Below are 48970 nucleotides of genomic sequence, written 5' to 3' on the forward strand. Positions count from 1 at the left end.
GCATCTCAAGGCAGTACTCATATGGTATTTGTTAACGCAAGTACTAATAGGTTAGGTGTTGCTAATAGCAATCCACAAGCAACTTTACATGTAGGAGGCAGTTCTAGCACAGTAAGAATAGACGCATTAAATTCAACAAACAATAGTAACAATAAAGGAACTGTTTCTACACCGGTTTTTGTGGATTCAAATGGTGAATTAAGTATAGAAGGATCAAATGTAATCACTCAAATGGTTGAGGATAATACTAGCTTCCTTAATACGGCAATAGTCGTTGACAATTCGTCATCTTTAAAAACGGTTACAGAGTTATACTCCACATCAGTGACATTAACTCGTGACGCTTTAGTAGAAGTAGTCTATCAAGCAGGAGTTTCTATTACCGATACATCTAATGATTTGATTTATGATGGACGTCCTAGAATCTATCGAGTTTATGTAGAAATTGATGGTAAAAAGGTTGCATATAAAGGAGATGCTTACGTAAGTAGTACAAGCAGTGGAACAGCTGTGGTTAATGGTCCTTTTTATCTTAATGGTAATGGCTATGTACAATTAACAGGTGCAACAACTGGAACTGTACACGATATTAAAGTTTATGCTGAGGTTTATGGGAATACGGCATCTACTAGATGTACGTATGGTGGAAATGGTGATGACTTATTTCAAGTAATTGTAAGATACTAGATCATGAACAATTATTTAAAAATAAGTTTATTAATTTTCCTTAGTGCATATTCCACTAGTGCTCAAATAGGTATAGGTACTTTTGATCTTCATTCTGAAACTTTACTCGATATTTATTCTGAAAATAAAGGGCTGCTATTACCGCGCATGAATATCGATAATTTTGATACTTACACCTTGCCAGTAGGTCCTACAACAGAATCTTTATTAAGCTATAATACAAATTCAGTTTTAGGTAAAGGTTTTACATACTGGACTGGAACTAGATGGAGTCATATGAATAATGATTTTTTCTGGAGCACTTATGGAGAGCATTCTATTAATAATTCAAACTTTATAGGGACTACTGATTCAACACCATTTATTCTTGGGACAAATAGTATTTCAAGATTGCAAATAACTACTACTGGAAATTTTTTAGCTCATAATAATGGAACTATGTTAAACCCATCTTGGGCAATGACAGGTACTAATATCGGAGCTTATTCCACTGGAAATAACTTAAAATTCAGTCTTTTGAACGAGGATTATGTATCGATATCTAATAGCAATGGTGTGTTCTTAAATCCGTCTCAAAATGATATTGATATTCATATGAATAGTGATAATGGTTCTCTATTACAGATGGACTCAAATCTCAATCGTATAGGAATCGCAGCCACGTCTCCTGTGGAATCAACTCTTCATATTCAAGGAGCCACAAGTAATGTGAGAATTCAAAGTTTAAGTAGTTCAAATTCAAATAATAATGGTGTAGATAAATCGGTGCTATTTGTTGATAGTAACGGAGAATTTAAGTTAGAACCTACACCGCACATCACACAATTACCTCAATTTGAATATGAATCAGGTTATTTACTAATTCCGGTAACATATTCAAGCTCTACACTTGGAGCTACTTCGAGTACTATTTATACTACTAGTCAAGAACTTTTTGAAGATGGTTTATTGGAAGTAGTTTATCAGACTTCGGTTTCTGTTAGGAGCACTTTTGGAGGCGCGATAACAGATGGATTACCTAGAAAATATGGAATTAGAATTCTTGTTGATGGTAGAGTTATCGGTCAAACTTCTAAAATGTATACTTCAGACGCCTCTGGAGGATTAATCGCCTCTGGATTTATGTATTTAAATGGAAAAGGCTACGTTCCCTTAACTGGTAGCCTTACAGGGACGACTCATAATATTGAAGTTCAAGCATTTGTAGATGGTGGAGGAAATAATACACGCATTGTATTAGGCTCATCTTCAAATGATTTGTTTGAAGTAATAGTTCATTATTAATACGCTTTCGCGAAAGCGTATCCTAACAAATTCTACTTCTTAAAAGGTTCAATTAGTTGCTTCCCAAAACTCTCTGGATAGTTCTCATCGCCATGAAAGCCAAGTTCGAGCTCGGGATTGTGATAGGGAACATGAGCAGTTCCAAAAATGTAATCCCAAAGACTTAAAGAAAGTCCATAATTCACGCCATATTTGTAATCAGCCGGTAATTCACGGGCATGGTGCCACAAGTGCATTTTGGGATTGTTAAACACATACTTTAATGGTCCATAATCCCAGTTGAGATTTGCGTGATTCAAGTGCCCTATAAATACACCAGCCATATGAACGATAAAAAATTGTTCAATCCCAAAGCCTAGCATTGCTAGCGGTATATACTGCAATGTTTTATAGATAAGCGTTTCCATAAAATGAAATCGGAACTGCGCTGCAAATCCCATTTCTTTCACACTATGATGAACTTTATGAAATTCCCATAACCAGGGAACTCGATGTAACAATCTATGAATGTTCCATTGAACAAAATCTGCAATTACAAACATGATGAGCAACTGCGTCCATACTGGTAAACTGCCTAATTCAATGGCAACTATATTTTCAAATCCTAGACTTCTTAAACCATCATTAAATAACGCGACGCCTACTTTAGATAATGAATTATACCCTACCAGTGAGAACAGAAAGAAATTGAAAAAGAGATAAAATAAATCCAGCCAAAAATCTTTGCGCAACACTTTCTGATTTTTGCGCCATGGTAAAACGACTTCAAGAACAAAAACTAATAAGGAAACTGCTATCAACCAGTAAAAATAATTAGTCCACGATGGCGTGGTAATTTCCCTCACGAGATAATCCCAGTAATCAGTAAAAGAATTGAAGAAAAGTTCTAGATAATCTTGCATGTTTAAAGAGTCGTTAAGTAACAAGCAAAATTACTTTAATCATTCATACTACAACGTTATCTTAATATGAGTATTCTATAGAGCTATAAACTAAATCCTATCGATTATTTTTGAGAAGCAAAATCGTAATTATGAAAAATGCAATTCTAATTTTACTTATCTCCATAGGATTTTTATCCTGTAAATCAGGTAATGAATCTGCTGTTGAAAAACAACAAGAAGAGACCGCATACTTCGACTGGAGTGCCGCAAATGTTTACTTCTTACTCACTGACAGATTCAATAATGGAGATAAATCAAACGATACGATTATCAAAAGAGATCAAGAAACAGGTAAGCTACGTGGTTTTAAAGGTGGCGATTTTGCTGGAATCATTGATAAAATAGAGGAAGGATATTTTACAGATTTAGGAGTTGACGCAATATGGCTCACACCTATCTGGGAACAAATCCACGATGGAGTAGATGAAGGAACAGGATATTCTTATGCATTTCATGGTTACTGGGCAAAAGATTGGACCGCTGTAGAACCTAGTTATGGAACGATGGAAGAATTTCAAACACTGGTTCAAAAAGCACACGATAAAAACATAAGAATCTTACTAGACGTAGTAATAAACCACACAGGTCCTGTGACAGCAATGGATCCAGTATGGCCAGCAGATTGGGTACGCACTGGTCCTGGATGTACCTATCAAGATCAAGAAACAGCTGTAACCTGCACACTTACAAACAACCTTCCTGACATAAAAACTGAAAGCACTAATGAAGTAGCACTGCCACAACATCTAGTAGAAAAATGGAAAAATGAAGGTCGTTACGAGCAAGAACTCGCAGAGCTAGACGTATTTTTTGAACGTTCAGGATTACCACGCACACCAGTGAATTACATCATTAAATGGGTAACAGATTACGCTCGAGAAACTGGTGTGGATGGATTCAGAATCGATACTGTAAAACATGTTGAGGAAGAAGTATGGCAAGTCTTTAATGAACAAGCTCGACTAGCCTATAAAGATTGGAAAACCGCAAATCCAGATAAGCAAATTCACAATGATGAGTTTTTCATTTTAGGTGAACTATATGGCTATGAGGCAAGTGGTGGAAGAAATTATTATTTTAATGAAAATCCTGTAGATTATTTTGACTATGGTTATGATGCTATGATCAACTTTGGGTTTAAAAGACATGCTATTGCGCCTTATAAGGAACTCTTTAAAAGGTACGATGGATTCAGAGATAGTTTATTGTTAGAAAAGCCAAATGATCCAGCTTATTTGATGAATTATATAAGCAGTCATGATGATGGTCAACCGTTTGACGCATCAAGAGAACGTACTTATGAAAGTGCTACTAAGTTGTTGCTTACTCTAGGAATGTCACAAATTTATTATGGAGATGAGTCTGCTCGTTCTTTAGTAATTGAAGGAACACAAGGAGATGCGACGTTGCGTTCTATGATGAATTGGGCAACTATAAATAAAGGTTTATTAAATCACTGGCAAAAACTAGGGCAATATCGCAGTAATCATCCAGCAGTAGGAGCAGGCGAGCACCATTCACTAGAACATTCTGGTAATGGAACTTTATTTGGTCGCTGGTATGATAAAAATGGACATCAAGATAAAATTCTTGCTGGAGCTGGTTTAAAAGATGGACCGCTTACCATCGATGTGACAAAAGTATTCCCAGGAAGTTCTCAATTAAGAAACGCATATACTGAAAAAAAACTTGAGATTAAAGATGGAAAAGTGACCGTTCAAGTAATGAATGGAGTTGTGTTACTGGAAGAAATTGAATAACCACGCTTTCGCGAAAGCGTAACTTCAAAATCATCTTTCAATACTTTATCTTTAAACTCTTAACCAAGAATAAAGATGAAGTATTTTTTTTATGCATTATTAGCCATAGGAGTTAGCAGTTGTAATGATGTAACAAACAAGCAAGAGAATCAAGTTAATCCAGATAACGTGATCGTGGAAGTTGAGGATAAAATCCCTACACCGCAACTCAACCTGCAACAGGCAAACAACCTTGCTCAATTACCGCTACATTGCATAGAAACAGAGTATCCCAACAAAATGGGACACGTCACTGCTGCACCAGAAGATCAAAAACGCCCAACAGAACAGCATCCAGTATTTTATGGGTGTTTTGACTGGCATAGTGCTGTTCATGGTTACTGGAGTGCGGTTACTTTATTAAAGCAATTTCCAGAACTAGAAGCAAGAGAAGAATTACTTTCTAAAATCAAACGCAATCTCACCGCAAAAAATATAGAAGTAGAAATCGCTTATCTCCATACAGAGAATAACAAAACCTTTGAACGCACATATGGCTGGGCATGGTTGCTTAAACTTCAACAAGAACTAGATACTTGGGAAGATGCACAAGGAAAAGAATTTGCTCTAATCCTTCAACCACTAACTGATGTGGTCGTGGAACGCTATACAGAATATCTTCCTAAACTTAATTATGCCATAAGAGTAGGAGAGCATTCTAACACGGCATTTGGGATGGCATTTGCTTGGGATTATGCTACTCATGCTAACAAGACCGCTTTAAAAAATGCTATAGAATCTAAAGCCAAAGAATTTTACAAAAACGATACTGATTGCCCTATTTCTTGGGAACCTAGTGGTTATGATTTCTTATCACCATGTCTGGAAGAAGTAGATATCATGAGAAGAATATTACCAGAAACTGAGTTTCATTCTTGGGTAAATAAGTTTCTACCTAAAATAAGTAATGGGAAACTAGACATTGAAATCGGTAAGGTGTCTGATCGTAGTGATGGGAAATTAGTTCATATAGATGGACTTAACCTGAGTCGAGCATGGGTACTTTATGGACTCGCTGCTCAATATCCACAATACAATAACCTTACTGAAATAGCAGATGCTCATATTACCAACACACTACCCAATCTAGTTGCAGACGATTATGCCGGCGGACACTGGCTGGGAAGTTTTGCTATTTATGCGTTGCAAAATGCTCAGAATGTTCAATAAGATTTTTAAAAATATAGGTCCTGGAACTTTAGTTGCAGCAGCATTTATAGGTCCAGGAACAGTAACGGTTTGCACTATTGCTGGAGCAAATTATGGATACAGCCTTTTATGGGCAATGCTACTTTCCATTTTTGCAACCATAGTATTGCAAGAAATGGCTGCTCGATTAGGGTTAGTAACCAGTAAAGGATTACCAGAGATTTTAAGAAGTGCTATTTCAAATAAGCTTATAAGAGTGGTGCTCATCATTTTAGTTCTTGCAGCCATAGCAGTAGGTAATACCGCTTATGAAGCAGGAAATATTAGTGGTGGCGTTTTGGGACTTCAGATTATCTTTGGGGAACAATGGTATTTTCCGCTCATTTTAGGAGCTATAGCATTTGGCCTCTTATTTATAGGGAACTATAAAATATTGGAAAAGGTACTGATTACTCTCGTAGTCATTATGGGAATATCGTTCATTGCTACAGCAATTGCAATAGGTCCAGACGTAACACAAGTTTTCAAAGGACTTTTTACACCACAGATTAATAGCGATAATATTCTCACGATTGTAGGTTTGATAGGAACTACAGTGGTTCCATATAATCTTTTTTTACACGCTTCATTAGTGAGCGAAAAATGGAAACAACCCAGTGATTTAAGTGCGGTAAGAAAAGATACGGTGATCAGCGTTATCTTAGGTGGATTAGTATCTATGTGTATCATTATTGCAGCAACGGCATTACAAGAGACTAAAGTTTCCAGTGGAACAGATATTGCACGTGCACTGGAACCTGTTTTTGGTACAGCTTCTACTTATGTTTTTTCTATTGGCATTCTAGCAGCTGGAATAACAAGTGCTATTACAGCACCGCTCGCTGCGGCTTATGTAGTAAAAGGTTGTCTAGGCTGGAAAGGAACTATGAAGAGTTGGTCCTTCAGAGCAGTGTGGATGATCATTTTATCAATAGGTATTTTGTTTTCAAGTTTAGGATTTAAACCGCTGGATATCATTACGTTTGCTCAAATAGCAAATGGACTTCTTCTTCCTATTATAGCCATTCTATTACTTTGGCTAGTAAATCAAAAGTTACTCGGGAAATATCAAAATAAAACATGGCAAAATGCGATGGCTTTTGTAGTTATAATCATTGCTATTGGGCTAGGAGCAAAAACTTTACTAAAAGTGTTTGAAGTGATATGATTGTCATTGATTTAAATATGGACCTAGGAGAAGGAATGGCAATAGACGCTCAAGTTATGCCTTTTATCAGCTCTTGTAATATCGCTTGTGGTGGTCATTATGGTGATGAGAACTCTATTAAAACAGCCTTACTTTTGGCTCAACAACTTGGTGTAAAAGCAGGTGCACATCCATCTTTTGAAGATCGAGAAAACTTTGGTAGAAAGCACTTGGATTGGGATGAATCACGCTTTTGCAAAAGCGTATTAAAACAAATTAAAACCTTCCATAATGTCGCTCAAGAGCTTGACATTCCCATGAGTCATATTAAAATGCATGGAGCGTTGTATCATGCCACGGCAAATCAACCTGATTTTGTTCAATGGACTGTTGACCTTATGAAAACTTATTTTCAGAAAATTCCGCTATTTGTTCCTTATAACTCTTTGCTTGAAAAAGAGATGAATAAAAGTGACTTACTGCACATCACAGAAGCGTTTGCAGATCGACGATATCATGCTGCTGGAACACTAGTTTCTAGGCTGCATGAAAATGCAGTTATTAGCGATGTCCCAAAACTTATCAATCAGCTAGCGATGATGGTATATGAAAAAAAGGTGCTCTCGGTAGAAGAAAACGATATAGAAATGAATGCTCAAACCTATTGCATTCATGGAGATAATGAGCAAATAGTAAATCGTTTTCATGAAGTCATTGCGTCACTTAAAATCAACGGTATTCAAATTGGGTAATTCCATCACATATCATCAAATGAATGAGAATAGCCTTCTCATTACATTTTATACTACACAAGATACCATCATTCAATGGCGACGCAGCGCAGCTAATTTAATCACTAAATCATTTGGTAATGAAGTGGTTATAAACCATGGATTTGATTCTATACTGGTGCTATGGAAGTCTCAATCATTAAAATCTGAGATGATATCTTCTATAAAAAACTCACTGAATGAAGAGCAAGAAAAAGAATCGTTAGAAGGTGTTTTGTGGAAATTACCTGTCTATTATGATAAAACAAGTTCTGATATGACCACTGTATGTGAGTACCTAAATCTAGATGTTGATGAAGTAATCCAAATTCATAAAAATTCGATTTATACAGTTTCATTCATAGGGTTTTTGCCTGGATTTCCATATTTAGATGGATTAGATAATCGATTAATGATACCACGTAAATCAAAACCATCGTTGCAAGTAGAATCGGGTAGTGTGGCTATTGCGGCTGGCGTGTGCGGTATTTATCCTCAAAATAGTCCTGGTGGATGGTATGTTCTTGGAAATTGTCCTGTTCCATTATTTAATAAAGAACGAGCACAACCATTTCTTTTACAAACGATGGATGAAGTACAGTTTTATGAAGTTGATAAAATCGTTATTGAGAATTGGACTACTCATGATTCACTGGATTTAATAAAGAGAACAATCCATGGCTAGAATGACAGTATTAGACGCTGGTTTTTTTATGACCATTCAGGATCAAGGACGCATCTCTCATCGAGATTATGGTGTTCCGCAAAGTGGTGCTATGGACCAATCGAGTTTTACGGAATCTAATCGATTATTATCTAATTCACTAAATACTCCAGTACTAGAAATGACCATGCGTGGTGGGAAGTTCATGTTTTCTCAACCTACAACTATTGCTATCACTGGTGCAACATGTGAAGTTATTCATGATTCACAAGTTTTATTAAGTCCGTGTGTACTAAATATTAAAACGGGTGACGTGTTAGAGATAGGTGCTGCTCAAGATGGTAATTTTATTTATTTGGCTATTGCTGGCGGATTTCAAGTAGATTCCTGCTTTGAAAGTTCTTCTTATTATCCTAAGATTTTAGACCAATCTTTAATTAAAAAAGGAAATCATTTAGAATATGAATCGCAGCAAAATGCCCTTGTAAATAGTAGGTGTAAAAGTAATCATTACGCAAAAGCCTTAACAGCTTTTAAAGGTCCAGAATTTCATTTATTAGATAGAGAACATCAATTGAGATTATTGAATAATTCCTTTTCCATTTCTAAGCAATGGAACCGTATGGCGTTTCAATTAGAAGAATTGATAATGAACGATTTAGAATCTATTAAAAGCAGTCCTGTATTACCAGGAACGATTCAATTAACTCCACAAGGTAAACTCATTATTTTAATGCGTGATGCACAAACCACTGGTGGATATCCACGTATTTTGCAGCTTGCTGATGATTCAATCTCATTCCTATCCCAATTCACCGTAGATAAAAAAATAGATTTCAGAATTAAAGCTTTTTAGTTAAACTATAATTAATCATTGTGGTTATTTATTGAATAGATGGTTAATTCGTATTCTATTATGAAAATAACTGCTACAACTCGAGAAACCTTTAAATGGAAACATCTACCATCATTGTTATGGGAAAGTGCCAAAAAATGGAACGATGATGACGTATGGCAGCTGGGTGCTAGTGTTGCTTATTATGCTATTCTCGCACTTCCAGGTTTGATGGTAATCATGATTAACGTTATAAGTACCGTATGGGATACTGAGATCGCAACAGGAAGACTTACTAATGGACTTACTTCGCTTATAGGTTATGATGCCGCGGCAGATTTAACCGGAATCCTGCAAGCTGCTCGTATAGACAGTGATAGTTTTTTTGCAAATGTTATTGGTGTTTTGACATTAGTTTTTGCAGCGACAGGTGTTTTTTATCAATTACAGTTGGCTCTAAACAAAATCTGGAAGCTTAAAATTAATCCCAAAACACCATGGTGGAAAATCATTACGGACCGTGTGAAGAGTTTTGGATTTATTTTAGTTCTTGGTTTTTTAATTTTAATCAGTTTTGTCCTTTCAGCAGTAATTGCAATTCTTCAAGATTGGATTCAAGCAAATATTGCCGAATACCTAGGTATGCTTGCTCTAGCGATCAATTTTTTAATTTCGTTAATCATCATTTCTTTTTTGTTTGGGTTGATGTTTAGATTCCTGCCAGACGCTCGCCTCAAATGGAAAATGGTATGGCCTGGAGCAATACTTACTGGATTGTTATTTGAAACTGGTAAGTTTTTATTAGAAATTTATTTCACACAATCGTCTCCAGCAAGTGCTTATGGTGCCGCTGGAATTATTATTATACTACTACTTTGGGTTTCTTATTCCTGCTTGATTTTATTTTATGGAGCAGAGTTTATTCTAGTTTATGTGAATAGATATGGTGACGGCATTTTACCTAGTTCTAAGGCTCTTAAGTATAAAGAGGAACTTGTAATCGTGGATAAAGGTGAAGAAGTGACTCATGCAGAAATTGAGGAACTTATCGAGTCAGATGAGTCTAATATTGTGGAGGAACTATAAGCTTGGTTATGTTACGCTTTCGCGAAAGCGTGATTTCACTAACTAAATAACTCTAAAAACGCTTGTTTGTAAGTCTTAGTAATAGGAACTCTATAATCTTCTCCTATAACTACGTAGCCTTCATTTTCAAACGCTCTCACGGCCTTGATATTAACGATATGGGATTTATGACACTTGAAAAAATAGTCGTCCAGATAATCACTGAATTTCCCTAAGCTGTATGAACTAGTTAGCGTTTTACCGTCCATAAGGTGGATTTTTGTGTAACCATCATAACCTTCGAGGTGAATAACTTCTTCCTGTGGTATAAAAGAGATTCCTTTTTGAGTAGGAACTTTTAATTTATGATCTCGATCTATAATTTTATTGAGTAGTTCAACGAGATTTGCGTTTTGGTCTGCATTTTCTTTTTCTATGTTAAGAATCGCTTTTTCAATAGCATCTTTAAGTTCTTTATTATCTACTGGTTTAAGAATGTAATCTACCGCATTTTTTTTGATTGCTTCAAGAGCATATTCTCCATAAGCGGTGGAGAAAATTACTTGAGATTTTAATTCTTCAATGCTGTTGAGTAATTCAAAACCATTGAGTCCAGGCATTTGTATATCTAGAAAAAGAATATCAGGTGCGTGAAGGTTGATCGCTTTAAGCGCTTCTTTAGGATCTTGATATGTGGCAATGACCTCAATTTTATCACTTACTTTCTCGATCTTTTTTTTAAGATTCTGTAGAGCAGTGTGCTCGTCATCTACCAGTATGGCTTTATAAATTTTCATTGTTTATTTTTTTAAGATCAAATATGACTTCATGACCTGGATGAGTAGCATCTTGAGACGCTGCAGCTCTTTGCAATTGAATTTCCCACAGCCCAGACGCTCTCAAATATTTCAATCGATCATCAAGAACAGATGATGATTTATAACGATTATCGTCTTTATTGAACTTCATTCCTACACCATCATCTATGATATGTATTTTAATGCGATCTTTATCTAGTCGTTTAAATTTCACGATTACTTTTCCTGCTGTGGATTTATTAAATATTCCGTGATTTACTGCGTTTTCCACGATAGGCTGCAATAACATGCTAGGTAATTTATCGTGAATATCTAGAACAGGATCGACTATGATTTCATAACTTAATTTGCTTTTAAATCTCAATTTTTCAAGATCTAGATAGTTTTTTAAAAGCTCTATTTCTCTTTCAACAGTGATATATTGTTCTTTACTTAATTCAAAGAATTCTCTAACCAGTCTTGAAAATTTCACTAGATATTTATCTGATGTTTCAAAGTCATTCTCATTGATGTAATACTGAATTGCCGTCAAGGAATTAAATACAAAATGCGGATTCATCTGTGAGCGCAATGCCTTGAGTTGTAGTTCTGATAGTTTTTGAGATTGTAATAATTCCTTATTTTTCTTTTCTTGAGATTTTTTAGTAAGATATTTAGTGATAAAAACGACCGCTGTTATAAGGCTTAATAAACTCAAGATATAAAACCACCAGGCTTGATACCATTTAGGCTCGATTGTAAAATCTATAGATTTTGTAACGTTTTCGCCGCGCAATTGCAGCTGGTAGGAACCAGGTCCTAAATCTGAAAAACTCAGGTTTGAAGAGTTAGTCGTTACCCAATCTGTCTGGTTAGGAGCTAGTTTAAAATCATAATGTAGATTCTGATTATTGCGATAATCTAAACTTTTTACCACAAAGCGTGTTACCGTATTTTCACTGTAAGTTACGGTATTGTTTTGTGTTAAATTCTCCTCTTGATAGTTACCCGATTCTATATATAAGTCCAGTAATCCTTGTTCTGACTTATAATCTATAGGTAAGTGGATGATTCCCTTATTTGTGGCAATCATTAATTTATCATCTAATTTTAAAACGCCATTAATTTTATGAGTAGGTAGTCCATTTGTATTATTCCATCTGTTTCTTAGTAAAAATGTTTGGTCTACGTATTCATAATGGTAAATCCCTTGGTTAGTTGGTACATACAATTGATTGTCTTGAAAAAACGGGTTATTAGCCTTGAGAAATTCACTGCCATCAAGCAATTCTATGGTCTCAAGATCAGTTAGATAAATACCGTAACCAGACGTAGATACTAACATCTGATGATCATTAATAGTTTTTAAATCTATCACGGGTTTATCAAAATTTGCTAAAGCCGGAATTTTTTCAAACTTTTCATTTTCTAATTGGTATAGACCATTTGAAACACCTACAATTAATTCATCTTTGAAGGATACTTCACAACGTGCGCTTCCTAGATACCATGATTCTAATTCTTCAAGACTATATGGAGCAAGTCGTTTAATGCCTGCTGTGAAATGACTATAAAGATAACCATCATGATAATCCAAGGAGCGAGCACTTTCATTAACCACATTAAACTCATGGTTAATTTGTTTACCATCTGTTATGGTGTAGATATTTTTTTTAGTAAAAAAATAGGAGGAATTAGTTTGAGGTAAATATATCGCATCATACAGAAAATGATTGTTATCAATGAAGGATTCAAAGGTTTTTAATCCTTCATTATATTTATAGAATCCTTTTTCTTCAACTAGTGCGATTACATCGTTATCAACATATTTAATGTCTTTAATTTTATAAGTATCTAGCTCAGTAGTGATATTTTTTTCATTGAGTGCGTGTTTATAAATTCCACTATTAAAAGTTGCAATCCACACCGTATTTTCTTTATCGATAAATGAATAATGTGAATTGAGTTCTTTGGGAATGTGAATAAGAGATTCAGGTTTTAATTCATTATTTAAAAAGGTAACCACGTGCTCTCCAGTGAATTGAATTCGGTTATTTGCTAGGTGAATTCTAGCATATTTTAAAGATGTTACACCTAGTTCATTTTCATAAGAATACTGCTTAAGTTTTAAGTTGTTTAAGTCTACATAATTGTAGGACATTTTATTATTGATAACATATAAACTATCAGTAAGCTGACCTCTAGAATAACTATCTATTCTAGTAATTGAGTCTACAAAGGTGTGAGTTTTGTTTTCAGGTGTTATGGCTGTTATGCGTCCAGAATTTGCTTGAGAACTACTTAACTTATTAAAATCTTTATGAATGACACTAGAGATAAGCACTTTATGGTCCGTGTTTTCAAATTCTTGTTGTTCCCATTGATTCTCATCGTTAAGCAAGTAAGAGTGAAAAGTTCCTGATGGAATAAGCTGGTCTCCAGTAAAACCTGTGTAAATAGGATCCATAGTAATATCCTCATCTACATTTTTAAAATCATGCACCTGATCGTGAAGAATGTATCCCATACTGGTACTTTTTGCGATGTACCATAACTTCCCATCATTTCCTGGAAAAATGTTCCATATATCATTAGTAGGCAACCCATCTCGAGTAGTGAATATTTTAAATTCTGAGCCGTTATATTTTACGAGACCTTCATCAGTTGCGATCCATATAAACCCATCTACATCTTGTGTGATTTTATAAACATGATTGCTCGGTAAACCATCTTTCTCAGAATAGTTGACATAGGATTGCCCAGCGCTCCAGTAAAAGGCACTTAATAAAACTATGAGAAGCCATGTTTTCTTCATTGTCACTAAAGTACTACTTAATGCTCACTTCTTTGCTCAATTTAGACTGTCCACCATCAGTAGTAAATACTTTTATGGCATAGGTACTTTTGTTTTTCTCGCTTTCGCGAAAGCGTAATTCTAAACTCCTGCCATGTTGTACAAACTGCCCGTTTTTATTCTTCTTGTAAATAACAAAATAAGTGTCTTTATTCAAGTTCTTATAAGACCAAGTTATATCTACCCGACCATCACGCGAGTTGATTTTGAGATTCTCTACAGGTGGTCTCACACCAGTGTCATAGGTCTTTCCTTGCACTGGAACCGCATATTGTGAGAAGTTATCACTATCATCTATAGCTCGCATACTGTAGTAGTAGGTGGTTCCTTTTTCTACTCGGTTATCGATAAAGCTATTTTGGTCGTTCTCAAATATTTGATATTTTTCCCATGGAGCTTTCAAATCGGTTTTACGATATAGAATTTGTTCTTTTACGTCCATACTTTTACTTAAAACAAATTGTAACTCGATTTGCTTTTCGGTAGATTTTATTTTCTTGAAAACTGGAGTAGTAGGAGCAATCTTATCGGGTCTTTTTACCTTTAGAATCTCTGAAAATTCTGATGTATTATGATTAAAATCCAGCGCTTCAACTCTGTAATAAATGTAAGGAGTTAAAGATTTTAAAGTAACGGTATCTCTATAAGTAGTTTGCACTTTTCTATCCATACTATCGATGGATAAAAACCCTTCTTTAATGGCCGAAAATTCATGTTCGCTAGCATTTGAACGGTATAGTCTATAACCCATCAAATCGCTCTCAGGATTTTCCTTAATATCGATAGTAACTATTCCAGTCGAGTCGATTTTTCCTTTGATAAATATAGGTTTAGTAGGAGGAATGCTGTCTATTAAGGTCACAGATACTGGATACGAGGAACTGATATTATTTGCAGTATCCACAGCTTGTACTAAATAATAATTAGTCTTGCCCAGTATAAAACTCTTATCTATAAATTTGCGTGCACTCGATGGTAATAGCTTGTCATGCAGTAGTTTAAACTCACCATTGTTTTGATGAGATCTAGAAATCGCAAAACCTTTAAAATCGCCGCCTATAGGAGCATTCATTTTCCATTCCACGTGAACCTCACCAGGTTTTACATGTTGTGGTTGTTTCAAGAAAGGCTGCTGTGGTGCTGTTCTATCTCGTGGCATGGCAGTTACCTCTGCAAATTGCACACGTTCTCCAAAAAGCGTTTGCGCATAAAATCGATACGTATATTTCTGATAATTCACTAAGCTATCTTCATCAAAACCAGTACGTTTAGGGCCATCATAATTAGAACCTCTTATAGCATAAATAGGTGCTTTATTAAGTTTAACATTTTTACCATTTATAGTACGTTCCACATCTACACCACTTAAATCTGGGTGGTCTTTCCATACAAATCCTAGTTGAGTATCACCTGTTTTTACAAAAACTTTGTTTTTCAATGCATTGCCATCTGTAGATGCTTTTATTTGAAAAGGTGCTGATTCCGTTTTATAAATAGCAGACTCTTCTACTAATTTAATTCTATAAGAATAATCGGTGCCATTTTGTACAGATTTGTCGATGTATGAAAAGCCCAAACCTTTTGCCGCCTCAGAATTTTTAATAGCCGTAAGTAATGAAACCATGAGTTGAAAATCCTCAGTCGCTTTTTGATCTTTAAGATCTGAGATACCGCTTGTGAAGTCCATAGAACCACCACTTCCAGCTAGAATGTCTAGATAAAAGTCTTGGGCAAGTTCTATCTCATTACGTTCATCTTCAGTTCTAGCTGCTGCCATTGCTTCTTGCCATTGCGATTCAGTGAATGGTTGAGTGCGCCCAATTTCTACAAAATTACTCGCTGTTCCTGTGGCTCTTTCTATTATAAAACCCGACTTAAACGCTAGGCTCATCGTGCTTTTACGATCAGGGAAAAAACGTAACTCTACGCTATTATTAATAAATCGTCCCTTGGTTTTAATTACTGTGGTTGGTTCTTGTTGCGCTTTCGCGAAAGCAGAAACTAAAAACAAAAAACCTATAAATATGATTGATGGATATTTTTTCATGTCTTTCATTTTAAAATGTTGCAGCGCCAGCAGATACAGCCGTCATAGGACCTGTACTGAATGTTTTAGTAATTGTTTGAGTTACCGGAGTACCGTCGTTTTTAAGTGCGGTAGTCCATCCAGTTCCATTGTATTCTTTTAACACTGCTGTCACAGTAAATTGATATCTGCGATTGTCTTCAAGGTCATTAATTACCGGATCAGGATCTGGTGGTAGGTCATCATAATCATCACTAGGTGTGACTGGATATGAAGTTAAACCTGATGGACCAGCGACTGCAGCTCCAGATAACGCAGATGCCGCACCAGATATACCCATTGCTGGAGAAGATACATATGCAGCTGCAGGAGCTGCAACTCCAAAACTACCAAAACTAGGCGCTGGAGACATTGATAGAACGGCTGGTGCTGCCATTGCAGATCCCATAGGAGGTTTTTTAGTATAAAGATATTCCCCTAGGTTGTTTTGAGATTGGTCAATAGCAACGGTTTCCCATGCTCCAGTAGTTTCATTTTCAATTTTAAAAGATTGAGTTTTCACCATTTTGAATGTGCGCATTTCTACAGTTCCGTTAGATTGCTGTTCACTAACATCAAATACTTCATCTGGATTCAAACCAAATTTTGCAATCACAGGTTGTGTTAAAGGAAACTCTGCACTAGGACTTGCTTTTACATAAGTTATTAATGCATTTGCCTGCTCAGCAGCTGCATCACCTTGGGTTACTGGCGCTCCAGCAGAACCTACAGGATTAGTACAATAAGTCCCATATTCAAAGGATTGATAAAAGTCAAATGAAATCAAATCATCAAATAATCCTACTTCACCTTCAACTGCACCAGCAGCATAAACTGGTTTAGGGAATTCTCCTGTAATCCAAGCTCCTGCTTTTATAGAGGCTAAGTTGATGTGCCATTTTGTACTTCCATTCTTTTTATAACGAGTTACTCCAGCACTAGCAGTACCATACATCCCTAATCCACCTTTTGCTCGATAACCGTTGATACCTAATGGAGTATAGCCACCACAACTACCTACATATTGCATGTAGGATAAATGCAATTCTGCACCGGCAGATAGGTCCCAGTCAAGTACATGTTTCTTTTCACCACTTCCAAAGTTGGTAATTTCATATTCTCCATCTTTATCAAACATGAATCCTATACCTAGAGCAAAGCCTTTTCCTTGAGCCGTATTATCACCTACACCACCGGTACCTGTGGTTCCAGCATAAGGATAATTACCTACTGCATTATAATAATTGTTTTCAAATGTAGTTGTGAATCCTCCAGGATTAGGAATCTTATTACCAAACATGAGGTATTCATATAAAGTAACACCACTAACTTTTACGGTATTAGGATAATCTGGCACACCAAATTTGAAGAACCATTCATTCTTCTTACCATCTATATCTAGAATCAAGTTCATAGGTGATGGAGTGGTAATAGGCGGTGCGTTTATGTTAACATCGGCAGTTAACAGAAAATGCTTGTCTGGGAAGTTATAACTTACTCCTACAGCGCCATCTATTTTTGCTTTAGTACGATCTACTATTTTTGCACCTACATAGAAATCTCCAGTAAAGGCAATATTTGTCATTCCACCACTTCCTGAGAATGCGGCAAGTAAACCTACGTCGGCATTAAAAGTTTCTTCTTTAGGAGTTGTAGCAAGAACAGCATTTGCTCTGAAACCTAATTGGTCATATTCTGGAGTGAACGTAAAATCACTACCGTCTGGTGTTGCGATCATGTTTCTAAATGCGCCACCGCCAAAACCTCTAAACGCCATTCCAGGTAAAAATGTAATTCCTGGAGCAGGGAACGTTGCTGCTGCTTCTACACGCCAGTATCTGTAAGGTCCAGTATGACCATAAGTGGTATTCCCAAACTCGGCCAGCGCACCTACTTTAATTCCACCAGCTTTAAATTCGGCATCTAGAGTTCCTATAAATCCATTTCCATAGATCGGATCGTTATCTCTGAACCCAATAGCACCATTGATTTTTACAGCGGCCATGTCAGCAGAGATACTTATGGAATCTACAACAGCTCCAATTAATTCCGGATCAAAGGTTTTTCCACCGCTGAGTTTAGTATCTGCTATAGCTCCTTCTATACCTAAAGTAGAGCGACCACCTATTTTATCAGATAAGTTGAATATCACATCAAACATGAGTTTACCGTGCATTAACTGATTTCCAGTAGTAGGCATTTGAATAAAGTCAATTTCTTCAATAGTAACAGGGAAATTAGCTACCTTTTTTTGCGGACTTGCAAAAGCCCAAATTCCTTGATCAAAGGTCAATTTATTAGTTGCGAGACTACTATCATAGTCAAAACCTAAACCTTCAAAACCGAGCGACATATTAATTTGATCCACCGGTCCAACAGTGGCATCTTCCCAAGCAAAATCTCCATTGAGGTCCATGGTAAAGGTCTTTTTATCTTTATCAAAGTATCCCGTTAAATTTGAAGTTTCATCTAGTGTGAACTCTCCACCACCAAAAAGATCATTTTGGATAGGTTGATCAGGCTCTAATATGAGTTGAAAATTATTATTCAACGCAGGATCCAGCGGATTATTAAATAGGGCAGTATAAGCTAACGAATTATCAAGTCCGTTTCCTTCATTTACTGGTATAGCAATACGTCCTTCAACTCCAGCTTCTACAAAGTTGCTGGATAATATTTCCAGATAAACACGATCTATACTAGCGACCATATCGGCAACCTCAGCACCGCCAAAAGCGATCAGGTTCTCTACTTCAGCAGTTAACGTGATTCCAGTGTCATCTATAATCATATCATTAATACTCACTTCTATAGGATCGCCACCAGGAGTATTCATTTTATTAGGAGAGAATTTCACCGTTAACTCATCCATATAAAAACCTCTAAATAGATTTGTAGTTTCTCCTGTGTAAATAGGAGGAAAGGTCATTCCAGGCGTATTCAAAGTATCGGCCATGTCCATGGCAATCTCGTCAGCAAGGATGATGAAATCATGAGCTCCAGTATCTGTAGGTGTTCCATCATCTGGATTAGGAATAGTAGCAGAAAGTATAGATTCTTCCAGATTTCCTGTCAGTACTAATCCATCCCAAGCTACTCCAGCACCTACTAGGTTTGCAGTAGATTTTTCAGTTCCGTCTATTTCATCTACAGGAATTAACCATTCTCTAGTGAAATCTACATCTAGTTCTACCGCATAGTTTGTAATTCCTGTGCTGCCCCATTCTATATAACAACCAGGACTTGTTCCTGGAACTGGTGCTTTAAATGTAAATGTGATTTTATTGTTTACATTTCCTAGGGTAATATCTTCCAGTAATTCAAGTCTTTCTGGCGGCCATACTGGTGCTGCAGGATGAAAATCTGTGTCACAAGCTTTAAATCCTAGGACTTGATCTGGATTCACATCTGGCTGAAATTGTTTGATGACCAGCAAGTTAAATTCAGACTTAGTTGGTTTGAATACCATGGAACTCACAGCTATGATATCTCCACTTGGAAAGTTGATTCCAAATGGCGCTTCTAATGGTGCAAGAAATGGTAAGGCTGGTGTATAATCTACAATTTCACCATCAGTAGTTAACCAGGCTTGGATGTCCTCAGCATTATCGTGTCCCATTCCTACACATCCATACGGATATGCCGGAGCAGTATCTGCTACTACCACAGTGATTTCTCCAGAGACTAGATTAGCATCGGCATCAACGGTAATGTCTGTGAATTCTACAGCGACGTTTGCTAGTAACCATGGAATATGTGTAACTCCAGTTCCTGAGAATGGTCCATCACCTGTTATGGTATCTACTATAATTTCAAATTCTCCTTGACCATCTACATGTTCTCCAGCAAATAGTGTGTCTCCAGCAGCAAGATCTCCATCGCCTACTGCAGGTGTGTTGAGTTCTAACCATTCTTCAGGAACAGGCAAACAAATGGTAGTAACACACGCCTGACCATCACTAGAAGGAAATAAAGGCGTTATTGAAAACGTGACGCAAAGTTCTTCTGGTATTTGATGCTCATCGGCATCATATGTATGTGTAAAAGGACCTGAATTGACGATAGATTCTTCATCATGTTCTTCATCCCAGTTAATAGTTACATCCATGGAATGAGTGGCAAGACTGTAATTACTATTACAGTTTAATAAATAATCTCGATACGCTATGATTCCGCCAAAGAGGATTTCTCTAGGTTCTTCAACTGCATCTGGTCTTAAAAGGGTAAGCTCTGGCTCATCAAGTGCTGTATCATCATCACATTCACATTCTTCAGTTCCATTAATAGCATTATAAGCATCATGTGGTACAGGAACATCTTGAGTGAAATAACAATCTATATCGGCATTTGGGTTTACGATATGAAAAGTAACTGTTACAAATTCGGGAAGTGGTTCCTCATCATCATCCAGTTCTGTAAACATATGAGTGTTACTTGGATCGTTCATAGCATCTGGAATGTGCCATTGATGCGTTACTGTTCCTGTAAAGAATCCTGATTGATAATTATATTCAGGATGACCATCCATATTTTCATCACCATCAAATTGCTCTTGAGAAGCCATACAGTCTATGATGGATTGTAAAGCGGCTGGCGAACCTGGAATGGTAAGTGTGTGTTCATCTCCTGCACCATTCACTTCATATTCCATAGTTAAGTCTGGAATAGAAACACTGCTGTTATCAAGACAGGCACATTCTTCGTCATTATCATTAGAGCCATTTTCAAGATTTTCTTGAGCTTCTTCTAAAAGATCTTTAATCAAGTCCAATTGCTCTTGTGGAATATCTTTACATATGGTAATGCTACATGTTAATTCTTGAAAAGTTTTATCAGTGACTTCGATTGTGATACATACCTCTTTAGGAATTGTAAATCCGCCAGCTAGAGCCATTCCCACGTAGTTATGATCTGCTATGTTGCCCGGTTGTGTATCATAATTAGAGACATCACCCCAATCAAAAACTGTTGTTACAGCATATTCATTAAAATCATAAGTTCCATTTGTCACTTGCGATAAGTACGTAAGCCTTAATGCATCTAAGGCAAGAATAACTACAGTTTCAGGATGATCAGGATACATCGCTTGATAAATAAATATGTCTAGTAAGGCTTGCTCATCCCCATTTTCACAGTCTAAGGCATTTTTATGAGATTGATAAAACGCTTCTTGATCTTCTTCTTTTTTCTCTTTTTTATCCAATCCATCTTGATAGAATGTATCGGCAATATCCTCCATGTCATTTCTCAAGTTTTTATCTAGATCTAGACAAAACGTATGAGAGCACATCGTAGGAACACCATCAACGAGTACTTCAACTTCGATTGTGAAACATATATTTTTAGGACATTTAGGCTTTTCTTCATTTTGAATATCATAGAAACTGAGAGTTTCTGTCCAAGAACTTATTCCAGAAGTATGACTTATAATATTAGACCAATCTGTAGTTACAGTCTCATAACAATTTGATGTAAGTCCTAGATAACCGCAATATGTGTCTAGTGCTATATCTAATCCATTAATTACTAATTTATCGTTCACTATTGATGGACTTAAGTGATTTGTAAATAAGTCATTAGGCATGCTACAATCAACTCCACCAGATTTATCATTACCTCTATTACCACCATCACCACTTTTATTATTCCCACGTATCATAAAAACCCCATAATCCACAAAACCATTGTTCTGAGCTCTATAGGTATTTCCTTCACGAGTCATGGGCTTGATTCCCCAAACGTACTGCTGGTCTTCATCTGGTGCTGGTAAATCGAGTGGCCATATGAATTGAGTTCCTACAGTAACTTCTTCTTCAATAATCGGGTAATTCACGCTGAAGGCTTGACTAGGTGTTTGACCAGGTTGCACCTCACTTACTGCTATTAAATAGCTTATTCCAGTTTGCATGTCTGGTACAGGAACTAGTGGAGTCCATTGAAACATTAAACTGTTAATGAGTAATGGATCGATTACTTTACCACCCACGGGAGAAAGTAATTCTGGCATTTGATAATCTGTAATAATCATAGGACGACAGATCTGCTCAGGTTGTGTGAGACTGCGTCCTTCTCGATCTATTAACTCTATACAAAAACTATAAGAACCTGGTGGCAACATACCAGTACGAGAAATTTGATCTCTAAAACCAGTGTCGACAAATTGGACGGCGTTATAAGGGATCAACTCGTCTGCAAGGAATGTTTCCGTGCCAAAATCTGCTACCATGTATGGAACCGTATTATCAGTCACTAACTTCACATCATTATCGAGCAATAGAGTTACCTTAATTTGATAATCTATTAAAACGCCTGGATTAGGGTTAGTCACGGTTAGAATCGCAAGATTATTACGATTAGTCCATTCACTAAGTTCTGGAGTAGGATTTGAATCTACATTAAGGGTAGCCTGCAATTGAGCATGAGCCCAACTACAGGAAATCATAAACACGAGTACTAATACTATCTTTTTCATAATCCTGTATTTTAAAATCGTTGTTGAATAGAGAACTGAACTCTATTTTGATCAAGCACGGCATTAGGTTTGGAAGTACCGTATTTGAAATTAGTATAGCGATACTGCAGTTTGCATTGCAGTTTTTTAGTCAGTTTATAACCTAGTCTTAGGTTGAGGTTTGTTCTGTAATCTGTGGTGAATCCTGGTACATCTACATGAGCAAGGTTGAATCCTATGGATGGTGTTAATTTTTTATCGAGCATTTTATAACTCGCTACTATTCCATAGTTTAACATGTTGAAATCGCCGGTCGGTAATTGATTTTCGAGATATATTCCTTGCAGCCCTAGGTTGAGAGGCGTTTTTAAAAAGGAAAGATTATAGTTGATCGAGTAGGTGGAGTTTTCTGCTTTCGCGAAAGCGTTACTAACCACATCAAACTGCTCAAAACTGTTCAACGCAACGTTACCAGCAATCAAGTGCATGAATTTCTCACTTTTAATAGTGTAAGCAGGCGAGATGGTAATGGAGTTATTCACCAACTCAATGCGCTGGTTCAATATGTTTGCATCATTATTAAATCCAAAGTTGCTGTAATTGAGGTTTAAGGAAAAAGACTCTGTGACCTGAGCAAATAGATTTGCATTTGAAATCACACGTTGAGAAGATGAGAGTTTAGTGTTGTTTAAATTGTTAGTACGTATCCCAAAACTACCTGTAAGGTTCACTTTACTCTTGAACAATTTCATTCCTGTATTCATTTTATAATCGAGAATATCTCGTTCTACAAAACGATAGCCTACAGGTAAAAAACTAGGTCCTATATATTGAACCTCGCCACCTAGCTGGAATTTATCTCCTTTCCAGTCTATGCGAGAGTTATGTGAGAAGTCGGCAGTGGAACTGGCATTAATGGTAATAAAATCTTCTACAGCAGTCACATATTCATCATCTATGGTTCCTGTGTTCAGTAAATCACTAGTGTAAATAGATCCAGCAGTCTCTGTGCGGAATTGTAGCTTTTTAAAAAGTTTAAACTCTGCATAAGGTGAAATAGTTACTCCTTCAATAGGTTGAATTCCTACTGGAGCAGTGATTACTGAATTTTTATGATCTCTTACACGCACTACATTAACGGTGAATTTTGAACCTTCTAGTTTCCCTACACCTATACGAGCGGTGATGATACTTTGTTCATAAGCACCAGGAACATTCAATAAAAGATCGGGTTCAATCGCGCGTTGAGACTTCCCAACTGCGGCAGATAATATGAAACTTCCAGGATTGATTTCCATTCCTACACCAAAAATGGGAATATCACCGGTAGTCAACGGTGTATAGTTAGGCGTTTGAGTACCGAAGAATCCTTGAGCCCATTTGTACTTAGGATTGATACTTATGTTATTGGCTGGGTTTTGTATATAATCGAGCGCGCTTTCTTCTGGAACGCTGGGTAGGTTGTAAAGAACTTCTTGGTTGGTCACGTTCACACTTATAGGAATGGAGAAGTGTTTACCAAAGTTGATACTCATTTGCGCGTTCAGTCTTAGTAAGTTCTCAGGATATCGAGGACGGAACGTGGCGTAGTTTTCTTGAGAGAATGAATAGTAATCGTAATAAAACCCTAAACTACCAGTTACCTGTACAGGCGACTTTTTATCTTCTTCTTGTGCTGTTAAAGTATTCATCCCTATTAACAACCACAGCAACAATATCAAAACAGTTTTTATAATTTTCCCCATAATCTGTTGATCTTAGATAAAAAGCCACCTTTCCTATTTTTAAAGAGTACAGGCTACTTTAATTAACAAGATGAATTAAAGACTATATGTGAGATTAGACAATGAGCATACAAGCAAATGGCAGTTTCATTCCTTGAAATGCACGTTTGATTCCTTAACAGTTTTTAACAAATTAACATTTCTTAGTTTCTGAGTTAACGACTAATTGAAAAACCTTAAGATTTTGGATATGAGCAGTTTGTAATAAATCTATTACAACTGCTAATTGTAAATATGAAGTTAATTCGCATATACTTAAGAGTATTAGCAGATGACAGGTTGTAACTTGAAAATAAAAAATGAGTACTAAAAACCTACACCAAAAAGAAGCCTTAGAGAAATATCTAGATTTATCTCGTTCTATAAGCACCGCAATGATGTTAACTAATCTGGGTTCTAAACCAGTAGATGCAATCCCTATGACTCCTAAAAGAATAGAGGATGATGGAACGGTTATATTCTTTAGTAAAAGCACCAGTGATCATAACAAGAACATAGAAAATGATGCAGATACCCAATTGATTTTTGGAGATGTGAAAGCCAAAGAATTTTTGAGTGTTTATGGTTCCACAGTAATAACTACTGACGCTGCATTAATTGATGAATTATATGGCAATCTAGATAATAACTGGTTTGACAATAAGAATGACCCGACGCTAACCGTTTTAAAATTTAAACCTAAAAATGCTCAGTATTGGGATACTAAAACTAATGCACTAGTAACGCTAGCAAAATTATCTTACACCGCAATTACTGGTGATAAAACTGAAATAGGAGAAACAGGAAATTTAAATCTATAAACCAACCGCTATGAATATATTTGAAGCATTAAGAAAAGATCATGATGTACAACGAGATCTAATAGATAAATTATTAAAAACCTCTGGTGATACTGAGGAACGCAAGGAGCTTTTTGATAAACTTAAAACAGAACTAGTTACTCATGAAGATGCCGAGGAACGCTATTTCTACATACCGCTAATCGAAGTAGATATGACACAAGAACGTGCTAGACATAGCATTGCCGAACATCATGAAATTGATGAACTCGTTGAAAAGATGGAGGAAACAGATCGCAGTTCTAGTGCGTGGTTAACTTACATGAAAGAGCTTGCACACCAAGTGGAGCATCATCTAGAAGAAGAAGAGCAGGAAATCTTTCAACTTGCAGGAAAGGTTCTTAATGAAAAAGAAAAAGAAACCCTTGCAGGCGAATATCAAAAACATATGAAAGAGAATCGTTAATATTCTAGAACCTTAATAAAAATGCCCGATTTACAAAATCGGGCATTTTTTATAGATAGCTATCATAAGCATTACGATTTGAATCATCGATGACATCGTTATCCTCATAATCATAATCGTTTTCAATAGTTTTACGCTTATAATCGCTGTAGTCTAAAAGTGTAAAATTTGATTTCATGATTTTAATTTTATTTTAAAAATAATTTCTCAACCGATAAAAAATTTAAAATAAAATCTTAATTAAATTATTTTTAACAATACTAACCAGCAAGTGAGATCGATGTAACTAGGCCGTTAAGTTCATCTCCTCATGAATTACATTTTGCTCACCATACTTTTTTAGATAGGCACGTATAATTTGATTCGTATGGAAATTTGCTGCCTTACGGTCTATATAATCTTCACAATCTGATAAGTTAGCGATAGCTGTATGATTATCTATGTAACCGTAACCTTGATACTCACCATCGCGTACTAGGATAAAACAAGATTCTTCATGAGTTCTACCTGGTTGTTTGATGAGGTAATTAGGGTTTTGGTTATGAAGTGATTCAATTGCTTGATTAGCTCTCAAGTTATATAAAGAAACCAGCTCTTCTTTTTTGCAAATTCCTTTACAGGATTTCAATTTGTAATGAGAAGTACAATCTTCCTGCGTTTTAAAACTACAATATCGTGGACATAGATTAAAGTCGGCGCAGAGCTGTTCTAGTTGTTCTACGGCGTGAGCTCTATTATAATGCGTCACTACAGAATAGTCATAAGATTTTACAAGCCCAACCGCAAACTGTATCACACCTAGCTGATTCTTGTAATGCAATATTTGATAAGCCGGTTTTGGCTTTTTTTGAACTACATTAAACTTGGGATAATACTTTTTAATCAAGTCTGATTCTTGAAGTAAAGCCACCAACTCATTTCCTGTCTCGATATGTTCAATATGATGAATCTCTTGACACATGAGATAAGACTTAGAGGTTTTAGAATAGAAATGTGACAGTACTCTTTTACGTAAGCTGATCGCCTTACCTACATAAATAACTTTTTGCGCTCGATCTTTAAAAATATAAACACCTGGAGCATCGGGCAGTTTGTCAAATTGTGAACGATCTAGATGTGGCGGAAATGTTCCTTCCTTAAAAGCTCCTTTTACAAATTTGCTAAAGATTGCTCCATCTTCATCAATAGCGAGTAATTTTTGAAACAATATTACGGTAGCGTCTGTATCACCTTCTGCGCGATGACGGTTGTTTAACGGTATGCCTATGGAATCGCAAAGTTTTCCCAGACTATAAGAACGCTCATCAGGTATTAACTCACGAGATAATCTCACTGTACACACTTTTTTACGCTTGAAATCGTGATTCAGTCTTTTAAACTCATTGCGCAGTACGTTATAATCAAAGTTGACATTATGCGCCACAAAAACACAATCTCTAGTAAATTCCAGAATCTCCTCGGCAACATCTGCAAAAACGGGTGCACTGGCTACCAATTCATTATCGATTCCAGTTAAGGTCGTGATGTAGTCAGGTATCAATACTTCGGGATCTATGAGAGTAGTGTATTTATCAAGAATCTCGCTGCCTTTCATACGCACGATGCATATTTCGGTCATGCGATTACCGCTCATACGGTTTCCCGTAGTTTCTATGTCAACGACACAATATAAGGTCTCAAGGTGATTCAAATTAAATAATATTTGGAAATGTTCCAAAATTATGGAATTATTCCAATTTATTCGCTTTTAAGGTGGATTTTAACATTGTAAACTAAGTAGGCAGTCGGCAGGTTGATTTCAACGGCGCTACGCTTGTTGAAATGTAGTAGGCAGTTTTTAAGTTATCAGTCTCAGTTAACAGTTTTAAATTTAAGCTTTGATTTAAATTTAAGTTTTAAAAACGGTCTTCGAGAACACTTCGACAGGCTCAGTGTGACACCTCAGACCTCGCGGTACATATAAAATTATCAAATTAACATATTAACCCAACAACCCAACAACCCAAAAACCTAGCAATCCAAATTAACTACTACAACTCAACATACTGCAGCCTACTTTGTTCCTTGCCCAGTCTGGTCTTAAGTCGTAGTAATGGTCAAATTCGGGTTGGTCTGTGTATGGATTTTTGAGCATGCGGTACACGTCATTGAGTAATTTGTAATCGCCTTTATCGGCATCGTCTATGACCAGTTGCGCGATGTAGTTTCTCAGCACGTATTTTGGGTTGGTAGCATTCATTTGTTGTTGTTTCGCTTTCGCGAAAGCGGTATCATCAACACCATTCACATCCTGCTCCAGCTGCAATCGTTTCATGTAAGTTTCCAGCCATTCTAGCCAACTCCACTGGTGCGGCTCGCTGAGGTTTTCTAGGTCATAAAAAGCCATGGAAATGGTCACGAAAGCCGTGTTTGCGTCCATTTGTGCATCAACTTGAGCGAGTTCTCTAAAGAAAAGTGTCATATCAGTCTCATGCAATTGCAGGTGATGTTCCAGCGTGGCGATGAGCTCTGCGTCATTTTCTTGAGATGAGGTAAGGCCTATTTTGCTTTTCATCATCGCGAGGTATTGCGATTGATAACTAGCCTTGTAATTATTAAGAATTTCTTCCAGTGCTGGTCCATCGTTGATGAGTTCGTAGAGTGCGTTTGCGAGTTGGAGTAAGTTCCAAAGCCCTATTTCAGGCTGCGCGCCATAACGGTAACGTTTGTGTTGACGGTCAGTCGTGTTAGGAGTCCAGCCGTGTTCATAAGGTTCCAACCAACCGTAAGGTCCATAATCTATGGTAAGTCCTAGAATGGACATATTATCTGTGTTCATCACGCCGTGTACAAAGCCTACACGCTGCCAGTGGATGATCATTTCTAGCGTGCGGTCGGTTACTTCCTGAAAGAATTGTAGGTATTTTGCTTTGCCACTAGCGGTAATGTGCTGGTAGAACGTATCGATAGTATAATCTGTGAGCTGCTGGAGATATTGGTTTTCGCCTTGAGCGGCAGCATATTCAAAGTTCCCAAAACGCAAAAAACTAGGTGCGACCCGACATACCACAGCACCTTTTTCATGCGCTGCGTTTCCATCATATAGCATATCACGCAACACGTCATTTCCACTCAAGGAAAGCGATAGCGATCGAGTCGTGGGAACGCCTAGATAATGCATGGCTTCGCTACATAAATGTTCCCGTATGCTACTGCGCAACACGGCAAATCCATCACCACGACGAGAATATGGAGTAGGACCAGCACCTTTTAACTGGAGTGCCCAGCGATTTTCATTGTGCAATATTTCAAACAAATTAATCGCTCGTCCATCACCTAACTGTCCAGCCCAGTTCCCAAATTGATGTCCTGCATAAGCCATCGCATAAGGAGCTGTTCCATCAGGTAAATTTTGACCAGTAACGAGTTCTTGAAACGCTGTAGATTTCACTTCTTCCTCACTAAAACCCAACTCCTGAGCCAGCTCAGATACATGAATCACTTGCGCATTTTTAAATGCCACCGGTTGTGCCAGCGAGTATGCCGCACCAGTTACCTGGCGTGTGTAATTCTCAGTGATGGGATCTTGAGGTAGTGAATTTGTAAAGCTGTTGTTGATGTGGAGTTTGTGCATGGTGCAAAGGTAGGAAATGGGTGATTGGGTTTTTGGGTTTGTGAGCTGTGAGCTTTGAGTCTTTGAGTTTTTGAGTTTTTGAGTCTGTGAGTCTGTGAGCTTTGAGTCTTTGAGTTTTTGAGCTTTGAGCTTTGAGTTTTTGGGTTGTTGGTTTTTGGGTTTTTAACAGTCGCAGTCTCAGTTTTCAGTATTAGATTTTAAGTTTGCCCTAAGGATTACTTTTATTTTTATTTTTCATTTTATTTTTAACTTGTGATTTTGTTTTTAATTGAAACTGTAAACTGCGACTGCTACTGCGACTGAAAACAAATAAAGGAACACGACCAGTAGATTGCCGCGCTCGTTCCTCGTTCGTAAAGACGATTTCTACAGTTTTAACTTATCACCAAATACATTATGAAAATAACCTTTATGGGGTATTTGGTTTCTGTAATTAACGCATTAGTTTTATCATCCAACCAAATCATTGAATTATGAATACCAAAATCCTCTTATTATTCTGCTTTTTATTATGTGCTTCCCTTGGGTTTGCTCAATTTCCAAGTTTTAAATCAACTAATTATGACATATCTCCCCTTGATAAAGAAGCAGAATTGGATGAACTTGACAGCGTAAAAATTGATAGTCATATAAAATTTTATATAGCAGATCTTAATGAATTTTTAAAGAAAGAGATTCATGAAAAAATAAAATTCGACTCTTTACAACTGCTATCAAATCAAGAATATCTAGATGTAATAAAAGAAACAGATCCTTCTATTTCATTTGATGATGCGCAACAGAAAATTTATAATACCATTAAATCAAACGTGGATGTTGATCCATCAGACGATAATCTAGCAGTAGTGAAATCAACAGATTTCAAAAATGACAAAGTAGAAAATTTTATAAACACTCATTTTCTAGCTGAATATTTAGAAATTAACTCTGCTAATTTTGCATTAATTAGTAAGAGTTATGAAGAGGTGCAGAAGGAAGTCAAAAAAATGAATAAATCATTTGATTCCTATATGGAGACTGGTAATATCATAGCTGCTGAACGTTTGAAAATTAAAATAAAAAAACAAACTAAAAGAAAGGAAACCTTACAAACGATTTATGAAGACTTAAGAGATAACAGTACAAATATAAATTATTATCTTTTTGGAACTAACCAGCCCGACGCTGTGAGCGCGGTATATTCTAAAAATAAAAGTGAACTTTATCTTATTAACGAGTCTGCTTTACAATTCAATGGTAATGGAGCAGTAGTCAATACTGAATTTGCTTCTACGTTTTTTGGCCCATTAAAAGTGAACTTTGGAACTGTAATAAGTAACGATTCTGATCCTGATGATATGGAGGAAGATGCTATGACTCCTTCCTTAGTAGATGAGAAAATGGTAAGTGAAGAATCTATTCAACGTTTAATTACTGGTGGTGGTAATACTTACTTGGGTTTAGAATTACCTGTTGTATTTCACAGCTCTCAACGTATTACCTTTTTTAGCTATTTAAGATCAAGAGCATCACTAGAACTTGATGAGTTCTCTGATGATGTAAACACTACTACAGGAGTATTTTCATTTTCATCACATGCTTTACTCGCTGTAAATAGCGATGATAAGGCTTTTAATTTTTACCTTCAAGCTAGTTATGGATTGTACGGTGGTGCCAGTGGTTTTAGGGAACGATTAGGAGTTGATAAAAAAGTTTTTGATTTTGGTACAATTTCTACTGGAGTAACCATTAATAATGTCGTACGTATTGCTGTAACATTCAAGCCATTTAGTTCACAGAATCAATTATCAACTGGGCGAGCATTATTAGGAATTCAAATTCTACCAGACGCTTTTTAAAAACAAAATATATTCCCGGTAATTTCCTGTAAACTTCTTATCTTCACCATTCCCCAATTCATTGCTTTTTCCTACATTGTAGATGAAGCGAGGTTTTGGGGTGTTTTATAATCGTATTATGAGTGAACTTAAGGAATTAAAGGAATTATTGGTAAAATTCAGAGACGAACGAGATTGGGAACAATTTCATAATTCAAAAGATTTGGCTTTGGCACTTTCTATTGAAGCCGCTGAGTTAAATGAGCTTTTCTTATGGAAAGGAAACGAGGATTGTGATCAAGAAAGGTTGAGAGAGGAATTAGCTGATGTTTTTTCTTTTGCGATTTTACTTGCAGCTAAACATGACTTAGATATTGCAGAAATTATAAAAGACAAAATCAAATTAAATGGTCAAAAGTATACTATAGAGAAATCAAAAGGTAATGCAAAAAAGTATGACCAATTATAATGGGAGATTTAGCCTTTAAAATTGAAAGTCATGACTTTGATTCCGATAGTGTAGATTCATTAGAAAATCATTACGTAAATAATTTATGGCCAGTTGTTTATTTACTCAATGATGATTCAATAAAAGAAGCTTATGTTGGAGAGACTACCGACACTTTAAAACGACTAAAAACTCATCTGAAAGACAAAAAGAAAAGTAAACTCAGAACCTTTAGAATCATAAGTAGCGAAATATTCAATAAATCTGCTACTCTAGATATCGAATCACTTTTAATAAAGTATATCTCAGGCGACGGTCAGTACAAATTATTAAATGCCAACCTTGGTATTGCAAATCATAATTATTACCAGAAAGGCGAGATTTATTGGGATGTTTTTAAAAGTGTTTGGGATGGACTTAGAAAAGATGGGTTAGCTAAGCATTCACTTACCCATATTGATAATTCCGATTTATTCAAATACTCACCTTATAAGAGTTTAACCGAAGAACAGAAAAATGGTCTTTATTTAATAATAGATAACTTATTAGATGATAAAGTTCATAATACTATAATTGAAGGCGGAGCAGGTACTGGTAAGACAATTTTAGCAATTTTTCTTTTTAAACTTTTGAATTCGGATAATGAAGATTTTAATTTTCGAGATTTTGGAGATGATGAAATCCAATTAAAAAATAAAGTTTTCAAACTCAAAGAAAAGTTTCCCAAACCTAAAATGGCTCTTGTAGTTCCAATGTCATCTTTGAGAAATACTATTAAGAAAGTTTTCAAAAATGTCAAGGATTTACGCGCTAGTATGGTAATAGGGCCGGCAGAACTTGCTAAAGCAAATTACGATATTGTTATCGTTGATGAATCACACAGATTAAGACGTAGAGTGAATTTGGGTGCATATTTTGGCGCATTCGATAAAATCAATTTAAGACTCGGTTTAGAAAAAATGAAAGGAAACGAATTAGATTGGGTGCAATTACAAAGTAAAAAGTCAATCTTATTTTATGATGAAGGTCAATCTATTAAGCCATCTGATGTCCTTAAGCGAGATTTTGATAAATTAAAAATTAAAGAAAATACTAAGATTGAATATTTACAATCTCAGTTTAGGGTTAAAGGAGGAAATAGCTATGTTAATTATATTGATAAACTCTTAAAATGCCAATTAAAAGATGATCAATCGATATATAGTCATAAGAATTACGAATTTATTCTTTTTGATAATATTGAGTCTTTTATAAAAGAAATTAAATCTAGAGATACAGAATATGGTTTGTCTAGAATGATAGCTGGATATTCCTGGAAATGGATTTCTAATAAAGATGAAAGCCTTTTAGATATTAATATCGAGAATTCTAATTTAAGATGGAATTCAACGAATATAGATTGGGTAAATTCTCCAAATGCTCTAAACGAAGTAGGTTGTATTCATACCACACAAGGTTACGATTTAAACTATGCTGGAGTTATTTTTGGAAACGAAATAACTTATTCTAAAGAGAAAGATGAAATTGTAATTATCGCAGATAATTATTTCGATGCAAATGGGAAACAATCTATAACAGACCCAAATGAACTTAAAGAATTTATAGTGAATATCTATAAGACAATAATGCTTAGAGGTATTAAGGGTACTTATGTTTATGCTTGTGATAAAGAATTAAGAGAATATTTATCGAACCATATTCAACAATTCCAAAATGATATTGAAGAAATTAATGTGCATACTCTTCAAATAAGTGATGTGAAAATTGAAAACAGCGTTCCTTTTTATAATATTCAGGCTGCTGCAGGAGATTTCAGTGAATTACAAGTAGCTGAGGAAAATGAATGGATGGAATTACCAGAATATGTAAGGTATTCTGAAGATTATTTTGCGTGTAGAGTAGTCGGAGAATCGATGAATAAAATCATTCCAAATGACTCCATTTGTTTATTTAAAAAATATCGTGGAGGTTCTAGAAATGGAAGAATAGTATTAGCTCAATCAACAGGTATTCAAGATCGAGATTTTGGTTCGGGATATACTGTTAAAGAATACAGTAGTTCCAAATCCTTTGATGAAAATGGTTGGCAGCATTCGTCAATTGTTTTGAGTCCTAAGTCTTTTGATTTTAAGTTTGAGCCAATTGTTCTATCTGAAAATGATCTAGAAGATTTTGTTGTTTTGGGGATTTTTGAACAAGTTTTAGAGTAATAATTAAAAGTAAGTACTACAATCACAAATCAATCAAACCAAGAAAGAAATCGATTACATGGTTTATGAACTTTATGGATTGAGTGATGATGAGATTGCGATTGTTGAGAATAGTTAGGATAAGAAAAGAATTAAAAATTTAATATGAGAATTACATTACTATTTTTATTAGTAAACATATATGCCCATGCACAACTAGAACCTATTGAGGTGGCTAATCTTAACTTTAAATTGTCTGCGTTATCAGAACAAATTTATAATTATGGGTTTGCCAAAGGTGATAAAGTGTACATTAATTATCGCGAAGAACGTGGTAAGAAATTGAAATCCTTTGAGTTATACACTCAAAACGGCAATAAGATTATGACTGAATTTAATCTTGAATCATTGGACAATGAATCTATTACTATTAATAATACCGGTATTTATACATTTAGGTTTGAAAATACGTCATTAGGAAGGCGCATCATCAATTTTTCAATCACTAGAGAACCAGTATCAGTTGAAACTAAGGACTTCAATACTGAGGTAAAGAAAAGAACTATTATTGATACAACATATATTACCAGAGCAGAAACCTATTTGAAAAGCGAGCAATTTAAGGTGGTTGAAATAACTTCTGATCAGGATTTTTTTATAAATAGTGGTAGCAATGCTACACTTATGGGAGGTAAAAGTCGCGTAATGGTTCCAGTCAATCTTCCACCTAATACAGTAAAATGGTATTATCAGGTTGCGGCGTCTAGAGATGAAAGTCAAATTGAGAATATTAAAAGTCAACTAAGTTTAGTTGCAGATTTATCTAAACTTATTGATAAATCGGGAACAGCTAGTTTTGCCATTGAGTTATTAAGTCTACCACCTGGGGCAGATTTTTGTGATGTGTATTTACTAAATCGTGAGAATTATTCCAAGTTTAAAAATAAAGAGGAGTTTCAATATTATATTACTGGTACTCGTGAAAATATTAAATCAGCTAACGTAGAAATAGAAGGTGGATTTAATATGCCAATGTATTTAGGCTTAAAGAACCCAGATAATTTATATGGTGTTAATGTAGTGATTAACATCGCTGCTATTGTCTTAGAGCAAGAATTAGCCACTAGAGAAATTAAAGAGCCTAAGATTAGAAGAAGAATTGAACTGTATTTAGAAAATGAATAATTATGAATGATAAACATTTAATAGAATTAAAGCAAATAAAGTTACAGTCACTTCTAAATTTATTAGACATTAAAAGGAAACGGTTAAATCAATTAACTAGTTTTATCTATTTATCTCCAATTCTTTATTTATTGATTACTGGTGATTTATTAAAAACATTTGAATTCGGAGGAACAATTGTAAATAGTAATGATGTAATTTTAGGATTGTTCCCAATTTTCTATAGCGTTACTTTATTAATGATACTATTTTACGGAAAGAAATTTTATAAAATTAGGCAATCCATTAAAACAGAATTTGGTTCCACAGCTGCAAATACAAATTGGTTCCGATTTTTAAATATTTCTAACTTTTTAGACGATTTACTAGTGAGTTTTCAGAAAAGTAAATTTATGTCTTATATTTTTTTAGTGCCTTTAGGAGTTTTTTTTCTTATAATTCCATTTGTTTTCCTTTCACTAATTATTTTTCACCAATTTTATAAGTCTTACGACTCTTCTAATTTATGGTATTTAGTTTCACCAATTATCTCTTTATATTTATTGGTCGGTATTATTTATCATTTTAAAAACTTAGTTTCTAAAGAACAAAGAAATAAGATTTTAAGACTTTTAAAGAAATGACCAGACCACAAACCATACAAATATTCCTTCCAGACGGCTCACCAACTAGCATACGAGAAGCAGAGTTGACTAACCGATTAGTAAAGGCAATTTTGTTTCCTAGAAATAAAATGCAAGAAGTTGCAAAGCGTGATCTAGTTCATTTTACAGGTGTTTATTTTTTATTTGGGACTAATGAAGATGGCACCAAATCAAAAGTTTATATAGGCGAAGGAGAGAATTGTTATAAGAGAATTCAGTCACATAATCGTAATAAAGAATTCTGGACACATTGTATCATCGTCTCCACTAAAACAGATGAATACACCAAGACTGATGGTAAATACTTAGAACATTATTGTTTAAATAAAGCAAAAGAAATTAACCGTTATGAAATTGATAACGATACAGGTTCAACTAAACCAAGTATTTCTGAAAGTAGGGAATATGATCTATTAGATAACTTTGATACCGCTAAAATTTTGATTGCAACATTGGGTTATCCCATTTTCCAAGAAAAACGAAAAGCCGCAACAGCAAAAGAAATTTTTCATTGTAAAGGAAAAAGCGCCTATGCAGAAGGCGAATATAATGATGACGGTATGCTTGTTTATAAAGGTGGAAAATGTAACCTTATTGAAACAGCGACAGCTGGACCTTGGGTCATCAATAGAAGAAACCAATTACTTAAAGATGGAATATTAAAAGAACAAGATGGATTATTAATATTTCAAGAGGATTATATCTTTGATTCTGTCTCTGCTGCAGCAGCTACTATTCTTGCTAGACGAGCTAATGGTTGGAAAGAATGGAAAGATAAAAACGGTATTACTTTAGATGAATTGAAAAGGAAATAAAGTAATGACCTGCCCATGCAACCCCACAAAACCCTACAAAGACTGCTGCAAACCAGCACACCATAACATCAACCATGTAAAAACCGCAGAGCAACTCATGCGCTCGCGGTACAGTGCGTTTGTGATGGTAAATGTGGACTATTTACAGCGCAGTCATCACAGCTTGCAAAGACCAAACACAAAAGAAGCACGAGAAATAGAGCAGTGGACCAAGTCCGTTAACTGGATTAAACTAGAAGTGTTGCAAACCAACGCCGGACAGGAAAATGATAGCACAGGAACCGTAGAATTCAAAGCTTTTTATATGGAAAACGGTCGGGTAGAAGTGATCCATGAGTATTCTAGGTTCTGTAAAGAAAATGGGCAATGGGTTTATGTGGATGCGGTTTGAGATTTGGGATGAGGTTTTAAACTGTTCTCGGCTGCGCTCGAACTGACATTTGGGAATTTTTAAGTTTAAGTTTAAGTTATTGGGTTATTGGGTTGCTGGGTTTTTAACAGTCGCAGTCTCAGTTTTCAGTCGTACATTTTAAGTTTGCCCTAATGTTTACTTTTATTTTTACTTTTCATTTTATTTTTAACTTGTGATTTGTGATTTGATTTTGATTTTCTTTTTGATTTTACCTTTACTTTTATTTTTTCTTTTACCCATTCATGAGCAAACTGGAAGTACCCATTACTGAAATTGAAAATTTTATCTACTGCCTAGAGGTTGTTCCTGATGCCGATGCTACCGAAACGACTGAAGTGCTTACCATACTTGAGGACATGGCGCTCCAGCAAAAAATAACCAGCATTTATAAACCTTGTGACACCATTGAAGGTCTGGAAGAGAGCTTGAATTATTTGCTTTATGACGACCATAATTTTAAAGATTACGAAATCATATATCTGGTTTTACCTGGTGAGGCAAATAATATTTTGATCAACGGTTATTACTACAGCATCGAGGAAATTGCCGAACTCTTTGAAGGGAAAATGGATGGCAAAGTGATTCATTTTGCAAATAAAAAAGTCCTCGACCTCACAGATGATGAATCTCAGTATTTCCTGGATGTCACTGGCGCGCGAGCGATATCTGGCTACGGCGTTCCTTCCCAGCACATGACGAGTGCATTTACGCTGGATCGATTGTTCTTCAGCTTATTCTATGAGGATGATGATATTAAAGAGGTCGTACAGCGCTTGTTTTATAAGCAACATAAATTGAGTCAGCTGCTGGATTTTAGATTGTACTATTAACTTGAAATAACTACTGAGAACGTCATTTAGAGAAGTGACAGCGACGAAATAATCTGCTGTCGAGAAAACAATAAATAGATTGCCACGCTCGTACCTCGCTCGCGATGACGATTTAAAATTTGATTTTCGTTTTGATTTTGATTTTGTTTTTAATTGAAATCGGTGATCAGTTATCAGGGAAACTGTAAACTGTGACTGCGACTGTAAACTAATAAAGGAACAAGACTAGCAAATTACCATGTTACGATTGCGTTGACAGTTTTAAAATTGCTTTGCTTTTTTAGTACGCTTTCGCGAAAGCGGAATCATAACAACTCATCGCTCTAAACAACAGTACGAGAAGCGCTATGCTAAGTAGAATTGTATGTTAGGTATTCCTATGAAAATTATCCACTTCGAGACATTCCTTCATGTACTGATAAAGCTCGTGCATTTGAGAATGACCTTTCTTCTTACCGAATTGTCCCAAGGTATAAAGTGTGAACCAAATGACTACCAGTACAACCATAGCAATCACTGGAAATAGAATGGAATTATCTAGTACGTGCTGTGTATAACACCATATTCCTGCGGTTATAAATAATCCTGCAGCGACAAAATGTAAGAACATAAAAAACGTCCACACGGTAGGACTAGGTCCAAAGAGTCCGTGGATGTCAGTTCCAGAATCTGGATTTTCGCGCAATTCAAGATGTAATTGTGGTGACCAGAAATGCTGATCCTTTTTAAGAATACGTATAAAGATATGGTCGTCCACGATAGAGGTTTTATAGTTGTTACGAGCAGCGGCATTAGTCGTAAAACGCTGGCGTACTTCATCTAGCGCTACGGGAAGATAGCGCATAAATCGAGGACGTAATAGAATGTCGTTGTTCAATTCCATGAGTCATAAAAGTAATATCTCTTAGACGATTTATGATTAAAATGGGAAATGATTTTAAATTTAGCTTTCGCTTGAGCCGGCGGAATCCTTAGTACTATTTTCCTGCGCTGCCTTTACAATTTCTTTCAAGCGCTCTGTGCGAGCATCTTTCTCTGCACGTAGTTTGTTCTTTTTACGCGTCATGAGTTTAGTATGCTTGCCTTTATTCTTGGTGTTTTTTTGTTTTCCAGCTTTGGCCATGAGATTGCTATAGAAATGCAAAGGTAACCGATTGCTGCTTTCTGTGGAGTTGGTTTACTTTTGTAGTAAAGATGTAATACATGACTGTAGAAGAGTTAGTAGGTGATTATGTAATTGAAGGTCATAATCAAGATGAGTCGCAAAGCTCTTATAAAGGTCAGCTACATTTATCGCTGGATGAATATGGTCGAGTCATCGCGCAATGGAAGATAGCTGGTGATCAAAGCCAACAAGGAACTGGATTTTTTAAAGACAACTTGCTCGTCATTAATTTTAATTATCACAGCTCGGACCAGCAACTTTTTAAAGGCGTAGTGGTTTATAAATGTTTGACTCCTGATATACTAGAAGGTCACTGGTCTGAGGAAATGGGTGATCCACGGTTTCTAGGAATGGAACGAGCTTATAGAGTGAAAACCGAAAAAACATTGCTACATTAAAACCTCATCTACTTATTCAATATACCCCAAAAAGGGTATGTTTTATAAAGCGAATTGCTGATATATTTACGATTGTTCTCAAGTTTAAAAAATGAGCCGAATTTGAAATTTTGAAAAAATGTATCTTCATGGCATTATTTATGAATTACACTGCTCAACTTTAAGCTCACCATTAATATTTCACTTATGATTAAGAATAAAATTACCATTATTTGCGCTTTTCTTTTTTCCATCACTATCTTGTTTTCTTGTAGTGTTCATCAACGATCCTACGTGGAGAGTAATGAGGAATTTGTTGTAGAAGTGAAACGACCATCATCTCGTGGTAGTCTGGTAGAAGTAGCGTTACAAGGTCTTTTTATAGGCGCAGATTACCTTGCCGAGAAAACGGCTCAATCCTTAACATCTAGTTATTCACAATCTTTATCGATCAACGATTATTATAGTAATGATGGTGATGCAATTGCAAAAAGCTATGAAGAAATAGTTATTAAAAAATATGCAGCTGTAGAAAAAGGAGAGAAAGAAAAACAGCTGGTAACAGCCATTGAAAATGACATCAAGGCTCAACCGCAATCTAGAGGTTCAAGTGCTGCTTTTTCTATGAAAGATGTCATGCGTGCCTCAAGCACGGTAGATGAGAAAGATGAGCTGCTCAACTTTGAAGCTCGTATCGCAATAGAAAGCGATCCAGAAAATCCTGGAGTTTCAAGATTGAGTTTTAATGAACTGCGCATTTTATTTTCAAGAACTAAAGTTTATGAAGATGAAGATTTAAATGCACAATTATCTGTTTCTATTGAAGGCCACTGGCGCAGTGCAGATAATACTCCTATGCACGCCATACTCATCGAGCAGGAATATGACTTACGTGATTTAAAATATGGCGTGGAGAATCAAATCGAGAACCCGATTGTATCTCCATGGTACTATGATATTCCATACCTAGCCGAAAATGAAGATTTTGAAAACTACGGTGTGGTTCAAATCAACGTGCAGTTGAGAGAATATGAAGGAGGAAAAAGTAAATACATCAACAAATTACCTAGTATACTGTCTGATAATAAAGATGCTGTTATTAAACAAGGTAGTGCTACTATCCAAAAGGTATTAGGGAACTAATGAGAACGGCGATATGTATCGCTTTACTGCTTATACAGTGGAGTCACGGACAAACGAGCACATCTAATATTATTGATGGTGTTCAACTTATCGATTTTCATTATTCAAATGTTACAGACATTCAATATATAACAGAGCGCAACGAAATCTATTCTAGTGACGCCAGCGGGAAAATCATTGTTTATGACGGCACTTCTCAAAAATATAAGTTCACTTTTCAAAAAGCAGATGGCGTAGCGGTTCATAAGATGCAGCTACTTAATAAGAATCGTTTAATTCTTCATAAGGCGTATGCTACAATGGATGGCACCAAGCCTGATTCTCTATTGACTTATGATATACCAAATACTCAAAAGATAAGTTCGCAAGCGTTCAAAGGAAAACTACTGGGTAATGATATAGATGACTATGCTTCTTTTTCTATTTCTAAAGGATACGAGCACGGTCTAGTGATTATGAAACGAGACCCATTTAATCCTGTTGGGACTGTCATGAGTAACGCTCCAGCAACTACTGCCAGTGTTTCTATAAATGGAAAGCAAATTGCCTTTGTTGAAGCTCAATATGGTACAGCGAGTTTTGTCGTTAAGGCAACTGATAATAGTGAGTTATTTAGAGAAGATTTAAGTGAATTAATTGGTCAAATGAGTGGTTTTAAAGTCATTTATGAAGATACAGGTAGTATACTTTTAATAGTTAATGATACTTCTGCAAAATCCACATCCGTCTATCGTTATAGTATTGATTTTAAAAGAGAATTAGTCAAAAAACTCAATAGCAATCCAGGATTTGGTTTGATTACAGAAAGTGTTATTAGAAATGGTAAAAAGGAATTTTTCTTTGGAACTGATACTAATTCTTATCAGAATGAATATGTAAAAGGAATCATGAATGAGGGAATTTATTCCATAGATAGTTTTGAAACAGATAAAAACTTTAGTTATGCTTATTTGAATAGTACTTCAAACGATGTTTCTTTTTTCTCCTTGTTCGGTGATTTGAGTAGCATTAGTAAGCCTATTACCAGATATCAAATTATATCAAATAAGAAAGTAGATATTGATGGTACGGCAGCTTTTGGTGATTATGAAGGAACTTTTCTAGCAAGTGGAGATCTTATTTTTATAGGTAATTCAGGAAATGAAAAAGAAGAAATAAAACTATTTACTGCCGGAACTTTACAGAATAAGTTCGCTCCATTAGGTGCTAGAGCTTACTTAAAACGAGATCATGAGCTTGATTTATTTGATTATTCTTTTATAAACGAACAAATAGATCCACTGAGTTCTAGCATGGCTGTTCTTGCAGACTATAAAGGGAAAAGAAGAATTGTATCCTATAATTTTTCTACTGAAAAAGTTGGGAAACTATCTGAAAACATAAGCGATGGGTTTACATCTGTTGTTTCTTATCATGGCAAAACGTCTCAAGTTATTTTATCTAAGGGAAGTTATAAATATGGCGGTGGTTATGTCGATCCTGGTTCACTTAAATGGTGTGTGGCTGGTGATTGTAAAATGATTAAAGGCTCTTATAAATATGCTCAGTTTTCAAGAGATGGAACATTATTACTTACTGTAAATAATAAAAGTCTGATTGAGTTAAGAGCATTACCTAGTTTAAAAGTTCTTACAGCAAAACAAATTGAAGGTGCACCAAAAGTAGATTTGAATTATAGCGACAACAATGAATTTGAAATAGCGCTGAATTATACATATCTTCAAGATGCGTGCTATTTAAAACATATTTCATTGGTTATCTCAGGAACTGATTATGATTTTCAAGAAAGAGATTGTTTAGGAGTGCTCGATGCCGATTTTCAAAACGGAACCCAGGCGGCTTTACTAAATTTTGTAGGCGTGCTGGTTGGAGATCAATTATTAAAAACAGATAAATCTTCAGAACCAGCGTCCATAAGCTTAAATACTGATGGTTCTAAACTACTCGTTAATTATAAGCATGGATTGATAGAGCTATTTGATGTAGCAAGTAATCAAAAAGATTTATCTATCATTCAACCAGATTATGATTCTCATTTATTTGTAGATCGACAAGGAAATTACATAGCAAACTTTAAAGCAGAAGATCTGGTTATAGGATATCAAAATGGTAAAGAGACTTCGCTTAATATTTTGAAAAGTAGTTTTTATAAACCATCATTAATATTAGAAAAGTTGGGTCCAGTGGATGCCGCTTACGCAAAAACTCTTGCTAAAGCAGAACAAATAAGAGATTCATTTAGCTCTCAAGACAACAGTTCCAGTGTAGAGATTTCAGATTTTCAACTAAATAATGGTAGTTCTTATTCCACTACAGATTTAGTAAACACTTTTTCTTTTCAATCCGAAGGAATGGATAAAAACGATGTGGTCGTTTATTTAAATGGAGTTGAAGTACAAGAGGCAAAAATCAAGACCAAAGGTTCTAACGGATTTCAATTTGAAATAGAACTGGCAGCTGTGGAAAACGCAATTGAATTAAAGACGAAATCAGGTACAGTTCTGGTATCACAAAGCGTGACCTATGAAGGTTCCGCGTTGAAACCTAATCTTTATGTACTTGCTGTTGGTGTTTCCAATTACCAACAGAGCAAATATAACTTGACATTTGCGGCCAAAGACGCACTAGATATAGCTCAGCTTTATGGGAATCTTAGTGAAAAAGAAGTTAGAGATTATCAAAATGAGTATTATGGTGATCCATTGTTTGTCACAAGAAATGATGGTAGTTCGGTAGGTGTTGAAGGATTTTATTATGAAGAGAATATGTTTGGGAACTCTAATTTTATTCCAGCTAGTTACACGGGAACTTTATGGATAGAGTTAGCTTATAATAAAGCCTATCTACATAATTTTGAAACTGGTGAACGTAAAGATTTAGATTACGACACCTTTGGTGATTTGACATATAGTCCTGTTTACATTCTGGATCCAGATGAAGAAAAGTTTATTTTCTTAAGGAATGAAAAATGGTATAGCTACGATATTGAAAAGAATGCTTTAATCGATTACAGCATTCCCATTAGTGAAGATGTTTTAAATTCTGGTCAATATCGATATCTGGAAAATAACAACTGGATTGAGTTTATCTCTGAAAGTAAATGGGATGAAGGTAGTATAGATCAAGTAACCATTACCACTACTCATAAAGGAAAAGTTTTGAAAACTAGTGTTTTGGAGTTGAAGGAAACTTATAATCCATCTTTAAAAGCGGTATCAAATGATGGACGCTATGTATTAATTAAAGCCGGAGAAAATGATTTTTATCTCTATGATTTGGGTGATCAAAAACCAAGATTAATCTCTAATAGTAAGATAGATGGAGACTTGACGCTAGATCAATTTTATATCAAAGGAGATGATAAGCCTGTCATCTATAGAAGTATAGATCGGTTTGATGAAATGGAACGCTTTACGAGTATTATTACTTATGATGAAAATCTTGAAGAACTAGATGAAAACAAATGGGATCTGTCGTTAGATTATGGTAGGCTACAAGTAGTAATAGGAGACCAAGGACCTTTATACTTGAATAGAACAAAAAGCTCTGCAACCGACCGACAAATTTTAACAAAATCCATTGAAGATTTAGTAAAGAATAGAAGCGCTACCGCAGCTTCATTTGAAAACACACAAGTGACATATCTTCTTAATGAAGATGCTAATAAAAAGAACATTTTAAAAGAAATACAATCACTTCGAGATAAAGTGAGACCACAAGATCAGGTTGTGGTATTTATTGCTGGTCATGGAGTGCTGGATAAAGGGCTCAATTATTATTATGCACCTAATGATATGAACTTTGATAATGTTCAAGAAAATGGCGTTTCTTTTAATGAAATTATTCAAGGACTTAACGATACTAGGTCGACTAAGATGTTATTGCTTATGGACACCTGTCATAGCGGTAATACACTTGATATGGAAGGTTATGAGATTGTAGAAGAATCTGTAGAAGATAAAGACGGTAATAAAAAACGTGGTGGAGTAGCGGCTACCACCAGTAATAAAGGCGATACCACTACGGTTTCTCAAGTAGTCAGCACCTTGTTTGATAATTTCACATCTGTAAGTGGCGTTACGGTCATCTCAGCATCATCTGGACAAGATGTTGCCTATGAGTCTGATGAATTAAGTAATGGAGCTTTTACAACCGCTTATATCTCTTATTTACAGGAACAGTTGGGTCAAGGCTTTACTACCCAAGCAGACTTTTCAAAGCCACTCAACCTCACTGACGATTTTATAAAACAACTGCGCCAGCGCATACTGGATTATACAAATGACAAACAACAACTTGATATTAGAGAGATTAACGAGTTGAGTAAGATTAAGGTGTGGTAGGATATTAAACTTTCTTTATAATTTTCAATCAATTAATAAATGAGAAATATAATCACCATCATTTGCGTATTGAGTTTTTGCATCGCATTCTCCCAGGACACAAGTTTCCGAGTGAATTTAGGTCTTAATGAGATTCAATTGAGTGACAGTCATTCTACAGATTTTAATGACTTTATAGACGCGCCTTTTAATGATGATCACACTTACGCTTTCGCGAAAAACGATGAACTAATCACCATCTGGGATTTAAAGCATAAGGTAGTTGTAAAAAACATCACGGTAAATGATGAGGTGAAACAGTATGCCGATGATTTTCCAACTCGAGTGATATCAAAAGCTTATTTTGTTTCTGGTAAAAATGAAATTTACTATACCATTTCATTATTTAATGAAGAAGCTCAGAAAGAGAAGTTTTTTATCATTTTCTATGATTATAAGACAGATAAAATCACTAAAAAAATAATTCTCAATAACAATTATCGAGATGTACTTTATGGATGCTCAGAACATTTAATCCTTGTGCAAGGTGGAGAATTCACTTATGACTTAGAAATCTTCAACTATCAATTTAGCGATGAATCCATCAGTTCCATAAGACATCATACTTCTGATAATGGAATGAATTTCTTGAGATGGCAACGTATTAATAACGAGTTATATTACGCCATTGTAGCAGATCAGAAAATTGGAGTTTTTGATGTAAAAAATAACTTTGAATTTGATAACGTATCATTTCCAGATGGATATGATTTGGAAACTAACTACGTCACAGGTGTTGCATTATCTTATGATTTGAAACACGCCGTTGTGGTTCATTCAAATAATAGCTTTGTTACAAGATTAGAAGATAACAAGATTATCTATGATCAGATTCCTACGCAAATAGGAAATAATTTACCTATAGAGATTTTTTTTAATAAAGATGGTACTAGGTTTATTTATGAGCAATACGAGTCTGGTGTTGCCTATAAGGAAAACAAAACTTTAAGCTTGTTGGAGTTTAATATTGCCAATGGAAAATCGAGAAAAGTTGACGTCATAAAAAATTCAAGAGAAGCTAAAATTGATTTTCTAAATTTTAATCCTAAAATTAATAAAGATTATGAGGTAAAGGGATTATTGAAATTTATGGATTTTAAAAATTACTACAGCTCCTACAGAATTGAAAACAAGCTGATGAAAATTCACAAAAATGAATGGATCACTGCCTTCTCAAATGGTATACTTACTTTTTATGATGCAAAAACTGGATCTTTTGAAGTATTTGATGAAGTAAAGTTGCAAAATTGTCAAAGTGAATCATGGCTAAGACCATCAGAATGTCAGGTGTCTGGAATGGAGTTTTTTAATGATCATGTTATAGTAGCTTTTCATACTGGAAATGTCGTGGAGCTTGTAACCATAAATTTAAAAAGTAAAAAAGTAATTAATAATACGATTATTGATCAGGTTAAGAAAGTAGAAAATTTTAAAATCAATCTTGATGAAAATAAAATATTGATTTCGTTGACTATTGGAAACAATAAAAATGAAAATCAAGAACTTGGTAAAACAGCAATTTTTGACCTTAAGAAGTTTGAAATCGACTACCTAGATTTATTTGAAAATCGCTTCTATGATTTCTTATATGAGACTAATAACAATCGTTGGATTGCTGGATATTTAAGTGATTTGAATCAAACCTTTATTTATGATAAGATCAGTTTAAAATTATTGAGAACTGAAACTGGACTTCTTTTTATAAATGATGATCAAGATTATGTATGGAACATCGAAATTGAAAAAGAGACCCAATTAGAGCAAGTTGAAAATCCCGATTGTAACTATGATAACCCAACTTATCCAGATTGTGATTTTATTATTGAAAAGGAAGTCATTTATACAAAAACGACTGGAACTATTCATCTAGATAGCGCAAGTTCTAAGCGTAAATTAAAGACCAATAAAGCTATTACTGAATTTATTTATAAAGAGTTAACCACAGGAGTTGATCAACTCACCATCGGTACTCAAGACAATTTGGTACATTTTAAAAGCAATGGTAGAACCATATTTGAATTTAATATTTCTACTCTTGAGTCTCTGGAATATGAAGACTTGATAGAATTTAAAGGTTATCCTGTGCAAGGAACAAATAACCAACCGGTTCTCGTCAAGAATTTTGGATTTAATAATGTGGGAAATAGAATAGATGCAGATGGAGAAATTATTAAAAATGAGAATCATATCGATCTCTATTATTCAGAACCTGAAAAAGAAGATGGCTATAGATTTTTAAATGGCGATTATATCAATAGACCTTTTCAATTGGTACACGTTGATTCTACGCATATTGGACTTGTTAATGGAGGATTACCTAGCGAGAATTATTACACATCTTGGTCTATATATGTCCATGATGCAGATGAAAATGGATTCAATGGCTATCCAGAATTTGAGATTTACTATAATGAAGATGAGCTGCAGTACATCAGTGATGATGAACTTGATGAATTAGATCATTATAGAAGTACTTTTCTAACCTTTTATAACATCGCAACAAACTCTGAAGTGAAGCTGAGATTATACAAGAATTTTGTTTCTAAAGTTAACAAGTTCCATAAAGTGGGAAATAGACTTTTTGTATGTGATAAGGAAAACAATACAACACAAGAAATCATCTTGACAGAAGTAGAGTCTAAGGTCGTAAATAATATTACATCCATTTCTTCATTAGGTAACTGGCAAGTGGAAAATAGATACAGTCATCTAAAAAGTGAGGAAGATGATAATGGCATTTTTAAGATAATCGATAAGGATTCAAAAACATCAGTAGTTGATGCATTTTTTAATTCTAACGGAAGTTATTTCATTTCAACTGCCGATAATTACTACGTTGCTAATAAAGAGATTTTTGATTACATATGGTTTCAACGAGAAGAGCAGATTTATAGACCAGAACAATTTGATTTACAGTTCAATCGGCCAGATTTAGTACTTGAAAAAATCGGTTCTTCTACAACTTCTATTATTGATTCCTATCAGGCGCTTTATGAAAAGCGATTAAGAAAAATGGGAATTAAAGAAAGTGTGGTGTTAGAAAATCATAATATTCCAGAACTTCATCTTGAGGATAAGTTCAAAATTCCTAGCAGTACAAAATCTGACAAAGTCAAGTTGTCTTTAACGGCGCAAGACTCATTATTTAAAATCAGTTCCGTGAAAATTTGGAATAATAATGTTCCCGTGCTCACTCAAGATTATACTTCTTCAAAAACTAATTTGAAAAAGGATAAAGTTTCAGTGGATCTAGCCAGTGGTGAGAATAAAATTCAAATCAGTGTTTTTAATGAAAATGGAATTGAGAGTAAAAAGGAAACAGTTTATATTCAAAAAATAGCAGCATCACGCAAGCCTAATCTGTATTTACTCACAGTAGGCGTGAGTGAATTTGATAACAAAGCCTATGATTTAAAATACGCTGTAAAGGACGCCATGGATGTAGCCAGTACTTTGCAATCTTCAACTGCCTTTGAAAAAGTATATACGCAGTCGCTAACAAATGCAGAGGTTACAGAAGAAAATTTACTAAAATCAAAATCATTTTTTGAAAAAGCATCTATAGATGATGTAGTGATTCTATTTATAGCATCACATGGTGTATTAGATAAAGAGTCTAACTATTACTTAGGAGCGCCTCAAATTAATTTTGATACACCTAGTCAAGGTGGTATTGATTATTTGATTTTGGAAGATGTTCTTGCGAGTGCACCATCCTTGAAAAAAATAATACTATTAGATGCTTGTCATAGTGGAGAGCTTGATGAAGAAGATGATAGAGCGTTTAAACCTTTAGTCACTGCCGAAGATGTTTCTCAAAACAAAGGTGAAAACAACAACGTAAAAGCTAGAGGTAGCGGTTCAACACGTGTTGGTAAGTCTGTAGATAATATTACTACAATCAGTAAGAACATATTTACTGACTTGAGATTAGGAAATGGAATCAATATCATTTCATCAGCTGGTGGAGAAGAATTTGCTTATGAAGGTGACGAGTGGAATAATGGATTGTTCACTTATACATTGCTCCACGGTTTAACATCGGGTCAAGCAGATCTTAATCAAGACGGAAAAATCATGTTGAGCGAGCTACAGGAATATACATTTGACGAAGTTTCTTCATTATCAAATGGATTACAAACACCTACATTCCGCCGCCAGAATATTTCGGGAGATTATCGAGTGTGGTAGGATTCTTTGAGTTTTCTATGAAAAAAAGATTAAATTTCTAAAAAACAAATTTATCAAGAACCTACGCCAGCGCATTCTGGATTATACTAATGACAAACAACAACTCGATATCAGGGAAATTAATGAGTTGAGTAAGATTAGAGTGTGGTAGAATTTAAAAATTATTTTATGAAAATTATT

At 35.3% G+C, this 48970-nt stretch carries 34 protein-coding genes (1 of these 34 running past the window's edge); 23 read left to right on the forward strand and 11 right to left on the reverse strand.

The genetic code is table 11. From position 1 onward, the window contains the following. Both ACSHWW_RS08675 and ACSHWW_RS08680 read left to right on the forward strand, forming a co-directional pair. A protein-coding gene (locus tag ACSHWW_RS08675) for a hypothetical protein (RefSeq protein WP_435682048.1) crosses the window boundary here: on the forward strand, positions 1 to 687 show its 3' portion. 627 nt of this gene lie to the left of the window's left edge; only the last 687 of its 1314 coding nucleotides appear in the window; its start codon lies beyond the left edge, outside the window; its stop codon occupies positions 685 to 687. A 3-nt stretch (positions 688 to 690) separates the two neighbouring features. Next, positions 691 to 1971, forward strand: a complete 1281-nt coding sequence (locus ACSHWW_RS08680) for a hypothetical protein (protein WP_435682049.1) — start codon at positions 691 to 693, stop codon at positions 1969 to 1971. A 32-nt stretch (positions 1972 to 2003) separates the two neighbouring features. Here the strand turns inward: ACSHWW_RS08680 and ACSHWW_RS08685 are convergent, their stop codons facing one another. Then, positions 2004 to 2873, reverse strand: a complete 870-nt coding sequence (locus ACSHWW_RS08685) for a sterol desaturase family protein (protein WP_435682050.1) — start codon at positions 2871 to 2873, stop codon at positions 2004 to 2006. A gap of 131 nt (positions 2874 to 3004) precedes the next feature. Here ACSHWW_RS08685 and ACSHWW_RS08690 point away from each other — a divergent pair, with 131 nt between their 5' ends. From ACSHWW_RS08690 to ACSHWW_RS08720, 7 genes are all read left to right on the forward strand, one after another. After that, complete coding sequence (locus ACSHWW_RS08690; RefSeq protein WP_435682051.1) at positions 3005 to 4675, forward strand: alpha-amylase family glycosyl hydrolase; 1671 nt, start codon at positions 3005 to 3007, stop codon at positions 4673 to 4675. A 75-nt stretch (positions 4676 to 4750) separates the two neighbouring features. Beyond that, positions 4751 to 5884 (forward strand): DUF2891 domain-containing protein, encoded by a 1134-nt coding sequence (locus ACSHWW_RS08695; protein WP_435682052.1) that lies wholly within the window; start codon positions 4751 to 4753, stop codon positions 5882 to 5884. Further along, positions 5874 to 7070 carry an Nramp family divalent metal transporter gene (locus ACSHWW_RS08700; protein WP_435682053.1) on the forward strand — a complete coding sequence of 399 codons (1197 nt, stop codon included), beginning with the start codon at positions 5874 to 5876 and terminating at the stop codon, positions 7068 to 7070. Before ACSHWW_RS08695 ends, ACSHWW_RS08700 begins: the two co-directional genes overlap by 11 nt. Continuing rightward, positions 7067 to 7801, forward strand: coding sequence for a LamB/YcsF family protein (locus tag ACSHWW_RS08705; RefSeq protein ID WP_435682054.1), 735 nt, complete (start codon positions 7067 to 7069; stop codon positions 7799 to 7801). Before ACSHWW_RS08700 ends, ACSHWW_RS08705 begins: the two co-directional genes overlap by 4 nt. After that, complete coding sequence (locus tag ACSHWW_RS08710; protein ID WP_435682055.1) at positions 7755 to 8504, forward strand: 5-oxoprolinase subunit B family protein; 750 nt, start codon at positions 7755 to 7757, stop codon at positions 8502 to 8504. The genes ACSHWW_RS08705 and ACSHWW_RS08710 overlap by 47 nt, the downstream gene beginning before the upstream one ends. Continuing rightward, the gene (locus ACSHWW_RS08715) at positions 8497 to 9339 is read left to right on the forward strand and encodes a biotin-dependent carboxyltransferase family protein (protein ID WP_435682056.1); all 843 of its coding nucleotides are present in this window, start codon (positions 8497 to 8499) and stop codon (positions 9337 to 9339) included. Before ACSHWW_RS08710 ends, ACSHWW_RS08715 begins: the two co-directional genes overlap by 8 nt. Positions 9340 to 9399: 60 nt before the next feature. Next, positions 9400 to 10404: a YihY/virulence factor BrkB family protein gene (locus tag ACSHWW_RS08720; RefSeq protein WP_435682057.1), complete on the forward strand. Its 1005-nt coding sequence runs from the start codon at positions 9400 to 9402 to the stop codon at positions 10402 to 10404. Positions 10405 to 10442: 38 nt separating this feature from the next. Here the strand turns inward: ACSHWW_RS08720 and ACSHWW_RS08725 are convergent, their stop codons facing one another. The 5 genes from ACSHWW_RS08725 to ACSHWW_RS08745 are packed head-to-tail and all read right to left on the reverse strand — an operon-like array spanning position 10443 to position 24295. Next, the gene (locus tag ACSHWW_RS08725; protein ID WP_435682058.1) at positions 10443 to 11180 is read right to left on the reverse strand and encodes a LytR/AlgR family response regulator transcription factor; all 738 of its coding nucleotides are present in this window, start codon (positions 11178 to 11180) and stop codon (positions 10443 to 10445) included. Continuing rightward, positions 11167 to 13995: a histidine kinase gene (locus ACSHWW_RS08730; RefSeq protein WP_435682059.1), complete on the reverse strand. Its 2829-nt coding sequence runs from the start codon at positions 13993 to 13995 to the stop codon at positions 11167 to 11169. The genes ACSHWW_RS08725 and ACSHWW_RS08730 overlap by 14 nt, the downstream gene beginning before the upstream one ends. Positions 13996 to 14008: 13 nt before the next feature. Continuing rightward, a complete protein-coding gene (locus ACSHWW_RS08735; RefSeq protein ID WP_435682060.1) occupies positions 14009 to 16081 on the reverse strand; it encodes a fibronectin type III domain-containing protein in 2073 nt (690 codons plus the stop codon). A gap of 10 nt (positions 16082 to 16091) precedes the next feature. Further along, positions 16092 to 22571, reverse strand: coding sequence for a hypothetical protein (locus ACSHWW_RS08740; protein WP_435682061.1), 6480 nt, complete (start codon positions 22569 to 22571; stop codon positions 16092 to 16094). Between the two features lie 11 nt (positions 22572 to 22582). Beyond that, the gene (locus tag ACSHWW_RS08745) at positions 22583 to 24295 is read right to left on the reverse strand and encodes a hypothetical protein (protein WP_435682062.1); all 1713 of its coding nucleotides are present in this window, start codon (positions 24293 to 24295) and stop codon (positions 22583 to 22585) included. 338 nt (positions 24296 to 24633) lie between these two features. Between ACSHWW_RS08745 and ACSHWW_RS08750 the strand changes: the two genes are divergently transcribed. Further along, positions 24634 to 25134: a pyridoxamine 5'-phosphate oxidase family protein gene (locus tag ACSHWW_RS08750; RefSeq protein ID WP_435682063.1), complete on the forward strand. Its 501-nt coding sequence runs from the start codon at positions 24634 to 24636 to the stop codon at positions 25132 to 25134. A 10-nt stretch (positions 25135 to 25144) separates the two neighbouring features. Continuing rightward, on the forward strand, positions 25145 to 25579 hold the full coding sequence (locus ACSHWW_RS08755) for a hemerythrin domain-containing protein (RefSeq protein ID WP_435682064.1): 435 nt from the start codon (positions 25145 to 25147) through the stop codon (positions 25577 to 25579). 49 nt (positions 25580 to 25628) lie between these two features. On the opposite strand, the gene ACSHWW_RS08760 is transcribed toward ACSHWW_RS08755, so the two are convergent. The 3 genes from ACSHWW_RS08760 to ACSHWW_RS08770 all read right to left on the reverse strand — a co-directional run bounded on the left by ACSHWW_RS08760 (position 25629) and on the right by ACSHWW_RS08770 (position 29192). Beyond that, a complete protein-coding gene (locus tag ACSHWW_RS08760) occupies positions 25629 to 25757 on the reverse strand; it encodes a hypothetical protein (protein WP_435682065.1) in 129 nt (42 codons plus the stop codon). Between the two features lie 108 nt (positions 25758 to 25865). Next, the gene (locus ACSHWW_RS08765) at positions 25866 to 27296 is read right to left on the reverse strand and encodes an exonuclease domain-containing protein (RefSeq protein WP_435682066.1); all 1431 of its coding nucleotides are present in this window, start codon (positions 27294 to 27296) and stop codon (positions 25866 to 25868) included. Between the two features lie 306 nt (positions 27297 to 27602). After that, positions 27603 to 29192: a protein adenylyltransferase SelO gene (locus ACSHWW_RS08770; protein ID WP_435682067.1), complete on the reverse strand. Its 1590-nt coding sequence runs from the start codon at positions 29190 to 29192 to the stop codon at positions 27603 to 27605. 473 nt (positions 29193 to 29665) lie between these two features. Here ACSHWW_RS08770 and ACSHWW_RS08775 point away from each other — a divergent pair, with 473 nt between their 5' ends. From ACSHWW_RS08775 to ACSHWW_RS08810, 8 genes are all read left to right on the forward strand, one after another. Continuing rightward, positions 29666 to 31030: a hypothetical protein gene (locus ACSHWW_RS08775; protein ID WP_435682068.1), complete on the forward strand. Its 1365-nt coding sequence runs from the start codon at positions 29666 to 29668 to the stop codon at positions 31028 to 31030. A gap of 118 nt (positions 31031 to 31148) precedes the next feature. After that, entirely contained in the window at positions 31149 to 31478 is a 330-nt protein-coding gene (locus ACSHWW_RS08780) for a nucleotide pyrophosphohydrolase (RefSeq protein WP_435682069.1), read from the forward strand. Beyond that, positions 31478 to 33667, forward strand: a complete 2190-nt coding sequence (locus ACSHWW_RS08785) for a DNA/RNA helicase domain-containing protein (RefSeq protein WP_435682070.1) — start codon at positions 31478 to 31480, stop codon at positions 33665 to 33667. Before ACSHWW_RS08780 ends, ACSHWW_RS08785 begins: the two co-directional genes overlap by 1 nt. Positions 33668 to 33811: 144 nt before the next feature. Then, positions 33812 to 34831: a hypothetical protein gene (locus tag ACSHWW_RS08790; protein ID WP_435682071.1), complete on the forward strand. Its 1020-nt coding sequence runs from the start codon at positions 33812 to 33814 to the stop codon at positions 34829 to 34831. A 2-nt stretch (positions 34832 to 34833) separates the two neighbouring features. Further along, entirely contained in the window at positions 34834 to 35454 is a 621-nt protein-coding gene (locus ACSHWW_RS08795; protein WP_435682072.1) for a hypothetical protein, read from the forward strand. After that, positions 35451 to 36290: a GIY-YIG nuclease family protein gene (locus tag ACSHWW_RS08800; RefSeq protein ID WP_435682073.1), complete on the forward strand. Its 840-nt coding sequence runs from the start codon at positions 35451 to 35453 to the stop codon at positions 36288 to 36290. The genes ACSHWW_RS08795 and ACSHWW_RS08800 overlap by 4 nt, the downstream gene beginning before the upstream one ends. Positions 36291 to 36294: 4 nt before the next feature. Further along, a complete protein-coding gene (locus ACSHWW_RS08805; RefSeq protein WP_435682074.1) occupies positions 36295 to 36681 on the forward strand; it encodes a YchJ family protein in 387 nt (128 codons plus the stop codon). Between the two features lie 263 nt (positions 36682 to 36944). After that, positions 36945 to 37532: a DUF6642 family protein gene (locus ACSHWW_RS08810; protein ID WP_435682075.1), complete on the forward strand. Its 588-nt coding sequence runs from the start codon at positions 36945 to 36947 to the stop codon at positions 37530 to 37532. A gap of 367 nt (positions 37533 to 37899) precedes the next feature. Here ACSHWW_RS08810 and ACSHWW_RS08815 read toward each other — a convergent pair whose 3' ends face one another. After that, positions 37900 to 38415: a GTP-binding protein gene (locus ACSHWW_RS08815; protein WP_435682076.1), complete on the reverse strand. Its 516-nt coding sequence runs from the start codon at positions 38413 to 38415 to the stop codon at positions 37900 to 37902. A gap of 60 nt (positions 38416 to 38475) precedes the next feature. Beyond that, a complete protein-coding gene (locus tag ACSHWW_RS08820; RefSeq protein ID WP_435682077.1) occupies positions 38476 to 38655 on the reverse strand; it encodes a hypothetical protein in 180 nt (59 codons plus the stop codon). 80 nt (positions 38656 to 38735) lie between these two features. On the opposite strand from ACSHWW_RS08820, the gene ACSHWW_RS08825 reads away from it, so the two are divergent. From ACSHWW_RS08825 to ACSHWW_RS08840, 4 genes are all read left to right on the forward strand, one after another. Beyond that, a complete protein-coding gene (locus ACSHWW_RS08825; RefSeq protein WP_435682078.1) occupies positions 38736 to 39095 on the forward strand; it encodes a hypothetical protein in 360 nt (119 codons plus the stop codon). Between the two features lie 186 nt (positions 39096 to 39281). Then, positions 39282 to 40217, forward strand: coding sequence for a hypothetical protein (locus ACSHWW_RS08830; protein WP_435682079.1), 936 nt, complete (start codon positions 39282 to 39284; stop codon positions 40215 to 40217). Next, complete coding sequence (locus ACSHWW_RS08835; RefSeq protein ID WP_435682080.1) at positions 40217 to 44560, forward strand: caspase family protein; 4344 nt, start codon at positions 40217 to 40219, stop codon at positions 44558 to 44560. Before ACSHWW_RS08830 ends, ACSHWW_RS08835 begins: the two co-directional genes overlap by 1 nt. Before the next feature lie 39 nt (positions 44561 to 44599). Then, a complete protein-coding gene (locus ACSHWW_RS08840; protein ID WP_435682081.1) occupies positions 44600 to 48790 on the forward strand; it encodes a caspase family protein in 4191 nt (1396 codons plus the stop codon). The last annotated feature ends 180 nt before the right edge of the window (positions 48791 to 48970 follow it).

Source organism: Nonlabens sp. (assembly GCF_051251825.1).
In the GTDB taxonomy this organism is placed as follows: Bacteria; Bacteroidota; Bacteroidia; order Flavobacteriales; family Flavobacteriaceae; genus Nonlabens.

Bases quoted from the DNA above. Each gene is read 5' to 3' on its own strand.
- ACSHWW_RS08750 (WP_435682063.1), top strand. From the start codon at position 24,634: ATGAGTACTAAAAACCTACACCAAAAAGAAGCCTTAGAGAAATATCTA.
- ACSHWW_RS08830 (WP_435682079.1), top strand. From the start codon at position 39,282: ATGATTAAGAATAAAATTACCATTATTTGCGCTTTTCTTTTTTCCATC.
- ACSHWW_RS08745 (WP_435682062.1), bottom strand. From the start codon at position 24,295: ATGGGGAAAATTATAAAAACTGTTTTGATATTGTTGCTGTGGTTGTTA.
- ACSHWW_RS08740 (WP_435682061.1), bottom strand. From the start codon at position 22,571: ATGAAAAAGATAGTATTAGTACTCGTGTTTATGATTTCCTGTAGTTGG.
- ACSHWW_RS08810 (WP_435682075.1), top strand. From the start codon at position 36,945: ATGAGCAAACTGGAAGTACCCATTACTGAAATTGAAAATTTTATCTAC.
- ACSHWW_RS08700 (WP_435682053.1), top strand. From the start codon at position 5,874: ATGTTCAATAAGATTTTTAAAAATATAGGTCCTGGAACTTTAGTTGCA.
- ACSHWW_RS08705 (WP_435682054.1), top strand. From the start codon at position 7,067: ATGATTGTCATTGATTTAAATATGGACCTAGGAGAAGGAATGGCAATA.
- ACSHWW_RS08755 (WP_435682064.1), top strand. From the start codon at position 25,145: ATGAATATATTTGAAGCATTAAGAAAAGATCATGATGTACAACGAGAT.
- ACSHWW_RS08685 (WP_435682050.1), bottom strand. From the start codon at position 2,873: ATGCAAGATTATCTAGAACTTTTCTTCAATTCTTTTACTGATTACTGG.
- ACSHWW_RS08795 (WP_435682072.1), top strand. From the start codon at position 34,834: ATGAATGATAAACATTTAATAGAATTAAAGCAAATAAAGTTACAGTCA.
- ACSHWW_RS08770 (WP_435682067.1), bottom strand. From the start codon at position 29,192: ATGCACAAACTCCACATCAACAACAGCTTTACAAATTCACTACCTCAA.
- ACSHWW_RS08730 (WP_435682059.1), bottom strand. From the start codon at position 13,995: ATGAAGAAAACATGGCTTCTCATAGTTTTATTAAGTGCCTTTTACTGG.
- ACSHWW_RS08805 (WP_435682074.1), top strand. From the start codon at position 36,295: ATGACCTGCCCATGCAACCCCACAAAACCCTACAAAGACTGCTGCAAA.
- ACSHWW_RS08695 (WP_435682052.1), top strand. From the start codon at position 4,751: ATGAAGTATTTTTTTTATGCATTATTAGCCATAGGAGTTAGCAGTTGT.
- ACSHWW_RS08835 (WP_435682080.1), top strand. From the start codon at position 40,217: ATGAGAACGGCGATATGTATCGCTTTACTGCTTATACAGTGGAGTCAC.
- ACSHWW_RS08715 (WP_435682056.1), top strand. From the start codon at position 8,497: ATGGCTAGAATGACAGTATTAGACGCTGGTTTTTTTATGACCATTCAG.
- ACSHWW_RS08680 (WP_435682049.1), top strand. From the start codon at position 691: ATGAACAATTATTTAAAAATAAGTTTATTAATTTTCCTTAGTGCATAT.
- ACSHWW_RS08690 (WP_435682051.1), top strand. From the start codon at position 3,005: ATGAAAAATGCAATTCTAATTTTACTTATCTCCATAGGATTTTTATCC.
- ACSHWW_RS08775 (WP_435682068.1), top strand. From the start codon at position 29,666: ATGAATACCAAAATCCTCTTATTATTCTGCTTTTTATTATGTGCTTCC.
- ACSHWW_RS08790 (WP_435682071.1), top strand. From the start codon at position 33,812: ATGAGAATTACATTACTATTTTTATTAGTAAACATATATGCCCATGCA.
- ACSHWW_RS08735 (WP_435682060.1), bottom strand. From the start codon at position 16,081: ATGAAAAAATATCCATCAATCATATTTATAGGTTTTTTGTTTTTAGTT.
- ACSHWW_RS08725 (WP_435682058.1), bottom strand. From the start codon at position 11,180: ATGAAAATTTATAAAGCCATACTGGTAGATGACGAGCACACTGCTCTA.
- ACSHWW_RS08815 (WP_435682076.1), bottom strand. From the start codon at position 38,415: ATGGAATTGAACAACGACATTCTATTACGTCCTCGATTTATGCGCTAT.
- ACSHWW_RS08820 (WP_435682077.1), bottom strand. From the start codon at position 38,655: ATGGCCAAAGCTGGAAAACAAAAAAACACCAAGAATAAAGGCAAGCAT.
- ACSHWW_RS08760 (WP_435682065.1), bottom strand. From the start codon at position 25,757: ATGAAATCAAATTTTACACTTTTAGACTACAGCGATTATAAGCGTAAA.
- ACSHWW_RS08720 (WP_435682057.1), top strand. From the start codon at position 9,400: ATGAAAATAACTGCTACAACTCGAGAAACCTTTAAATGGAAACATCTA.
- ACSHWW_RS08800 (WP_435682073.1), top strand. From the start codon at position 35,451: ATGACCAGACCACAAACCATACAAATATTCCTTCCAGACGGCTCACCA.
- ACSHWW_RS08785 (WP_435682070.1), top strand. From the start codon at position 31,478: ATGGGAGATTTAGCCTTTAAAATTGAAAGTCATGACTTTGATTCCGAT.
- ACSHWW_RS08710 (WP_435682055.1), top strand. From the start codon at position 7,755: ATGAAGTCATTGCGTCACTTAAAATCAACGGTATTCAAATTGGGTAAT.
- ACSHWW_RS08825 (WP_435682078.1), top strand. From the start codon at position 38,736: ATGACTGTAGAAGAGTTAGTAGGTGATTATGTAATTGAAGGTCATAAT.
- ACSHWW_RS08780 (WP_435682069.1), top strand. From the start codon at position 31,149: ATGAGTGAACTTAAGGAATTAAAGGAATTATTGGTAAAATTCAGAGAC.
- ACSHWW_RS08840 (WP_435682081.1), top strand. From the start codon at position 44,600: ATGAGAAATATAATCACCATCATTTGCGTATTGAGTTTTTGCATCGCA.